Consider the following 57,671-nt stretch of genomic DNA (forward strand, 5'->3'; position numbering starts at 1 on the left):
CCTGTAATCCTGTATTGCCGACGACTATGCCGGAGAGTAAACGACCATTATATGTTGTCTCAGGCTCGTAACCTAGTGTGCAATTGGATTAACTCACCATTCACCGCTATTGGGCATTGACGCCCAAGGCTCGATGACCTCCAATGCTTCACCTATTTGGAGTAACTCAATAGATATATTGTCGGGTGAGCGTACAAAGGCCATGCGCCCGTCACGTGGTGGTCGATTGATAATCACGCCGGCTTTTTGCAAGGTCTCACAGGTTTGAAAAATATTATCTACTTGAAAAGCAAGATGCCCAAAATTTCGACCCCCTGTGTAGTCTTCAGGCTCCCAGTTGTGGGTTAATTCCAGCATCGGACAATCGGTGCGTCCATAGCGCTCGATATCATCCGGCGTGGCTAAAAATACCAAGGTAAATTTTCCTTTGGGATAATCATTGCGCCGTACTTCTTGTAAACCCAATTGCTCACAATAGAACCTTATGGAAGCGTCCAGATCAGTCACGCGCAACATGCTGTGTAAATATTTCATAAATTTTCCGTTTCTGATGGTCTGTGCATTCAAAATTTACCGGCGTCGGTGCTAATTTGCCATGATAAGAATTTTTTTGGCTTTTCACAATGACCGGTACATTCAATATGGTGCCGGAAAGAGGATTCGAACCTCCGACCTCCGCATTACGAATGCGCTGCTCTACCAACTGAGCTATCCCGGCATGAATGAATGTTTAGCGAGTTGCGGTTTTATTGCCAATGCGGACCAGAATGTCTACGCCCTTGGTTTCCAGCTCTGGCGGGAGCTCTGGGAGATAATTGATACTGATATCCTGGTGTTTGATATCGGATAGCTCACCCGTGTCTTCGTTGTAAAAGTGATGATGCGATTCGGTCACAGAATCGTAGATGGCGGTTTGGTCATTGATCTTCACTTCCTGGATCAAACCGTGCTTCAGAAAACTTTTCAAGGTGTTATAGACCGTGGCTTTTGAGGCATTGTTGGCCCCGGCAATAACCTTTTGCAAAACCTCTTCAGCACACAGGTGTTGTGGCTTATTTAATAACACTTCGCCAATCGCCACGCGCTGCGCCGTAGGGGTTAAACCGTGGGCACGAATGAGCTCGGTGATCTCTTGTCGATTGCGCTGAAAATCAAACATACCCAGATTATACAAATATTTCTGTGGCTCGGTGAAAAAATAAGCCTATTTCCGCCATCGAAATCTACTGCTGTGAACGTGTCAGTTTTGTCTGACGTCTGCATCAAGCGTATCTGACAGATTTACTGCTTGTGTTTGAATAGAATGGCGCTGTTCATGGATTGAACCTTTACAAAACAGGGAGTAACTATGTCAGATTCAGGTCTATATACTGTTCAACTCAACAGCAACACACAAAGCGGTACCACGTTTATCCAATTATTAGTGGTGCTGGTGATCAGCGCAATCATCTCGGGATTGGCACTCCCTGCCTATGCCAACCTGTTGACCAGCCAGCAACGCAGCGCCGCCATGAATGCCTTTCAGCATACTTTATTCAGTGCAAAATTCGAGGCCAATAAAACCCTGGAAAATATCGTCATTTGCCCAAGCCAGGATGCGCATTCCTGCCAACCCGGTTCTTACGATTATTCTTATGGCTGGATCATGTTCATCAACCGCGATAAAGATTACCCGGTCAAGCGCGATTTGAACGAGGAACTCCTGTATGCCACGCAATTTGATCTGAGTAAGTTTGAGCTGGTCGCGAATCGACAGGCGTTTACCTTCAAACCCTTACCCAAACGCAGCACCAACGGTACTTTGATGTTTTGTCCGCAGGAAAAATTTATAAAAACGCATAATTATCAGGCGCTTATCATCAGTTACACCGGTCGGCCCAGATTATCGAAGCAAATAACGCAAACGCACAAAAATATTTGTGATTAAGCGGGAATGATCAGGATTGAACCAATGTGTTCCAGATGTGAAACAAAACGATATGTCATTATTTGACATTTTGCTTATTGAATACAACCGTCCGTCCTTTAATTTCAACCGTTAGTCACTGTAAAACCCTTATTAAGCCCTAAAATTTAAGCTTTAGTCACAGAATGGAATTTAAAAACAGTGCACTCAAGATCGAGGCAGACGGAATGAGACTTGGCGGGCTAAAAAACAAGCAGTACGGCTTCAACATAGTTGAGCTGATGACCATAGTTTTGGTTGTAGGGATAATTGCGGCCATCTCCGCCCCGAGCTATGAAGCCTTTATCAAAAACCAGGCCATTGCTTCTGTGAGCACAGAGGTTATAACCGCTTTTCAACTTGCCCGCACCGAGGCCATCAAACGCAGCGTCCCGGTCAAGGTCTGTTTTCGCAACAAGATCAGCAATGTCGATTGTGAAGATCCGCATCTGGGCTCATCGAATATCAACGAAATAATTATTTTTGTGGACACCAATGCCGATGACGTGCTCGACACGGGAGAAGAGACTATTTACACCAGCAGTGAATTGAACGACAAGGTCAGTTTGATCCAGGTCGCCAATAATAATGTTGGCGGTAGTATTTTATACAACCAAAAAGGCGGCGCGACCTTCGAGGCCGGTGACTCCCAGACTTCGGCCTACATTGCTATATGTGATGACCGTGCTTTGAATCGATTCGGGCGCCTGATCACTTTGAGTGCAACCGGTAGAGCGACATTAAGCACTTTACCGGATGGCTATGTGGTGACCTGCACATGAATACCATGATCCCAAAAATGCAGTTCGTGTCACACTCTCGGGGTTTCACCCTGATAGAAACCCTGGTGGCACTATTGGTGATCTCTACCGGAATTCTGGCTTTTGCTTTGTTGCAAGTGGAAAGTTTGAAAGCAACCCACACCTCCATGCAACGCACCAAGGCCATACATTTCGCCACCGATATCATTGAACGTATGCGCGCCAACAAAGCTGCGGTGTCTGCCGGTCAATACAATGCCTCAACTGCCGCCCCGGGTGCCAATGCCCCGTTTAATTGTTCCGATGCCGACGGCACCGACGCCATTGATTGCAATGCCTTTCAATTGGCCAGCTTTGACGTCTGGGAATGGAAAACCGCCTTGTCGGATACCACCGCGAGCAAATCCGGCATCGTGAACGGGCTGGCCTCGATCAATAATACAGACACGGTGTCACCCTACAATGTCACCATCACTATTACCTGGAATGACCAGGAACGTAACAGCAGTTATGTTCTGGATACGGTGATATTTTGATGAATACCTTTGACACAAGCACATTGGCAAAATGGAAAACCCAGCAAGGGTTCAATCTGATCGAGCTGATGATATCGGTAACGATCGGATCCTTCCTGATCCTGGCAGCGGCTTATGCCTTTCAACAAGCAAAAAACAGTTACCTGATCAATGAAAATGTCGCCCGCCTGCAAGAACAGGCTCAGTTTGTTCTGGATGGTCTGGACGAAGACCTGCGTCACGCCAATTTCTGGGGCAAACACAATAGTGTGAATGCCATGACCATTGGCGCGACCATTACCGGTGCGATCAACAATGATTGTAACGATCCGGCCGACACCAGTTTTAACGGCTGGGCCTTGAACATTCCCCAGGGCATTCACGGCACCAATAATATCTACCCACCATGGGGCACGGGCTGTATCACGGCTGCGGATTTTGTCGCCAATACAGATTCCCTGGTTATCCGGCATGCCGATACCGCGGAAGTGGCGGATGCGGACCTGGAAGCCGGCAAGATCTATATCTCGAGTCTGGAAACCCCCTTGGGTGTGGTCTTCAAAGGAACGACACCACCACTCTCAACCGGCACCGAAGCCAAAACCTTTGAAATGGTCTCACATGGTTATTACGTACGCGATTGGGCCTACACAGCCAATGACAATATTCCCATGCTCAGACGCATAACTCTGGTGGATGGTGGCGCTGAACCTTCCGTGGCCGATAACGAATTTGCGGTGGGCGTTGAAGATCTACAAATCGAGTTTGGCATCGATACCTCGTCTTTGGGCAGTCCCGGACGTGGCTCGATAAATCGCTATGTCGCACCGGACAATGCAGTATTGAACAACCCCGGTGTCACCATACGCTCGGTCAGAGTGTGGCTGTTAATGCGTTCGCAGTTTCCCGAACAGAATTACACCAACACCACCACCTACGCTTATGGCGACAAGAACGGGCTGAGTGCGTACACCCCGGATGATGCATTCCGACGTTTACTCGTCAGTCGTACATACCAGATACGCAACATGGAGATCTAGCGAATTGCTATTAGTGAAAAATGAAAATTAACCAAAACAAAATAATTAATCAGCAGCAAGGCTCAACCTTGTTCATATGTCTGGTCATGCTGCTTGCGATCAGCATCGTCAGCCTGGCTGGCATGAAAAATTCGGTGCTGGAACTGGTCATTGCCAATAACAAACAACAGTTCAATAATACCTTTCAGGCGGCCGAAGCGGTAATAGATGCACGCCTGAATGCCTTGTCGGTGACACTCGATGGGTCGGAAGTTCCGGATGCCGAAAAAACCACCCTGGCACAAACCACCGATGTTTTCAGCAGTGCCGACACCAGTAAAAAAATTGCCACCGTCAACACCCGGGTGTTTTACCGCACCGAGGGACCATCCCTGGGCTGGGACATCAACAAAGGCGTCGCCCATCACTTTCAGATGGAAGCCGTGGCAACCGCACCTGCAAAAAATGCAGTGGCCAATTACCGCATCGGGTTTTACGTAGTTGCGCCATCAACCAAATGACAACCAAATGAAGAGACAGACAACAATTTAATTTTTAAACCATGGAATAAGCTAATTTCGCATCGAGAATATTATGAAAACTCTCACCACAAACTGGACACAACGGATTCTGACCTTATTTAAGCAATTGGCTCTGCTTGCCTTATTTCCCTGTGTGCTCTTCACTGCGGCCACCTACGCCGACGACACCGAGATCTTTGTCAAGAGTTCCACCTATGAAGGCGCTGCACCAAACGTGTTGATCATGCTGGATTCTTCCTCGAGCATGAACCAGAGCATTGAATACGTCGATGGCTACGACGCTACAGTTGCAACACCGGCGGCGGCCTCTGCGCCCTGTGACGAAAGCAAGATCTATGTCAAAACCGGCACCAACAACCAATTACCCTCTTGTGGCAACAACTCCGACACCATTTTGGTGTCGGCCATGCGCTGTCGGGACATTGTCGAGTTCATGCTGGAGGTCGGCTCGCTGAATGACCGTGTGCATCAATGGGATGAAGACAGTGGTACCTGGGGTGCGTTTGGGCACGCCAGTAACGCCAATATGGAAACTGCTCCGATCGAATGTTTGAACGACCAGGGCAAACACGGTGATTTACAGATATTAACAGCAGCAAGTGGTCAGGTTGAATTGGACACTACCACCTTCCCGATAAAAACCACCCCAGATCCTTACATCACAAATTCAGGACCGGTGGACCCTGACAGTAATATTAAAGCCGCCTGGTCAGAAACCGAAGACACCAGTATTGTCTGGGGTGATGACAAGTTCGTGACTTTCTACACCGGGCATTTCCTGAATTATGCCCATTACGTCATTGACAACAAAAATGATCCGGCCTTTGCCGATGCCTATCACAGCACCAGCGGTGTGCAACTCGCTATCACCGCTATGTCCCAGATCGTTGATGAATACGATGATTTCAATATGGGTATTGCCCGCTACAACGCAGGTGGTAATAAAACGGCGTCAATATTAATGCCCGTAGTACCACTGGATGACTCCGAGACCAAGTTAGAAATAATTGGGAATTACATCGAGGCATTTGGTAAAAAAGATGGCACTATTCTGCCAAATTCCAGACCGACAGCCAATTACGTGACCACCGAAGACAACAGTTTTTCCGGGGGCCAGCCTATGGCATCTGGCCAATATGAGGCGTATCGTTACTTTAGAGGGCTTTCACCGCATGGCGGTGGGACTGCCTCACAAAATTTCACCTTGCTTGACGCGGATCCACAACCACATCCTCCCACCACAAATATCCCGTCAGCAATTGACTCTAATGGCGAATACATTTCTCCGATCGATGCGATAGACGGTGTTTGCCAGGGGAATTACGTCTTATATCTAACTGCCTCAGGCACATCGTCGGATCAAACTGCCCCTCAGATCAATGATGCCATCGGCTGGACCGCGGATGGTACCCAACATGAATTGGAAGGGAATCATGGTAAATGTGGACAAGGCAATGATGAATGTCTGGATGACCTGACCCAGTTCATGTATGAACACGATCTGCGCGATGACATTGCAAATGGTATTGACGAGAACGGTGACCCGGTTTTGCAAAACGTGACCACTTACGGTATTTCCATAAACGCCAGTGCCGAGGACCTTGACGAAGCCGCCGTTCTGGGCGGTGGTAAATTCCGTAAGGCTGAAAACCCTGGAGCCATCACCGCTTTATTGCGTGAAGTGCTGAACGAGATAATTGGCCAAAACACCACCTTTGTCGCCCCGTCCATCTCTGTGAATAACTTCAACCGCCTCGAGAACCGCGACGAATTGTATTACTCGCTGTTCACGCCAACCGAAACCCGGGTCTGGGAAGGTAACCTGAAAAAGTACAAGTTCGATGACGGCGAAATTATTGATGCCAATACGGTGGCAGCTATCGATCCTGCCACAGGTTCTTTTTACGACTACGCATTAAGTTTCTGGACAGACTCTTCTGCCGCCGAATTGCAAAACCCTAAATTAGTCAAAGTGCTTGGTGCTGACGGCAATGTTTCCGGTTTAGGCGGATTCGCCAGCCGCTTAACCACCACATCGAGAAAAGTTTACACCCACAAAGATGACAATGTCGGATTACTGAATCTTGATCTTAGTCAAGACAGCAAACATAAATTGCACGAAACCGATAACAACTACATCACCAAGTCATTATTGGGCGATAGCAGCATGAGTGATGAATACTTTACCGAACTGGTGCGATGGGGTCGTGGCGTGGTGGTGACCACCGATGGCACCACCACCTCGGAAACCTCGACCAAGTTCGTTGGCGACCTGCTACACACAACCCCGGCCATCATTTCTTATAACACCGGGACCGCGGAAAATCCGGTGGTGGATCAGGCCTTGTTCTTCGGTACTAATAATGGCTTTATACACGGTGTAAATGCCGACCCACAGACCTTGACCGAGAATATGGAATATTTTGCTTATGCGCCATACGAAACCCTGGTGAACCTGGATACCTACTACACCAATGAAGAATCCATAGACAAACTCTACGGTATCGACGGACCGGTGACTTTCTGGAATAACGACATCGTCGAAGAAAACCTGCTGGTCGACAGCGGCGAAACCGCGATGCTGTACGCAACCCAACGCCGTGGCGGTCGTAATATCTATGCCATGGATGTGAGCGATTACAATAATCCGGAACTGGTCTGGAAGATTCGCGGTGGTCAGGGCGATTTCACTGAATTGGGTCAAACCTGGTCGGCGGTGCAACACGCCTCCATCGCCAATGCTGACCCCACAGAAGACCCGATCGATGTGGTTATTTTTGCCGGTGGTTATGATGAGAATCAGGACACATTGATCAGTGCCACGGCTCCGGCATCTGCACTTGATGCCAGCATGGGCCGCGCGGTGTATATCGTAAACGCCAATACCGGTGAATTGCTCTGGCACGCAAGCCATGATCAAACCGGCACTACAGCCATCGCAGCCGATCAGTATGCCGATATGCAATACGCCATTCCCTCCGACATTCGCATCATCGACAGTAATTACGATGGACACTCGGATCGCTTGTATTTTGGTGATCTGGGTGGCCAGGTGTGGCGTTTTGACATTGATAATTATGTGACTAACTCGGATGAGATCACCGCGAGTGGCGGGGTACTGGCCAAACTCAGTCCGGGGGCATCCACCAATACAAATACCGGGCTGACCAATATTCGCTTTTTCTCCGCCCCAAGTGTCGCTCCGGTCGACAACAGCGTGTACGGACGCTATTTATCCATTGCCATCGGTTCGGGTTATCGCGCCCACCCGCTGGACGAAGTCTTGAACGATAAATTCTATATGTTGAAAGACTACGCAGTGAACAACAAGCCCGACTTCAGTACCCTGCCCGTGATCTACGATAACGGCGATACGACGGCACCAACAACTCATAAGCTTCTCGACGTCACCTCGATCGCACAAGCAGGTTCACAATTAAAAGCTTACGGCGGTTTTGTTATTGATCTTAATAGCGGCCCTGGTGAAAAGATCCTGAATCCGGCCATTACCGGTGACAACAAGATATTTTTCACCACCTATGTGCCTGAATCCGAAAGTGCCCCGAGTAACAGTTGTGCCCCTAATGCACAACTCGGTAAATCCAAACTCTATGCCGTGTCCTTGTTTGATGGCGGTGTGACAGACGTATTCCTGGAAGAAACCTACACTATTGGCACCAACGAAGACGGTGATATCGTTGTCACTACCTCTGATGGTGACACCTATGTGTTGACCGATGGCGATGAGATAGTCACCAATCCCGATGGCAGCGTGGTGATTGTATTTGATGATGGCACTGAGGTCACGATCCTGGACGCAGCCGATTCTGACCAGGATACCGGCAACCGTTCCACCGATCTCAATGAGGCCGGCATATCCGCCAATCCGGTATTCGTGTTCGAGACCGGGGATACTGGTGGAACCAATGTGAGTGTATTGATCGGTAAAGAAGCTGTAGACCCGAGCATTACCAATAATCCGGTCAAGACCTACTGGCATCGCATGGAATAAAAAACAATAACATTGCTTTTTAGCAATAATGGAATTACAGAATGTTAAAAAATTGCGTTCAACAAAATAAACAAAGTGGATTTACTCTCATTGAGTTGATGGTAACGGTTGCTATTATTGGTATTCTGGTCGGCTTGGCCTACCCCAGTTATGAACGCTATTTGATTCGTTCTTATCGGGTTGACGCCAAAACCGCGTTACTTAAAATTCGTGCCGAGCAGGAAAAGAATTACCTGGAAAACAACACCTATCTGAATGATGCGGCGTTTAAAACCGCGAATACGGCTAACAACTGGTTTCAGGTGAGCGGTAGCAATGTTCTGACCGAGAACGGTTATTACACTTTAAGCATTGAACAGATCGGAACTACTCCGTTCACGGAAAATTTTTCTGCCAAAGCCACCGTGGTTTCCACTAACTACCAATCCAAAGACAAGGATTGCGCCTCCTTTAGTATCAACAGCAGTGGGGTTAAGTCAGCGGTGGCCGGAACCGGCGGTGACGCCAGCAAGTGTTGGAAATAGAGTATTAGTTAAGCGGCTAATTAAACTTTAATCAGCGCTTGAGTAATTTCGGCAATGAAAAGGTGATGGTTTCAACCGCGCCGCTGGTTTCCTGCGCGGCCACACCGCCCCATTCCTTGAGTTGATCCACCACGCCCTGCACCAGTAATTCCGGGGCCGAGGCACCGGCGGTTAAGCCCACCTTATTGACCTTGTTAAACCAGTCGGCTTGTAGATCTTCGGCACCATCGATCAAATAGCCCGGCACATTGGCCTTGTCGGCCAGTTCACGCAGGCGGTTGGAATTGGAACTGTTGGGTGAACCAACCACCAGCAATACATCACAGTCCGCCACCAGTTGTTTAACCGCATCTTGACGGTTCTGGGTGGCATAGCAAATGTCTTCCTTGCGTGGGCTTTTCACTTCGGGGAAGCGTTGCTTGATGGCTTCAACAATGTCATTGGTATCATCTACTGACAAAGTGGTTTGGGTCACAAAGGCTAATTGAGCCGGATCGGACACCTCCAGTGACTTCACGTCGTCAACGGTCTCAACCAAATGAATCGTGCCGCCGTTACTGTCGTCGAATTGACCCATGGTGCCCTCCACTTCCGGATGTCCTGCATGTCCGATCAACAACACCTGGCGTCCATCTTCGCCGTAGCGTTTCACTTCCATGTGGACTTTGGTGACCAATGGACAAGTGGCATCAAAGACTCGCAAGTCACGACGCCGGGCTTCGTCCTGTACAGCTTTGGATACGCCATGCGCGGAAAAGATTACCGTGGCATTGTCGGGGACTTCCTCGAGCTCATCCACAAAGATCGCACCTTTGTCCTTGAGCGAATCCACCACAAATTTGTTATGCACCACTTCATGCCGCACATAGATGGGTGCACCAAACAACTCGATGGCACGTTTGACTATATCGATGGCGCGATCAACACCGGCACAAAATCCTCGGGGGTTGGCAAGTAGAATTTGCATGCTATTAAGACTCGTCCGGGACAGATGGTTTCATGGCAGCCAGGGCTTTTTCTTTTTTCACTTCCTGCCACCAGTCTATGAGCAGGAATATTGCCCCGCAGAAAATTGCCATATCGGCCACATTGAAGGCCGGATACCGGCCATTGGGAAACAGGAATTTAAGGAGCGGTATTTGCCCGAAGGGTTGGTAATGAAAAGACAGGAAATCCACCACATAACCATAGTTGATGCGGTCAATCACATTGCCCAGGGCGCCGGCCATCACCAGGCTTAATGCCAGAGCGAGAATTTTTTGATCTTTTTTGGCAAAACGGAAAAACCAGATAATGATGCCGGTACACACTATGGCTGAAAGACTGATAAAGAACGGCTTTTGCCAACCGCCGGCGTCGCTCAAAAAGCTGAAGGCCGCGCCGTAATTTCGTAAATAATACAGATCGAAATAGGACGTGACCACCAGGCGCTCACCGTATTCAAAACGCTGTACGATCTCGAATTTAGTCCATTGATCCAGCACCACCAACAGCAAACTGAAACCAATGAACCAGAAACAGGCTTTGGTAGAGAGTTGTGCTTTTTCGGTGTTTGTATTCATGCTGTCAGGCGTAATGGCGCTGCTCACCATCACCATCAACATTGGTGATGCAGCGTTGGCATAATTCCGGATGCTCTGTGGATCGTCCTACTTCTGGGCGTCGGTGCCAGCAACGAACGCATTTTTCAGCATCGGTCTTTTTAATCTCTACCTCAAGTTGCTCGCTGCCATTATTCAGTTCCGCGCCAGAGGTGATAAACACAAAGCGCAATTCGTCACCCAACTGCTCCAAGGCTTTATATTGCTCGCCATTCGCGTTTATGGTTATGTCGGCTTCCAGAGCCGAACCAATCACACCGGCCGCGCGTTTTTCTTCGAGTGCTTTTGACACTGTGTCGCGAATATCCAGAATAGTGTCCCAATCCTGTTGGGTAGATTCAAGCTCAGGCAGCTTGTACCAGGTCTCAAGCAAGACCGATTCGCTGCTCGCACCCAATTCATGCATGGATGACCACACTTCTTCGGCAGTGAAGCTCAATATCGGGGCAATCCACCTGACCAGCGCATGCGTAACGTGGTACATCGCGGTCTGGGCCGAACGCCGTGCCTGTGATTTAGTTTGTGTGGTGTATAAACGGTCTTTTAAGATATCCAGATAAAAACCGCCAAGATCCTCGCTACAGAATTTATGCAGTTTTTGGTAAATATGGTGAAACTCATAGGTCTCGTAAGCCGTGGTCAATTCTGTGTGCAATTCACTGGAGCGTTTTAATATCCATTTATCCAATGAGAGCAATTCATCCAGGGCAACGGCATCCTTTTCAAAGTCGAAGCCATGCAAATTACCCAACAAGAACCGAATGGTATTGCGAATGCGACGATACGAATCGGCAACACGTTTGAATATTTCATCCGATACCGTGATCTCGCCGCTGTAATCGGCTGACGCAACCCATAAACGAATAATGTCAGCACCCAGGGTATTGGCCACTTTTTGTGGTGCGATCACATTACCCAGCGACTTGGACATTTTGCGCCCGTTCTCATCCACGGTAAATCCGTGCGTGAGTACCGCTTTGTAAGGGGCCTGATCCTTCATCGCCATACTGGTGAGCAAAGAGGACTGGAACCAGCCACGATGTTGGTCAGAACCTTCCAGATACAGATCGGCGATATGCGCTTCCAATCCATGAGTTTTGGTCACACTGTGATGCACAGTACCCGAGTCAAACCACACATCCATAATATCGGTCGTGCGTTCGTAATTGCCGGTCTCGGCACCCAGTAATTCTTTATCCAGCATCGCAAACCAGGCCTCGATACCACCCGTTTCAACGGCTTGGGCAACCTTTTCCAGGATGCCTTGGGTATCCGGATGCAACTCGCCGGTTTCATTATGCAGGTACAAGGGAATTGGCACGCCCCAGACGCGCTGGCGCGAGATACACCAGTCGGGACGACCTTCCACCATGCCATAAATACGCTGCTCACCCCATTCCGGGATCCATTGCACTTTGGGGATCTCTTCCAGGGTGCGTTGGCGCAAGCCGTTTTGTTCCATGCCCACAAACCATTGCGAGGTAGCACGGAAGATCACGGGCGATTTATGTCGCCAACAATGCGGATAGCTGTGTTCTATTTTTTCAAATTTAATCAACGCACCAGCATCTTTTAATGCGTCAATAATATTGTCGTTGGCTTTGTATATGTGTTGGCCGGCAAACATTTCGGTAGACGGCAAGTAAACGCCGTTACCCCCGACCGGATTTTCCAAAGGCAGGTCGTATTTGAGACCCATATTGAAATCGTCATGCCCGTGTCCGGGCGCGGTATGCACGGCACCGGTACCGGCTTCGGTCGTGACATGCTCACCTAGAATAATTGGCACCTGTCGGGATGCAAACAAGGGGTGTTGCAAAGTAATGTTCTCGAATTTGTCACCGCTTGCTTGCGCGACCTGCTCAATGGACTCGGCGCCAAAGCGGGCACACACATCCTCGACCATGTCTGTGGCGAGTAATAAATATTCTTTACCCGCATCAGTGGTTACGGCTACCAGACTGTATTGTAATTCCGGGTGCAGGGTCACAGCCTGGTTGGCAGGAATGGTCCAGGGCGTGGTCGTCCAGATCGGAACCGAGATTTTGTCACTGTCTACGGATTCTATTCCGAAAGCGGTCAGAAACTTTTCAGTGTCAAGCACCGGGAAACGCACATCAATACTGGGGGATACTTTATTTTCGTATTCCACTTCGGCTTCAGCCAATGCGGATTGACAATCCAGACACCAATGCACCGGTTTAAAGCCCTTGTACACATGCCCGTTCTCGATGATCTTGCCAAGCGCCCGGATTTGCGCCGCCTCGAACTTTGGATCCATGGTCAGATAAGGGTTTTCCCAGTCCCCGAGCACGCCAAGGCGTTTAAAATCTTTGCGTTGTCCATCAATCTGTTTAGCCGCATACTCACGACAGGCTTTGCGAAACGCATTGGCGTCGAGCTTTTGCCCGGGCTTGCCGTGTTTTTTCTCGACTTCACGTTCGATGGGTAAACCGTGACAATCCCAGCCGGGAATGTACGGTGTATCGAACCCGTCGAGTGAGCGCGACTTGACGATGATATCTTTTAAGATCTTGTTGACGGCATGCCCGATGTGAATATTGCCATTGGCGTACGGCGGTCCGTCCGTGAAATAGAATTTCGGGCGCCCTTTGGACACTTCACGCATACGCGCGTAGATATTTTGCTCTTCCCAGGTTTGTAATTGCTTAGGTTCACGCTGGGCCAGATTGGCACGCATCGGAAAAGCGGTTTTGGGAAGATTGATGGTATCTTTGTAGTTCTTCCCGGACGCTTGTGCGGGTTTTTTGTCGTCTTTACTCACTCGGTTTCCAGTCGTATCGGATTGATCAATTTTACGACCCGCTATTGTACGTGGTTTGGCCCGCTTTGACTGCGTAATTAGCCGCTTTTTAAGGGTAATCCTGATCTATTCGGTGCAGATTACTTCAAGCTAATGCTCAAAATATTCCCGGACTTGCTCCAGGTCAGCCTGCATTTGTTTTTTTAATGCGGCAAGATCAGCAAAATTTATTTCCGGTCGCAGGAAATGCAAAAATTCCACATCCACATGTTGCCCGTAAAAATCGCCGTCACGCTCAAGCAAATGCACTTCCAGGATCCAGTCAGAACCTTCCACCGCCGGGCGAGTTCCGATACTTGCAATGCCATTGACTGGGTCTTGTTCCAAACCGTGTACTTGAACCGCGTAGATGCCATGCAAAGGGGAAATTTGCCGACTGACAGGAATATTTAGCGTGGGAAACCCGAGTTCGCGACCCAGTTTTTTCCCGTGCACCACGCGCCCGCTCATGTGATACGCGGAGCCCAACAAGCTGGATGCCAATTCCATATCGCCATCAGACAAGGCCGCACGAATCGCGGAACTGCTCACCCTTTGCGTGCCTTGTTTCAAAGTTTGGGTGTCTTCCACAATAAACCCGTGTTCTCTGCCTGCATCCTTCAAGTGTTCGAAATCCCCCTGACGTTGATAGCCATAACGAAAATCATCCCCGATAACCACGTGTTGCACGCCGAGCGCATCGACCAGGATTTGTTTGACAAAATCATTCGCCGATAAACTGGATAACTCGCGGTCAAACTTCAATTGCACCAGGCCTTCGCAGCCGGTTTGTTTAATGGCTAAAAAGCGATCCCGCCATCGCATTAATCTGGCCGGCGCCTGATCACCCATAAAATATTCTTTGGGGGTGGGCTCAAATACCATAACCAGGGAATGCAGATGCTTGAGTTTGGCCACCTGCAATACGCGTTCGATCACCCGCTGATGGCCCAGATGCACGCCATCATAATTTCCAATGGTTAAAACACTACCGGAAAGTTCCTTGGGGAAATTTTTGTATGAACGGATTAATCGCAAAACGGGCTCGATTTCTAATTAGTGTTGTAAAAAATGACCTGGACGAATGCCCATAATAAACAAACTGGCAAAATAACATAGCACCCCGGCCCCGATCACCGTAGCCAGACGTGATATTCGGCTCAAAGCCCCGGCGCTGGCCCAGGAATCGAGACTGCCAGCCAGGAATGTAATTAACAGACCCATCAGTACACAGGCAAGAACAACTTTCGCCAAATACAGCCACCAGCCTTTTTGCGGTGTATAAATTCCTCTTTTGCGTAAGCCGCGATACAGTAATACCGCATTCACAAAGGCTCCCAGGGACGTGGCCGCCGCCAAACCCGCGTGTGGCGCGGTTGTCCATTTACCAGTTAAAAACAAACTCAGCACAATTACATTCAGGCTGATGTTTACCACAATAGCGACAATACCGATCTTCACCGGTGTCACCGTATCTTGTCTTGAGAAATACCCCGGTACCAATACTTTGACCAAGACAAAGCCGAACAAACCAAGACCATAAGCCCACAAACTGTAACGCGCCATACGCATGTCATAAGTGGTGAATTCGCCGTACTGGAACAAGGTGGCCAGCATGGGTCCCGCCAAACACAATAAACCGACCGCGGCGGGTAAACAGATTACAAAGGCCATACGCAGCGACCAGTCCAGGGTACGGGAAAATTCCTGCGTGGAATTTGACGAAAACTGGCTCGACAATCTTGGTAAGGCTACCGTTGCTATGGCAATACCAAAGATCCCCAAAGGAAATTCCATGAGTCGATTTGAATAAAATAACCAACTGATACTTCCAGTTGCCAACAAGGAGGCGATTGCTGTATCAATGATCAAATTGAGTTGGGCGACGGAAGATCCAAAGATTCCGGGAATCATCAAGCGAAAGATCTTTCGAACTCCGCTGTCTTTCCAACCCCATTTTGGCCTGGGCAATAAACGTAATTGACGTAAGAATGGAAATTGGAATACCAACTGCACGATCCCGGCGAGAAAAACCCCAATGGCGATGGCGTAAACCGGGGTCTCGAATTGTGGCGAGATGTATAGAACAAACCCGATCAAAATCAGATTTAATAGTATCGGGGTAAAGGCCGGTACGGCAAAGCGGTTATAGGTATTCAGAATTCCGGCAGCCAATGCGGTTAGGGAAATGAATAACAGATAAGGAAACATCCAGCGCAACATGCGGATCGAGAGTTCCCATTTTTCCGGCTCGTCGTAAAATCCGGGCGCGAAAAGCAAAATAAACACCGGAGCCGCTAACACTCCGAGCAAGGACACGATAAAAAGAATGAACCCCAGGGTGCCGGAGGTTTTGTCGACCAGGTCTTTTACCGCGGCATGGTCTTGTTTTTCCTTATACTCATTCAACACCGGAACAAAGGACTGTAAAAAGGCGCCTTCCCCAAATAATCGGCGGAAATAATTCGGGATCGAGAATGTCACTTTGAACACATCCATCATGTAAGTCGCGCCAAAAAAGCGCGCGAACAGCACATCCCTGACCAGTCCCAGGATGCGAGAGATGAAGGTCCATCCGCCAAATACGGAGGCTGATTTGAGTAATTTAGGCATAGCGTTTTTTAGTTGCCGATTATAGCCGCATAAGTCCTTGTTTTAATTGATTTTTAACCTTGAGCTGATTTGCGCCGCTAATTAAGCCCGTATTTTCGATCAATCCTATCGATTATTTGAGATTACTCGCCACTAGCGGTTGATTTCCAAGCGCATTTTACGCATAATGCGCGGCTATTTTATGAGATTTGTGTGATGTTTAGGTGTTACAGCAGATCTGCAAACACTCGAACACTCCCAGGAGCAATTTGTGGCAAATATTAAATCAGCAAAAAAACGCGCGATCACTTCAGAAAAACGTCGCATACGTAACGTAAATCTGCGTTCACGTTTCCGTACCGCATTAAAGAAAGTCGTCAGCCTGATCGACGCCGGCAATAAAGCCGAAGCCAAAGTTGCGTATGACGAAGCCGCCCCGTTGATCGATGGCGCAGTCACCAAAGGGCTTATTCACAAGAATAAAGCGGCCCGTCATAAAAGCCGTTTAAATACCAAGATCAAAGCTCTGTAATTTTTTAAATTCAGTGCAATTCAAAAGACCGGCTTATTGCCGGTTTTTTTGTGCCCGAATTTTTTATACAAACATCCATTAGAGCAAATTATTTTATAATCGCCCGATGAAAAAACTCCTCGCCGTTTTACTCATCGCTGTCATTGCATTCCTGTCAATCCTGGTCGCAACAGACCGTGCGTATTTAATCACTGCAGCTCGCACCATCTGGTTACGTGGACAAACCGACGCGGGCATTCACGATTTCACCGTACAACCCTTGCGCGCCATTGAAGCCGGAGAACCTCAACCTTGGCCAAAACACAAAAACTATAACCGGGTGCCATTGTCCGAGGAAATTCTAGAACATCATCAAACCTACCAAAGTACAGCATTCTTGATCGCCAAAGACGGAGAGCTGATCTCTGAACATTATTTCAATGGCAGTCATGCCGAAGATGTCTCGAGTATCTGGTCGATCAGCAAATCATTTATCACCTTTGCAATTCTCAAGGCCATTCAAGATGGCCTGATCGACAACATCAATGACCCGGTTAAAAAATACATCCCCGAATGGCCGGTCGAACAAAGCCCTACCCTGACCTTACATCACCTGGGTTCAATGTCGGCCGGATTGTATTGGAAAGAGATGGACCATTCGCCGTTTTCCCTGATCGCCAAATTCACCTTCCATGATGATATTTCCCGCTTGTCAGTACACGAATTACCGGCGACAGGAGTACCGGGCGACATTCAGCATTACAACTCCGGAGGTACACAGTTACTGGGTACGACTCTGGCACGGGTATTGAATGGCAAGACTATTTCGGACTACATTTCAGAGTCGTTCTGGAAGCCTCTGGGTATGCAGCAAGACGGCTATTATGTTCTGGATAAAAAGGGTGGTAATGAACGCGTGTTTGGCGGCATAGTTGCTGCGGCAAAAGACGTCGCGAAATTTGGTCAATTATTCTTGAACGAAGGTCAATGGAATGGAAACAGGATATTGGCTAAACAACATATCGATATGATCAAACAGATGCCGTACAACAACAAGACCTATGGATACGGCATTTGGGTAGGCGAATATAACGGGGATCCTGTGTATAACATGCAAGGATTTTTAGGGCAGTTTAATATCATTTACCCCAAAGAAAATTTACTCATTACCCGTCTTGGGCACCAAATGCTGATGAAGGAAGACCTGGAATCATCTCACCCGCAGGTTGATATTTTGTTGCAAGAAGCGCTAAGAATCGTCGCTGAAAACGAGAAAATGGACTAGACGTCTGCTTCGATTCCTTCCATGTAATCCATGACCGCGTATTTCAATTCATCCAGGTTCTGTTTTGCCAGGGCAGAAATATAAAACACCCGGTGTTCGCCATCAAAGGCATCCAACACGGACTGAGCGCGCGCTTTGAATGTTTCCTCATCGACCATGTCTTGTTTGTTAAACACAAACCAGCGCTGTTTTTCCATGAGTTCGTCAGAATACTTTTCCAACTCTTTCACCAATGCGACAGCTTCGGCAGCGATATCGATGTCTTCTGTTAATGGCGCGAGATCGATCACATGCAGCAATAAACGTGTACGTTCCAGATGTTTTAAGAATTGATGTCCGAGTCCGGCACCATCCGCGGCGCCTTCGATCAATCCGGGAATATCGGCCATCACAAAGGCACGCGAATCATCGACGCGCACCACACCCAGGTTGGGAATCAAGGTGGTAAAAGGATAATCCGCAACTTTGGGCTTGGCCGCTGACATAGAACGGATCAGGGTGGATTTTCCCGCATTCGGATAACCGAGCAGGCCTACATCCGCGAGAACTTTTAGTTCAAGACGCAATTTGCGTTTTTCGCCCGCTGTTCCCGGCGTGGTTTTCTTGGGCGCCCGGTTGACCGAACTTTTGAAGCGCACATTTCCCAGACCGCCGGTGCCGCCCTGAGCGACCAGCAGTTTCTGGTCATGCTCGGTGATATCCCCGATCAACTCATCGGTATCATCGTCATACACATAGGTCCCGACCGGCACCACGATCTCAAGGTCTTCGCCTGAGCGTCCTGTGCAATTACGTCCGCTACCATTCACGCCCGGTTTCGCACGATACTTGCGACCTACTCGAAAGTCGGCCAGGGTATTCATTCCGGAATCCGCAATAAGGTATACGCTGCCGCCACGGCCGCCATCGCCGCCGTCCGGTCCACCGTATTCGATATACTTTTCACGTCGGAAACTGGCGCTACCATCGCCGCCCTTACCGGCCGCGACCCAGATTGATGCTTCATCTACGAATTTCATGATTTCAGTATATATCGTTAAGTTTTATATTTTTAATAACACGTAGGATGGGCAAAGCATGCGTGCCCATCAAACATTTCGAGTTTTTGTAATGGACGCACTGCGTATTGCCCTTCCTAGACAAAAATTTCAATTATAAAAAATGCCATAAAAAAAGCCCCGACTGGCGGAGCTTTCAGAACCTGCATTTCGATTTAGCTTAGTGCGCTACGATCGAAACAAACTTGCGATTCTTGGGACCCTTCACTTCAAATTTCACTTTACCGTCCGCTTTGGCGTAGATAGTGTGATCACGACCGAGACCGGTATTGGTACCCGCGTGGAATTTTGTACCACGTTGACGCACGATGATATTTCCGGCCAACACATCTTCACCACCGTAGCGTTTTACACCAAGGCGTTTACTTTCTGAATCGCGACCGTTATTAGTACTACCGCCTGCTTTCTTATGAGCCATATTACTCTCCTAAAACTTTAAACTTGTCTGTGAATCGAGACTCAGGCTGAAATGCCGGTGATCTCAACTTCAGTGAATGATTGACGATGACCCATTTGCTTGCGTGAGTGCTTACGACGGCGGAACTTGACCACACGGATCTTCTTAGCACGACCCTGCTCGAGTACTTTAGCGGCAACTTTGCTGCCTTCGAGCATCGGAGTACCGATCTTGACGTCAGCGCCTTCGCCTACCATCAAGACTTGATCGAATTCAATCGCGTCGCCAACGGCAACATCCAGTTTTTCAACGCGCAATTTATCGCCTTCACTGACACGATACTGCTTGCCGCCTGTTTTGATTACTGCGTACATTATTCTTTACTCTTCAATGACTTAGCTTGATTTAACAAGTGATGAACGCCGCCCGGAATAGCTTGAGATCTATCCAAGGGCCGGCAAAGAGCGAGAATTCTACTGATTAATGCCAGTGCGGTCAATCAAAAATGACGAATATTTACTGAAATACTCTTAAGCTCTGGCAAGGAATTTTCCTTAAAAATCAAGCCATTTGCATTGACAGCGCATACGGCTCTGTTAGCATGCCGCCAGTAGAGCGTAAATTCCAGTTTTAGCTTAAGGACTGACAATAAAAACACCTATCAGGAAACCCATTGAACACGGCCATCGATAAGGCGGTTAATCTTGTAGCCCAGGATTTTCAAGCCGTCAACAAGCTCATCACCGCACAACTGCAATCGGATGTGGTGCTGATCAACCAGATCTCGCAACACATTATCCACAGTGGTGGCAAACGCTTGCGCCCTCTATTGGTCTTATTGGCTGCCCACGCCAGCGGTTATCAGGGTAAAGATCACATCGCTGCTGCAGCGATCATTGAATTCATTCACACCGCCACTCTGCTGCATGATGATGTGGTGGACGATTCCGAATTACGGCGTGGTTCACCAACGGCGAATAATCTGTTTGGCAATGCCGCGAGTGTACTGGTCGGTGACTTTTTGTATTCGCGCAGTTTCCAAATGATGGTCGAACTCAACAATCTGGAAATCCTGGATATCCTCGCTGATGCAACCAATCGCATCGCCGAAGGTGAAGTGTTGCAACTGTTGAATATCCAGAACGCCGAAACCACAGAAGCGGAATACTTTGCGGTGATCGATCGTAAAACGGCCACCTTGTTTGCCGCCGGTATGGAAATCGCCGGTATATTGTCAGAGACCGATAAAAACACAGGTCAGGCATTAGCCGCCTATGGTTCACATTTAGGCTTTGCTTTTCAGTTAGTCGATGATTTGCTGGATTATCAGGCCGATGCCAATGAACTGGGTAAATCGTTAGGTGATGACCTGGCCGAAGGTAAACCGACATTGCCTCTTATTCGGGCATTGCAGTTCAGTAAAGGTGATGACAAAAAGATCATCCAGGACGCCATCGAAGTGAGCAGTAAGGATTATCTGGAAGAGGTATTAAGAGTCATTGCCAAAAGCGACGCCTTACAATACACCGAAAACCAGGCCTTTGCTCAAGCCGATAAAGCCAAAGCGGCAATACAAGACTTGCCGGATTCCGATCACAAAAAATGTTTACTTGCTCTGGCTGACTTTGCCGTCAAGCGGGATTCTTGAAGAGCGCTTTATAAAGCCCCTTCGAGTTCCAGTAATTTCTGCTTACGCCACAAGCCACCACCATATCCGGTGAGTTTGCCATCAGCGCCGATCACGCGATGACAGGGAACAATAATGGCAAATCGATTATCCCCGTTCGCCGTCCCGACCGCCCTGACCGCCTTGGGGTTTTTGATGGCTATGGCTTGTTGCGCGTAAGTTCGGGTTTCACCATAGGGAATCTTCAATAAAGCTTTCCATACCTGTTGCTGAAACTCCGTGCCCATCAATGCAATAGGCAGATCAAAACTTTTGCGTGTTCCATTAAAGTATTCTTGCAATTGTTGTTCGGTGGTTTGCATGACTGGATGCTCACCAGGTACGTAATAACAGCTGGTGTATTTACGCACCCGCTTGATCTGGGTTTCCAACATGCGCCGGTCAACAAATTCCAGAAGATGCAGACCATCATCATTGGCACAGATCAACATCGGTCCCAATGGCGTCATGATCCGGTTGACCCACATCCGGGTACAGTCTCTGGATTGTCCGGGTGGATTACCAAAATACTTTTTAAACGCAGTGCGAAAACCACTTTCCGATTCGTACCCGGACACATCCATTGAGCGCGTGACATTTTCACCCAGTTTCATTTGTTGCATCGCTTCCCCCAAGCGTCGCAAACGCGAGTAACCATGAAAGGTCATGTTGTAGTGTTTTTGAAACCAGCGTCTTACCGCCGCGGGCTGTAAGCCTATTTCGCGTAATTGCCAGTCTTTCCAGCGTTTTTGCGGGTCCCTCTCAACCAAAGTTAGCAACTTTTGAATATCTGGCGGAATCTCATCCGTGGCTTGCAAGGGAGAACAGCGTTTGCAGGGGCGATATCCGGCGCGTATGGCCTCGCTGACGTCGTCAAAGAATTCGATATTCTTTTCCAGGGGTTTACGCGCCGTACAAACCGGCCGACAAAAGATACCGGTAGTTTTGACCCCGGTAATAAAAACTCCGTCAAACGCACTGTCGCGCTGCATGAAAGCTTCCAGCATGGTGTTTTGGCTTAATTGGTTCATGTGTGTAGATTAGTAGAAAAGCTGCTCGGCTACCACCGAAAAATTAACACCGAATTTTTCCCATCGGGATGTAGATTACAATACCCTATGCTTGAGACCTCGAAACCTGAAAAATGTGCAGTAATCGTGTTTGCCAAACGCCCACGAATCGGGCAAGGCAAGCAGCGACTGGCAGCCGAAATTGGCCAGCAAGCGGCGTTTGAAGTTGCTACTTTATTATTAGAACAGACCTTGGGCATGCTTGAGCAATGGCAAGGCGCATTAGTTGTCTCGCCGTCTGAAATTGAGGATTCTGATTGGGCAAGCCAGCTTTTGCAACGACCTGTGATTGTGATCCCGCAACATTCCGGTGGTTTGGGTGAGCGTTTACAACAGATTGATAATGAAGTTCGCCTTTTGGGTTACAGTAGTCTTATCTTTATCGGAAGCGACGCACCTTTGTTAAGCGTGGAACAGTTAAGGTCGGTGGAAAAGAATCTGGATAACTACGCCCAGGTTTTTATACCGGCACAAGATGGTGGCGTTACCTTAATGGCCAGCAATAAACCCTGGATGAATTTGGAATCGGTTTCCTGGAGCACAGATAAAGTTTTTAGCCAATTGAAATCTATGTGCATCAAGCAAGGTCTTAATCTGCAAATTCGGCCTAGTATGTATGACCTCGATGATCTCGACGCCTGTCAACAGTTTTTAAGCCGGGCTGATTTTGCAGACAACCCAAGTAAAGTCTTTGACAAAAAATTAAACACTATTCTGGATACGTATGCGTAAAAAACACATCTTTGCTTTGATTATTCTGGTGCTGCTGGCTCTCGCCATATGGCAACTGCCGGTAAAAACTTACCTGGAACAAGCCTTACTCTGGGTGGAAGCCAATCAAGGCCTGGCCTGGATCGTGTTTGGCGTTTTGTATATTTTAGCTATCGTTCTACTCTTACCGGCTTCCCTGTTCAGTCTTGCGGCGGGCTATTTATTCGGTTTACTGCAGGGCTGGCTGCTGGTTGTGGTTACCGCAACCATCGGAGCGAGTCTTTCCTTATTGGTAGGACGGAGTTTATTACGTGGCTGGGTGTTGGGGCGTGCGCGTGATATGCCCAATTTTGCAAATCTTGATGACGCGGTGTCTAAAAAAGGTTTTTTGATCGTGTTTTTAACCCGACTTTCACCAGTGTTCCCGTTTTCCCTGATCAATTATGTGTATGGCGTGACTAAAATAACGCCCCGCGATTACACCATCGCGACTTTTTTCGGGATCATGCCAGGCTCTCTGTTGTATGTGTATTTTGGCACCACAGCGAAAAATCTGCAGGAAGTTCTGAGTGGCAATGTTGAAACCTCGTCAGGCCAGCAATGGTTTTTGTATGCAGGCTTAGTCGCTACTTTGATATTAACCATCGTGATCACGCGAATAGCCAAACATGCTCTGATCCAGGCCGCCCATATTGAACCTGCCCCTGGAGTAGAACATGAACCTGAACTTGAACCTGAAAATAAAAACCAAACTGAACAACAGACCCAGTAGTCGATCCAAGGACAAAACATGACGCCCGAACACATTATTTCACGCACGACTTCCGATGCCGAATGGAAAAGCTTGATCTTTCCGCATGATTATCAAAATCCGATACCACAAGACAAGTATCATTTAGTTGTCATCGGCGCGGGTCCCGCCGGTCTGGTAACCGCCATTGGAGCGGCCGGTCTTGGTGCCAAGGTCGCCTTGATCGAAGCCAAGGCCATGGGCGGCGATTGCCTGAATGTAGGCTGTGTGCCCTCCAAGGCCTTACTGGCGGCGGCAAAAAAAGTAAAAAACGGAAAACTCAGTCCGGAAAAGGCTTTTGACTGGGTGCATCAGGTACGCGCGAATATTTCGCATCACGACTCGGTCGAGCGTTTTAGTGATGCCGGGATCGATGTTTTCCTTGGTCGGGGCAAATTTACCGATGCACACACCGTAATGGTCGGTGAGGCACAGCTCAAAGCCAAAGCCTTTGTTATCGCCACGGGCTCCGAACCCTTTGTACCGCCCATAGCCGGGCTGGAATCTGTTGCAGTACACACCAATGAAAACATTTTTGACCTGCAAACCGCGCCCAAGTCCATCGGAATCCTGGGTGGCGGCCCGATCGGATGTGAAATGGCACAAGCCTTTGCGGATCTCGGCAGTGAAGTGCATTTGTTTGAGATGGCCGAACAAATTTTAATTCGCGAACATCCGGAAGCGGCCAAACTGGTCAGCGACAGTCTTGAACAACGTGGCGTACACTTGCAATTGGGTGAAGCTGTTCGACAACTTGCGCCCTCTGAGAATGGAATTCTGGTCACGGCCGGCGACACATCGGTGGAGGTTGAATGTGTATTGGCTGCGGTGGGCCGTAAAGCCAATTTCCAGCAATTGGACCTGGATAAGGCGGGTGTAGAAACTCACAAACGTGGCATTACAGTTGATTCGCATTTTCGCACGTCGCAAAAACACATTTTTGCCATCGGAGATGTGAGCAGCAAATATCAATTCACCAATTACGCCGACGCCCAGGCGCGCGCAGTCATTCAAAATGCCCTGTTCCCTGGCAACAGCGCGACCAATACCGACCTATTGCCCTGGTGCACTTACACCAAACCGGAAATTGCCCGCATCGGACTGGACGCAGCGGATGCCAAAGAGCGCGGAATTGAAGTGGATACCTATCGCTACGACTGGAAAGACTCTGACCGTGCCCAAACCGAGGATGACAAGCTTGGTTTTGTCGAAGTGCTAACCAAAAAAGGCAGCGATAAACTGCTTGGCGCAACCATAGTCGGTTCCGATGCCGGTGACCAGATCGCCCCGCTTTCAGTCATGCTGTCTACCGGAACCGGATTAAAAGACTTGAGCGCAAGTTTGTTCTGTTACCCGACACGGAGTGAATATTTGAAACGCTTATCCGATGCGTTCAATAAAACGCGTTTGACGCCGACATCCGCCAAGCTATTAAAATTTTGGCTCGATAAAACTCTCTAGCATGCGGGTCAGTATTATTATCCCAACCCTGGACGATAATCCGGCCTTGGTGAATTTATTGCAACAAATTAGCAACTGGCCTAATCAAGCCTATGAAGTGCTGGTCGTGGATGCAAAGTATGATGAAGCCTGTTCGACAATTTGCGAGCGCTATGCCGCAACGCACATTAGCTTTAATAAAAATCGAGGCGCACAACAAAGGCATGGCGCCGAAAAAGCCTCTGGCGATGTCCTGTGGTTTTTACACGCCGACGCAACACCATCACCAGACGCCCTGTTGGAAATCCAGACCATTATTGGATCGGGAGCGATGGGCGGTTTTTTCCGTTTTGCCTTTAATACTGAAACGACTTCATGGACCCAAAAACTCATTTCCGCATTCACCAATTGGCGCAGTAAGCATTTTATTGCCTATGGCGATCAAGGAATTTTCGTAGACGCGAAATTTTATGCCACTTGTGGCGGTCATTCTGACCAAGCCCTGTTTGAAGAGGTGGCGCTGATCAGGGCTTTGCGCAAAAGCGGAAAACTCAAGCCTTCCGACCTCTCGATACGCGTGTCCACACGGCGCTGGGAACAAGACGGCTACTGGAAACGCACCGTACAAAACCGCTTTTTGGCCCTTGCCTATCTTTTCGGAGTCCAGGCCGATACCCTGGCCAGCTGGTATAAGCCAAAGCGCTAGAGCAACAAGGTACAATCGCGGGTTTCCGCTAACAATTTAGATAGCCTAATTCGATTAGCCAATAATAGTTAATTTAAAAAATACAAATATCATGAATGCAAAAATACTAGAACCCGACCAACTTAATGAAACAGACGTCAAAGCCGATGTGCGTGAGTATTACGGCGAGACTTTACAAGGAAGCCAGGACCTGCAAACCAATGCCTGTTGCGACACCGACCAGATGCCCCGCTACATTAAGGATTGTCTGGCCGATGTGCACGATGAAGTCTTGATGCGTTACTACGGTTGTGGACTGGTCGTACCGACTGAACTGGAAGGCAAAACCATTCTGGATCTTGGCTGCGGTGCCGGTCGTGATGTGTATGTGCTATCCAAACTGGTTGGCGAGCACGGCAAAGTCATCGGCGTGGACATGACGCCCGAACAACTGGCCGTGGCGCGCTCGCATCAACAATACCATGCCGACAAATACGGCTATGCCAAAAGCAATGTGGAGTTTCACCAAGGCGATATCGAAAAACTGGATGCCTTGCCTATCCCGGATGGCAGCGTTGATATCATCGTGTCTAACTGTGTGATCAATTTGGCCCATGACAAACCCGCCGTATTGCAACAAGCCTATCGATTATTAAAAGATGGCGGTGAGATGTATTTTTCCGATGTGTATGCAGACCGCCGCATTCCACTGGAATTGCAACAAGACAAGGTTTTGTACGGCGAATGTTTATCCGGCGCCATGTACTGGAATGATTTCCAGAACTTATCCAAACAATGCGGATTTTTAGATCCTCGCATTGTGGAAGACCGCAGACTGACTATTGAAAACCCGGAACTGGAAGAACGAATTGGGCAGATCAAATTCTACTCGGTCACTTATCGATTGTTTAAACTCGCTGGCCTGGAACCGGCTTGTGAAGACTATGGTCAATCGGTGGTATACAAAGGTTCTATTCCGCAACAAAAGCATGGCTTTTTTCTGGATGCTCATCATTTGATCGAAACCGGCAAACAGTTTTCGGTCTGTGGCAATACCTATGACATGTTGAAACTCACACGCTTCTCAGAACATTTTGAGTTTTATGGCGATCGCTCCAGGCATTTTGGTATTTTTCAAGGTTGCGGCACCGAAGTCCCATATGCCGCGGCGGCCAATGCCGATGCTGAGTCTGGCGGAGACTGTTGTTAAGTGACAATCATGCTGGATAAAGTAAAAAACGATCTGATCGACAATTTAAATTCTTCCCGCGAGAAGTCCTGGCACACCACGCCCCTGGGAGACCCCAGAGGTTACATTCGTCCGCGCGAACTCAAAGAGTTATGGTTTCATACCGGTACCGCCTGTAATCTGGCTTGTCCGTTTTGCCTGGAAGGGTCTAAACCCGGTGACACAAGACTCGATCGCATCACTCTGGAAGATGTGAAGCCTTTTGTCGCCGAAGCGCTTGAACTGGATGTGGAAAAATTTTCCTTTACCGGGGGTGAACCGTTTATTGTGAAACAAATGGTCAAAATACTTGATCATTGCCTGCAATTTAAACCGTGCATGGTTTTGACCAACGGAACCGAACCTGTTCTAAAACGCCTGGATCAAATTGCCACCTTGCAAAATGCGCCACATGACGTCTCTTTTCGGATCAGCATAGATTATCCTGACCAAAAACGGCATGACGCCGGGCGTGGAGAGAATTCCTATGCCCAGGCCTGGCAAGGCTTGCAAGCCTTGCATCAATTGGGTTTCAATGTGTCACTCGCACGGCAATTGGAAAAAGATGAAAACACCCAAGCCGTTGATAATCAGTATCGTGATATTTGCAAATCGTATGGTTTGCCGGAAGACATAACGATTGTGGCTTTTCCGGATTTTGCTTTACCCGGTTCAATGCCCGAAGTGCCCTTTGTGACCGAATCTTGCATGACCACCTATCAAAATGAAGCCAGCCGCATGGAGTTCATGTGTGCCTTCAGCAAAATGATCATCAAAAAAAATGCCACCATGCGAATTTATGCTTGCACCTTGGTGGATGACGATGACGCTTATGATCAAGGCACCTCACTCAAACAAAGTCTGATCGAACCCGTTTCGATGAAACACCATCGCTGTTACAGCTGCTTTGCTTACGGAGCTTCTTGCTCGGAATCTTAATGACCACTTTGAGCATCACTTCAGCATTCTTGCTGAGTAAATAAGCACTCACACAATTTTTTAATTTGTTTAGTCAAACTTCCGAACGGAAATTTGCGCAATTCTCAGTGTTCGATATTCAATACACAATGAAAACATAAAAATACATATATGAATTAATTTAACTCATATATGTATTTTTTGGTTATTTATCAGCAAGTTGATGCTAAAAATTAATCAACATTCTGTATTATGTCAAATCGAATTTTAATTGTCTGATAAAAATATTTTGTCATATATGTTTAAATTCAACCCAGTTATGACTTTAGACATTTACAGATCAATTATCCGAGCTTGCCCGGTTCTTATGCGGCCAATCATCCGCATTTTGCTGCGTGCCGGGATCAACTATAAGCAATTTGCAAAAATTACCCGTGAGGTTTTTGTGGATGTTGCTTCTGAAGATTTTGGCATCAGTGGTCGTAAAACCAATATCTCCAGAGTCGCCATCCTGACCGGAATAAGCCGTAGCGAAGTCACCAAAATACGCAAAAAACAGGAAGAATGTGGCGAGATAGAAATACCGCAAACCGTGAATAACGCGGGCCGCTTATTGTCTGGCTGGCACGTAGACAAAGAATTTCTTGACCAAAATGGCAAGCCATTAATTCTCACTGTCGATGGCGACGAACCTAATTTCACTTCATTAATGAACAAATATGGTGGTGATATCCCCGCAACCGCCATGCTGAAAGAATTAAAGCAAGTATCGGCGATTGCAATTAATGATTCAGGTGAAATAAAAGTCTTACAGAGATATTTCATGCCCATGAATTACGACGAAAACAGGATTTTTTCACTGATCGATGATTTTGTTGACCTTGGCAATACTGCACACCATAACTTTACTCGTGACATTGATGGTGAATCTCGCTTCCAGGTAAAAGTTACTAACGATTATGTCAGTCTTGCCGCGTTACCAGAGTTCAAAGTCATGGTCGAAGAAAAATGCACGGCGCTACTCGAAGATTTCGATGACTGGTTAGCAGAACGTGAGATTGACCCTTCAACGGCTATTGCAGAGAAACAACAGATCAAGTTGGGACTAGGCATGTATTTCATTCAAGAAAATAAATAATACTCCAATTCTATATTCAAAAATCAAAAATCAACAATCAACTAAAAGGTGCTGCAATCATGTTTATCAGAAACAAAAAAACCATCAAAACATTACTAGTTTTATCACTCGCACTTGGCCTGTCCGGCTGTAATTATGAAACTGCGGCATGCATTCAAAGTGTAATGACCCACAATTCTAAAATAATCAAAAATGGAAAGATTATCAAGAACGGAAAAATTATAAAGAATGGAAAAGCAAGCTCAAATCCAGCTCCATTATCTTACAGTTCTTGCATGGCCAGCTCTGAAAGTGGTAACTCAAAAATTATTAAAAACGGAAAAATCATAAAGAATGGAAAAAGTAGATAAAGTCTACTGAATAACTACAGAATACGCTCCGAGATGTCACGACGACAGTCAACATACATCTCAAATCTTTACGGCCCCTTCGGGGGCCGTTTTTTTGTAGAGTTTAAGTTAAATTTTAACTTCCAGCGCTTTGCCCAGAAAGCGCATTAACGGCATAGCAGCTTTATAAGTCTCGGAAACTTCAGTAACAATGTCTGGTGATTTGGCTGTTTTCATGGGCACCGAACGCATCAGGTAAAAACTTTTGCGTTTTAAGTCCTCAATATGCTGATGCTCCTTATCAAATCCTCGCGGTGGCCGGGTTAATCCATCTCCTGCAATACCCTCAGGAAAATACTTTTTGATTTTTGCATTCTTTTTAACGTTGCTCCAGGCACGTGGATTATCCACAATGTATTGGCGAATTTTATGCAGGGAATCAGAATCAGCCATCCACACGCCCCCGCCAAAAAATACATTGCCCGGCTCTAAATGAAAATAAAACCCGGGTGCGTGGGCGTCTCGCCCCAGCTCGTGACGAAATTGACAGCCCACATGCTCTTTATAAGGGTCCTTATTTTTGCTAAAACGGGTATCGCGATAAATACGAAACATCGAACCATTATGTGCCTTGGCCTTGACCAGAATATGCGGTGAGATCTTGTGTAGTTTTGGTTTAAGTGCGTCCATGAATTGCAACACCGGTTCAACCACATCGGATTGATAACGGGGTTTATTTTCGGTAAACCAGTCGCGATTATTATTCGCTTTCAGATCCTTGATGAACTTGAAAAGTTTTGGTTTGAAACCTTTGAATTCTGACCCATTGTGATCTGACATATGTTTTCCGTATTTAATCCAGAGACTTTAAAAACGCCTCGGCCAATTTCTCAACGCCAATGCGATCGGCGTCGGTAAAGCGAGCCACCATGGGGCTATCAATATCCAGAACACCCAGTAACTCACCGTTCTTGATCAATGGCACCACTATCTCGGATCGGGTTGCGGCATCACAGGCAATATGGCCGTCAAATTGATGCACATCTTTGACTACCTGGGATTTTCGTGTGTACGCAGCGGTGCCACAAACGCCTTTGCCAAGTTCAATGCGAATGCACGCCGGCATGCCATGAAAAGGCCCCAAAACCAGTTCATTGTTTTTATAAAAATAGAACCCGGCCCAATTCACGTTTTCCAGCGAGTTATAGATCAAGGACGACAAATTTGCCGCATTCGCGATCATATCGTTTTCATCATGAAACAAGCCCTGCGCCTGCATCAAAAGTGATTCGTAAATGGCAACTTTTCCGATTTTTTTCGGTTTTTCAATAACAAACATAACTATAGCAAACTTTTTAAGGTTTAAATACGCTCTACAGGAAATGCCATTACATCTTTAATCGAGTTTTTTTGCAAGGCCAACATGATCAAACGATCAACCCCCAAGGCAACCCCCGCACACTCTGGCAAGCCGGAACGCATGGCCTCGAGTAAATACTTGTCTACAGGCATTGGCGATTTTCCAAGTGCCACACGCCGTTGATTATCCTGTAAAAACCGTTGTGCCAACAATTCGGCATCCTGTACCTCGTCATAGCCATTGGCTATTTCAACGCCCTCCACAAAGACCTCAAAACGTGCCGCCACATTACGCCCTTGTGCATCTTTCTGGATCTTGGCCAAGGCCGCTTGTGAGGCCGGGTACCCCTGTATAAGCGTAATTCGTCGTGAAGCTTCTGATGCTGACCTTAGATTTGGGAACACCAAGGTGCTGACCAATAGATCGAGACAAGAACTAAAGTCATCGGTCAGACCACCCGGAATATCAATGTGTTTCTGATTCAGCACTTCTTGAATTTCACTCACACTGGTATCAAACACATCTATGCCAGTGTACTCATGCACAACATCCGCATAGCTATAGTGTTGAACCTCAACATCACAATCCATGATCTCACGGGCCAGTTCTATCACTTCATGCGCAAGATCCTTGATCGAAAACCCAATTCGATACCACTCCAGCATAGTGAATTCGGGATTGTGCTTTTCGCCACTTTCACCCTGCCTGAATACCGGGCCAAGATAGAAACAATCCCCGATGCCAGCTGCCAACAGGCGTTTCATCGGGTATTCGGGCGAGGTGTGTAAAAACGTTTTTCCGGACAAAAGTTTTACCGGAATACTGTCGATATGGACTTCGGTCACACTCGATGAACTCAGGCATGGAACCTGCACTTCGAGCACATTGCGCGCAGCAAAAAAAGCACGAATATTTTGCAATATCCGCGCTCTGTGTTTAAGGGTTTGCAGCGACGCCGTGGGTCGCCAAAGCTCAGACTCGAATGTCATGCCTCAAGATTTGGCTCGCGAAGAATATTCACCGCTGCGCGTATCCACACGGATCACTTCACCTTCATCCACAAACAAGGGAACTTGCACAACCGCGCCGGTTTCCAGGGTAGCGGGTTTGGAGCCGCCTTGTGCGGTGTCACCCTTCAGTCCGGGATCCGTTTGGGTAATTTTGAGCTCGACAAAATTGGGAGGCACGACGGTGATCGGGTTTCCATTCCACAAGGTAACGGTACACATGTCTTCTTCGAGTAACCATTTGGCCGCATCAGCAACAGCATTTTCATCGGCACCAAATTGTTCAAATGTATTTGGGTCCATGAAATGATAAAACTCACCATCGTTATACAAATATTGCATATCGGTTTCCATTACATCAGCCGCTTCCACCGATTCACCAGATCTAAAGGTTTTTTCAATTACGCGTCCATTTTTCAGGTTGCGCACCCGCACGCGACTGAAGGCTTGACCTTTTCCAGGCTTAACAAAGGTGTTTTCTACGATTGTATATGGGTCGCCGTCGAGCATGATCTTGAGACCACCCTTGAATTCATTGGTACTATACGTAGCCATTATTTCTCCACATGACAGATTGAAAAAAGCCATGATAACGCCTTTAAGCAATAAACGCCTGATAAATAACACTGCTTGGTCTAAAAAACATACCACAGACTGGCAAGCCCAGATGCGCGATGCGGTGACAGAACCAACAATGCTTTTAGATTTATTGGATATACCTCATGCATTACTAACTAAAGCCAACCAGGCGCATGCCTTGTTTCCGCTGAAAGTTCCGAAGGCGTATGTGTCACGCATGCAAAAAGGGAATATCAATGACCCGCTGTTACAACAGGTTCTACCGCTGGGTACGGAGACCGACGAGCATCCAGATTTCACCCAAGACCCGGTGGCCGACCTGCAACACAATCCTGTCCCGGGTATTGTGCATAAGTATTCGGGTCGGGTCCTAATGATTACGACCGGGGCGTGTGCCGTGCATTGTCGCTATTGCTTTCGTCGCAATTTTCCCTACTCGGAACAAAGTGCCGCGCGTCAAGGCTGGCAAGGTGCACTGGATTACATTCGAGCTGACAAAAGTATTCACGAAGTGATCTTGTCGGGTGGCGACCCCTTATCTTTAAGTAATAACAAACTGGATAATTTGTTCACTGAACTTGATAACATCACGCACCTGAAAACAATCCGTTTGCACACACGTCAACCCATCGTATTACCGGATCGTATTGATACCGGATTCTTGCAATTAATTTCTCGCCAGACTAAAAACCTCGTCATGGTCTTGCACGCAAATCATGCCAATGAAATTGATGATACGGTGCGGGCTGTGTGTGAGCAATTACTCGCGCAAGGTGTAACTATGTTGAATCAGTCTGTATTGCTCAGAAATATTAATGATGAACCAGAGACATTGATTGAATTAAGTCATGCCTTGTTTAGTTGCGGGGTTTTGCCCTATTATCTGAATTTACTGGACCAGGTCAGAGGGGCAAGCCATTTTGCGGTATGTCAGACCCAAGCCAAAGAAATCCACACCAGTATGCAAAAAATTCTTCCTGGATATCTGGTTCCCAAATTGGTCAAGGATTCACCCACAATCCCATATAAAACCTGGCTTTAATCTTGGTTCCTGGCTGCTTTAATTCAGCATGAATAATGTTACACTTGACGGCTAGCCTGGGACGTGGCTGGCTGGACCTGGTCATGAATAATCGCGCCGATCCAATTTGATAATAAAACCAACGCAAGATCAAATAACAATCAATGGAAAACCTATAACAAGTCATGCTGCCAGAAAGAATTACAATCGCAATCATCTCGCCATTTGAAGATGACTCAGTGCATATCAATAGCACCTTGAGAAATGCTGGAATTACCGTGCATTCGATCTGGTCAAAGAACGAAGAGGATTGCCTGGATGCTTTGCGAGACAATAAATTGCATTTGATATTTCTACGTACCAAGAATTTCTCGGCCGCCGACGAAAAAATTGTGGATGAGATCAAAGCAATTCAGAAATACATTCCGGTGATCATGATCCATGAAGAGGTCAACCAAAAAACCCTGACTATCTGTTTACAAATGGGCGCCCATGATCTGGTCTCGATGGAATACCCCGACCGACTTACTATTTTAACTTGTCGTGAGTTGGGCAGTTATCTGAAAGCCAGAGAGCTCTTAGAGTTGCGTAAAAGCATTGGAAATTACGAAGAACAATTACAAGTATTGAAATCTGAATCAACCCTGCCTGCCATTGTTTTGATGGACGGGATCATAGTTGACGCTAATAAACCGGCTATTTCTTTACTCAGCCCGGACCCGCACAATGATCTACACAGCAGTCCGATCCTGGATTACGTGAATCCTGCAGAACAGGTGATTCTGCGTGGCGCACTGAAAGCCGCACGCCAGGGCAATTTTAAACAGGATCAAATTGCCATAAAGATCCTGAATGCGGAAAAAGAACCGGTCCGCATGACCTGCCTGATCGAACCATATAATTTTGATGACGAGGACTGCATCCGCATGTGCCTCAAAGAAATACCGGTAGCCCAAATAGTTTCAGGTGATTCCATCCAGCTTGACCCATTGACCAAGATCTATCATCGCAAACAATTCTTGAATATTGCCCAGGAAACCTTGAAGGAACCTCTAGATACGGGTATCCGGGCCATGCTGTATTTGAAAATTGATGACTTTAAATCACTGCAAGAGCGCGTAGGCATTCTGCACGTGGATGTGGCACTCGAGTGTTTCGCCAAAGCGATAAAAGAAACTGTTTCCAAGGGTGACATCTATGCACGTTTTGGCGGTAACACCTTTTCAATACTTACTCAAAAAGGCAGTGAAGCCGATGTTTTATCCTGGGCCAAGCATTTTCAAAACCATTTAAAAGAACATAAATGCGAGATTAACGGAAAAACAATTGCCCTCAGTTGCTCTATCGGCATTGCTGTGTGGCAACAAGAAAGTGATAACATCAGTGATCTGATCCAACGTGCCAAAGACGCATCCGTTGAAGTCCGTAAAACCGGATTAGGCAAGATCAAGATCGATAAACATTACGAACAAACCGTCATGAAATCCAAAGCCTTCGATCTGGAATGGGTCAGCCGTATTAAACAGGCATTGCTGCAAAACCGTTTTCAATTGTTCCAGTTTCCGATCAGTAGTTTGCGCATGACCAGTAAGAACATGATCGATGTGTATATTCGCATGCTGGACGAAGAGCAAAACGTTATTCTTCCTAATGTGTTCATGCCCACGGCCGAGAGAAACAATCTGAGCAAAAGTCTGGATCGCTGGGTGGTAGGAGCTTCTATTAAATATTGCCAGCAATATCCGGATGCCAAGTTATTCGTAAGACTTTCCAGACAGTCACTGCAAGATGAAGAATTATTGCCCTGGGCTAAATCGATAATCTCAAAGCATAACATCCAGAATGACAATCTGGTGTTTGAGGCCGTCGAAAAGGATATTTTCGACCTCGAAAAATCAGGCGTCTCCTTGCAAAAACGCTTTAAAGAATTTCGCAGAGAAGGCTTTGGTCTGGCCATTGAACATTTTGGCAAACACCCGTCACACATTACTTTACTGGACGAATACGAGATCGATTACCTCAAGATTGACAGCACATTAATCCAGGGTCTCACGGAAAATCGTGACCGCCAGAAGATCGTTAAAGCCTTGTGCAAAATGGCGAATAAAAAACAAATTGCAACCATCGCAGAACATGTTGAGACTGCCGACACCATGGCGGTACTGTATCAACTAGGGGCGGATTATATGCAAGGCAAATTCACCCTCGAACCCGAGGTCGTTCTGGAAAGCGATTGATCAAAATTTACCGTGTAAAACTACAACACCTGTGCACATAAAAAAGCTGTCAAAAGACAGCTTTTTTATTATTTTGAGGTAATCCGTTTGGATCTTAACGAACGGTATTGTCAAGATTTTGCAGTCTGGCAATTCTTTCTTCCAAAGGAGGGTGGGTCGAGAACAACTTTCTCCAGTTTTTCGGTACCAGTCCGCTAATACCCATAGCCTGCATTTGTTTTGGTAAAGCAGCGGGTTGATGCACTTGTTGCAGGCGTTGCAAGGCACCGATCATGTGACCGCGTCCAGCCATACTGGCTGCACCGGCATCCGCGCGAAACTCGCGTTGGCGTGAAAACCAGCTTTTGATTATTTCGGCAAAAAACCCCAAAACCGTTTGCGCGATCATATAAGTCACAAAGTACCCAATGCCCCTACCTCGGTTTCCATCCACCATTTGACCGATCATTCGCGCCACGAAGATCACAAAGGTATTCAGAATACCTTGCAACAAGGTCATGGTAACCATGTCGCCATTGGCCACATGCGCAACCTCATGCGCCAGAACCCCTTCGACCGATTGGCGATCCATGTTCTGTAACAAGCCGGTACTCACGGCGACCAGGGCATCGTTCTTTTTAGCACCGGTGGCAAACGCATTCACATCGCTGGATTCATAGATTGCCACATCCGGCATTTTGATACCGGACTCGTTGGCAAAGCGTTGCACACTACTGACCAACCAGGCTTCAACGTCATTGCTCGGGGTAGTTATGACTTTCGCACCAGTCGATCTTAAGGCGCTGGACTTGGACATGAACAGGGAAATAAACGCCCCCACCATGCCCACGGCAAAGGAAAAAACCAAAATATTGGTCATATCGGTGCCCAGATACTGGTCTACACCGAGAATCCGCAACATGATGGTAAGGACAAAGATCACGGCCATATTGGTGGCACCAAATAACAAAAATCGCTTCATATTCGCTCGCTCGTAGTAAAAATTTATTGTTGCACAGCGGCAAAATCATTAGCTGCTGAATAACCCTTAGATAGTCATTGTTGTAAATATTTCAAGCAATTTTGATAAAAAACATGAACTGCGTCACAAAAATTCCCTAAAAACCTTAAAAAATCAAGATTTTAGCTAGAGTATGGCGCTTTTTTAAACTATCATAAGACGGTATGAATTATATACCTCTTTGTTGGGAATACAGGCTGTTTCACCTTATTAACCTAAAAGTGAAATTTCCCGACAATTTTGAAGATTAATTATCACTGGGTGTTATTCGAGAGAGCAACCGTTATGGCAAAAAGACATAAACAACGCAAGCAGGCAAGATACCTAAAAGCGACTCAATCCATTCGCACTCAAGGAGCCACGTCAGCTGATTCACAATTTGGACATGTGCGATCAATGATCGGGGGAAAATACTTGATCCCGTTGACAAGTGCTGTACTACTAACTTCCTACTCTTATGCTCTGGGGATTCAGGATATCCAGGTTAATTCCAATCTGGGTGAACCTTTATCAGCCATGGTCTATTTAAGTACAGTTCCGGGTGAAAGAATCAGTAACGACTGTTTTAGTGTTGTAAACAGCACGGCAAATTCTGGCCTGCCATCAGTAAAGAATGCCACGTTGAATATGACTCGTTCAAACGGCCAACTGGCATTGCAGGTTTCATCCACAACTGCTGTAAAAGAACCCATTAGTGAAATTGCCATTGCAACCACTTGTCAGTCACTACCAATTATTGAACGCACCTACACACTGATGCTTGACCCTGCTCCTATTCGAGAAGCACGTCTGGCAAATTCTGTGTATCAACCCGTAAACAATACACGCACTGATAGCAGTGTAAGTCCAAGACAAACCACACGCACCAGAGCTGTTAATTACGGTGGACCGATTGCTCAGAGCTCACAATACGTTGTTAAAGTTGGCGACAACCTGTCAACCATCGCGGCGCGTATCGCAGACAGACCTATCGGCTCTGTGTGGGACCTGGCTGCTGCAATTCACAGCAGTAACCCGCAAGCTTTTACTAACAACAACCCCAATCTCATTGAATTGGGTGCGGTTATCAACATTCCCGCGATTGACAATGCAATCAGCAATATTAGCCCGGATAAAATGGCTGCGATCATAAATAGCCCGCAAAACAATAATTCAGCCATTTCAGTATCAAGCGCAACACCTGCCAACATAATCCCCGGCAACTCGGAAAGTACTGCTGTAGGCCATAACACAGAAAACCTGAATAATGCAGCAACTGCTGTAACCAGCTTTACTCCTGCGCCACAAACACAATTGCCTGTCATGACAGCATCTATGCGACTTTCAGCTCTTTCGCTGGAGAGAATTCAAGGTAGAAATAGCGGTTTGGCCATAGCGCAAGAGTACATTCCGGATACAAGTAAACTATTCCCTGGAAACAAAGACACACAGGCAGCTGTCGAAGTACCGCTTGTTGCGATCACACCAAATCAATCTGGTCAAAACTTAACACCCGAAGTTGAAGTTCCTGGCTCACAAAGCAGCGGCGAAAAATCATCCGGTCTGTTTGGAAAATTCGGACTATTTGCCCTACTGGCCAGTCTCTTGGCCTTTGCTTTCGCCACTTGGAAATTCATTATTCCAAACGTACGCCGCAGAATGCGTCTGGACTTCATTCGTTCTGTGCGTGAGCATGCGCGTAAGCAGGATTACCTAGAGAAAAATAAAGCTCGTAAGGAAAGACTCAGAAATTCAGCGATTGAAGACAGCATTGTCACTCCTGAAGTTGAGTCATTGTCGAGCAATCCTGTGGAGAGAATGCAGGATGCGACCTTAGACACTCTCAATACCGAAATTGAAGACAATCCATTCGATCTGGAGAGTTCGTCGCTTGAGATAAATACCAGCGAATCGGGTATTTCACCAACGCTTGAAATCGAAGACGATTACAACCTTAGAGATACCTCATCCAGAAAATCAGGTGGGCCGCGTAAGTCAAACGTGGCTGAAGAAATTTACGAAGTCGGCATGATCGATGACACGGGTGAACTGGTTTCATTGACCACTGCCTTCCCCGAGCTTGAAGCTGAATTGAATGCACGTCTTGGTGATGACGTACCAGACCTGGGTAGCGATCTGGAAATTGACGAATTTGTTGATGATATTGTTGGTACGCGTCAAACCAGAACCATGGAAACCCAAAGCGCAGACTTTGGTGACCTGCAACTGGATCCGGATCTGATTCCATCAGAAAACGCAGAAACCATGACTGTTGAATTAAAGGGTAATCTTGCAGAAAGCCTCGATCTCGAATTACCCGGCTTAATGGATGACGAAACTGTTGCCCTGGAAGCCGATTTTGAAACTATTGCTAAAGATGAAGATTTTTCCAAAACCATGGTCTTTAATGAAGAGATATTTACTGATTCTGAGGATCCATTAAATGCAACCACTATTTCTTCTGAAAAAATCGATGTAGATGCCGAAACCCGCGTCGCCCCGGTATTAACCGATGCGGATGGATTGTCGCCTTCGGACTTCGGATTGGCTGATGAAGACTTCCCGGTTGATCGTGAAAATTATTCCTATCTCGAACCTGATGCGAGTATCGAAACACGGGCCTTGAATTTAACTGCCGAAGAACTTGCAGAACTGGGCTTTGACGAAGACGATAACATTATTCCATTTGATCCGGACAAGCGTAAAAAGTCTGCTTAAATAAAAACTGATTCACAACAATAAAAATAACCGGCCAGTGGCCGGTTATTTTTGCTTCTGAACCTGCTTGCTTATTTTGTTTCAACATAGGCTTTTTTAACATTGCGCCAGCCCTTGGGTAACAAGCTACCGCGTTTACCACGTTCAGACATATACGCCTCCAGATCCTTGCGCTTCAGGGTCATGGTGCGATTGACGGTATCCAGTTTTAATATTCCATTTTCCGGGACAACAACTGTCGCAATCACGCTCTCATCACCGCTGTTGAATTTCTTGGCCGAGATCCCGAACAACTTGTTACCTTTACCTTTGGCCAATTCGGGCACCTCACTCAATGCATAGACCAGTAAACGGCCTTGATCATTGACCACCGCAATCAGATCATTGTCGTAATCGTGTACCAGACTGGGGGTTAATACATTCGCACCCTTGGGAACAGACAAAACTTTTTTCCCGGCTTTGTTTCGGGTTAAAGTATTTTCCAGTGTAACCACAAAGCCATACCCGGCACTGCTGGAGAGCAAGTATCGCGAGTCGTTTGCTCCCATCATGACACCGGCAAACACCGAACCGTCAGGCTGTTTGACATAACTCGCCAACGGGTCACCATGACTGCGTGCCGACGGTAAACCGTGCGCATTGATAGCGTAAGTTCGACCAGTGCTATCAAGGAAGATCGCCTGTTGATTGCTGCGACCTTGTGCAGCAGCCAAGTACTCGTCACCCGACTTGTAACCCAGGCCAGAAACATCGATATCATGACCTTTGGCCGCCCGAATGTATCCACGCGAAGATAATATGACGGTAACCGGTTCACTCGGCACTAATGAGCTTTCATCAATGGCTTTTGCTGCAGCACGTTCTATGATGTGGGTGCGGCGTTCATCGGCGTAAATTTCCGCATCGGCCTTAAGTTCATTTTTCACCAGGGTTTTTAAACGCGTTTTTGACCCGAGAGTTTTTTCCAGATCTTTTTTCTCGGCCGCTAATTCCTTACGCTCGCCTTCAATTTTAAACTCTTCAAGTTTGGCAAGATGGCGTAGTTTCAGATCAAGGATCGCATCGGCTTGAATGTCCGAGAGCTTGAACTTTTTCATCAACACCGGTTTGGGCTTGTCTTCTTTTCGAATAATTGCGATAACTTTGTCGATATTCAGATACGCGATCAAATACCCATCCAGAATATGCAAACGTGCATCTACTTTACCCAGGCGATATCTCAGGCGGCGTGTAACGGTGTCGAGTCGAAAGCTGATCCATTCCTTAAGCAGAGTGCGTAAATCAAATAATTTTGGCGCGCCGTTGAGGGCAATCGCATTCATATTAATACGATAGGTGCGTTCCAGATCGGTGGTCGCGAACAAATGCAACATCAGCGCTTCGCAATCCACTCGGTTGGAGCGCGGCTCGATCACCAAACGCACCGGATTTTCATGGTCGGATTCATCGCGGAGATCCGAGACCATGGGCAGTTTGCGAGCGCGCATTTGAGTTGCGATCTGCTCCAGGACCTTATTCCCCGAAACTTGATACGGTAATTCATAGATCACAATGCTTTGTCCGTCTTTTTCGTAACTGGCACGTAGTTTCATGGTGCCATTACCCGTTTTGTAAATATCCACCAGATCGGATTGCGGGGTAACGATCTCTCCACCGGTTGGATAATCCGGACCCTGGATGTATTTACACAGCTCGGCCACACTGGCTTTGGGCTTATCAAGTAAATGCACACAGGCTTTCACAACTTCTTGCATATTATGCGGCGGTACATCGGTAGACATGCCCACAGCAATACCGGTGGTGCCATTCAATAACAAATTGGGCAACCGCGCGGGCAACACTTCGGGCTCTTGCAGGGTGCCATCAAAATTCGCTTTCCACTCAACCGTGCCCGAACCCAGTTCTTGTAACAGGGTTTTGGCGTAGGCGCTCATTTTCGATTCGGTATAGCGCATTGCGGCAAAAGACTTGGGGTCGTCTTGCGAGCCCCAGTTGCCCTGCCCGGTGATCAAGGGATAACGATAAGAAAAGGGTTGCGCCATCAGGACCATGGCTTCGTAACAGGCGCTGTCGCCGTGCGGGTGGAATTTACCCAGCACATCACCTACCGTGCGTGCGGATTTTTTCGGTTTGGACGCCGCGCTTAAACCCAATTCACTCATCGCATAGGTGATGCGGCGTTGCACCGGTTTTAAGCCATCGGCCACACTCGGCAAGGCCCGATCGAGAATGACATACATCGAATAATCCAGGTAGGATCGTTCGGCAAAATCCTTTACCGGGAGTTGTTCGACGCCTTCAAAGTTTAACTCTTGGTTGCTCATATTATTTCCGTAAGAAAATCTTTTGTAATTTCACTGTAAATTAGAACGATGGTTTATAGCCGAACAATGTATGGATCGGCCACTGGATGAGTCTTGTTTCTGAATCGCCCCAGTGTGCAGCGACTTGTTGTTTGGCTTTGTGCAAAAAATCAGTCCCGTTATCTTTCATATAGGCCTGAGTTGACGACCAGGACAAAAAGTACTGGAACAACTGATCAAGAGTCCAATACAATTCAATATTAAGATCGGGGCTAGCAATTCGTGCGTACGGGAAATTTACGACTTCGGCTTGATACCCGCCCCACAGCAATTGGGCTTTAGGGTTCCAGTAATCCTCCAACACATCGACCAGATTTTTCTGTAACTGAAAATCTATCTCAAAATCAATTTTGGTCCAGTCATATCCCCAGGCCGCAAACAAACCACCGGGTTTCAGTACCCGATCCACCTCAGGCCAGAATTCAGCATAGTCAAACCAGTGTAATGCCTGGGCAACGCTGACCAGGTCGACATTATTATTCTGAAAATCGGTTGACTCCGCAGACTGTACCGAATACACAATGTTGTTGCCATGAATTGCTGACGCGATCTGTTGTTGATTGATGTCTGTGGCAAACACACGCTCGAAACGTTTAGCCAATGGTACGGCCGCTTGCCCGTTACCGGTTGCTACATCCCAAACCGTTTCTTTGTGAGCACAAAGCGACAAAATATGATCGTACAGCGCTTCAGGGTATGTTGGTCTGGCCTCGGCGTACAACTGTGCGTGCCCGCCAAACATATCACCTGTAGATTTTTTTAGACCTGGAGACATGGATCAATCAATGGTGGCCAACATGCCTTTTTCTTCCAGCCATTTTTTGCGATCTTTGGAACGTTTTTTGGATAACAACATGTCGATCATTTGATGGGTTTTGTCTTTTGCATCCAGCGTGAGTTGCACCAGGCGGCGTGTTTCGGGCGCCATACTGGTTTCGCGTAATTGCAGCGGGTTCATTTCACCCAAACCTTTAAAACGTGTAGTGGTGATCTTGCCTTTGATCTTTTCAGCTTCGATGCGGTCAAGAATGCCTTTTTGTTCACTGTCATCCAGAGCGTAAAACACCTGTTTGCCCACATCAATACGGTACAAAGGTGGCATGGCAATGTATATATGCCCCGCCTCAACCAGGGGTCGATAATGTCTTAAGAACAACGCACACAGCAAGGTTGCAATGTGCAAGCCATCCGAGTCGGCATCCGCCAGAATACAAATTTTGTGATAACGTAAATTGGAAATTTTTTCCGAACCGGGATCAACCCCTATCGCGACGGAAATATCGTGTACTTCTTGTGAGGCCTGCACTTGTGAGGAATCGACTTCCCAGGTGTTGAGAATTTTCCCACGCAGTGGCATCACCGCCTGGGTCTCACGGTTGCGCGCCTGCTTGGCCGAGCCGCCCGCCGAGTCGCCTTCCACTAAGAACAACTCGCACAATTCAGGACTTTGCAAGGTGCAATCCGCGAGTTTCCCGGGCAAGGCGGGACCGGTAACAATTTTTTTACGTACGACCTTTTTACTTTCGCGCAAGCGTTTTTGTGCATTGCTAATGGCCATTTGGGCAATGGCTTCCCCGGCGTCCGGGTGTTGATTCAACCAGGTTGAAAATTCATCTTTCATAACCCCGGAAACAAAGGCCGCGGATTCGCGTGAAGCCAGTTTTTCTTTGGTCTGGCCTGCGAACTGGGGATCTTTAAGTTTGACCGAGAGTACATAACTGACCCGGTTCCAGACATCGTCCGGCGCCAGACGCACGCCACGCGGTAACAGACTGCGAAATTCGCAAAACTCCCGCACCGCATCGGTCAAGCCGGTACGTAAGCCGTTCACGTGCGTGCCACCCATTAAGGTCGGAATCAAATTCACATAGCTTTCGGTCAGCAGATCACCCTCCGCCTGCCAGGCAATTGCCCAATCAACTTGCTCGGTGTTGCCTTGCTTGGAACCACTGAAGGTTTCAGCGGGTAACAGAGTTTCTTCTTTGAGCGACTGCAATAAGTACTCGGAAAGATCCCCCTGAAAGCACCACTCTTCACGATCACCGGTGCGCTCCACAAACAAACGTATGCGTAAGCCCGGGCACAAAACCGCTTTGGCTCTTAACAGGTGCTTGAGTTTGGGCAGGGATATGTTGATGGAGTCGAAATATTTTTTCTCGGGCCAGAAATGAATACTGGTGCCCGTGTTTTTCTCACCAACCTTGCCAATTTTTTTCAGTTTTTGTTTACGCTTGCCACTGGCAAATTGCATACTGTGCTCGGCGGCATTGCGTTTTACCTTAACGATGAGTTTTTCCGACAAGGCATTGACCACCGACACGCCCACACCATGCAAACCGCCGGAAAACTCGTAATTCTCGCCGGAAAACTTACCACCGGCGTGGAGGCGTGTGAGGATTAGCTCAACTCCGGGAATTTTTTCTTTGGGATGGATGTCCACGGGCATACCACGGCCGTCATCGATCACTTCAATGGAAGAATCTTTATAGACATTAACGTCAATTTTGTTGCAGTAACCGGCGATCGCCTCATCAACACTGTTATCGACCACTTCCTGAATCAGGTGATTGGGACGCGTGGTGTCTGTGTACATACCCGGACGTTTGCGTACCGGGTCCAGACCGCTTAAGACTTCAATATCCGCAGCGCTGTATTTTTTTGCCATAGGTGTTTTCTAAAATTTATTAATGAATACAAAAACAAAAAAGCTCACACATTGTAGCGTGAGCTTTAGACTCTGGCGAGATTTCCAGACTTTATTTTGCAGATAATTTGATTTCTGCCCGAGAATTACCCAATTAGGATATATATTGCTTATTCCTGATCAGGCAAAATCTTTCACAAGTGCCTGTTTGATGTTTTCGGCGACCGTGATGTGCTTGGGCGGAAACGCCGGGTGCTCAATTCCGGCCAGCAAATCGGCACCATTGCGCAAGGCCTTGATCATGTCATCGCTGAATTCAAAACGCGTAAAATGTACCGCGGAAGTTTTTTCATCGGTGGTCCGCTCCAGGTCCTCATCAGATATTGCGTAGACCTTGTCAAACCCTTCTACCTGCAAATACGTCTGGTCCTCAATCCCTCTTAATTCGGCCAGGCGTTTTTTTCGCAGCTCGATATCGGGGTATTCCAACATAAAAGTGGCCTTCAGGTTTTTGCCGTCCGGGATGAGCGGATTGTAGGCGTCCAGTTCTTCGTTGATCCCAGCAGCATCGAAAATACGCTCGACTCGCAGCATTTCCTGGATCTGGTATTGCAAGGTCAGGCGATTTTCAAAATACAGATTGGCATTCTCGGTAATTTCCAGACGCCGGTGCGTTTTTTCCTGCATGACCTTGTCACGAAAGGACGGACGCTCAACGGCATAGACTTCCAGTGACATGAGATCGTCGCGTGATAATTTGTTGTTCATGTAATTCTCTATTCTTGGATGTTAGTAAATGAAATGTGTTGATCAAATTCCGTAAGCTTTTCGCAATAAGCTGATCGGGTGCATGGCGGCCGGTTGCGAGACCTTCTCGTCTTTCGCCACACCGGCCATGATCTGCTCGGCGGCCATTGGGCAATCGCTGGTAAAGTGCTGCGGCTGGGCTTTTTTCACTTTATTCACGACAGGTCTGGCGATCTTAACGGAGATTTCGTGAAACTCTTCTTTGACCGCGTAAGTGCCATCGTGGCCGGAGCATCGTTCGATCGCATCCACGCTGGTATCCGGGATCAATTCCAGCATTTCCTTGGTTTTGAGCCCGATGTTCTGGACTCGCAGATGACATGGCACCTGATATGAAATGTTACCAAGTACGGTCTTGAACTCGGTATTGAGTTTTTGTTCTTTGTGGCGCAGCAATAGATATTCAAACGGATCGTAGAATGCATCACGCACCTTGATCACATCCGGGTCGTCGGGGAACATTAATGGCAACTCCTGTTTGAACATCAACACACAGGAAGGCACCGGCGCTGTCAGATCCCAGCCCTCATCCACGAGTTTCGCCAGCACAGGAATGTTCTTGTTCTTGGATTCCTCGAGTGAATCCAGATCACCCAACTCGAATTTGGGCATGCCGCAACAAACTTCTTTATCCACCAGTTTGATCGGGATGCGGTTGTGTTCAAACACTTTGACCATATCCTCACCCATGCTGGGCAAATTGCGGTTGCCGTAACAGGTGGCGAACAGGGCAAGTTTGCCGGTGGTGGTCGCGGTACTCTCGGCAGGAACAACCAAAGCCTGATGCTTTTTAAGGCGTTTACGCAATGATTTGCTATGGTATTCGGGCACCGGCGCATCGGCGTGCACCCCCAGGGTTTTTTGCAAAAGTTTGCGACCGGTTTTGGAACGATTTACCGCATTCACCGTTTCCGCGATGACCGGAATGCCGGCGAAACGTCCCACCCCGTCGGTATTACTCAAAAGTTTGTCGCGTGTGGAGGTTTCACCTTTTTTAAACTTCACCGCTTTGGCGCGTAACATTAAATGCGGAAAATCCACGTTCCATTCATGCGGTGGCACGTACGGGCACTTGCTCATGTAACACATGTCGCATAAATAGCAGTGGTCCACCACTTGCCAGTAATCTTCTTTTTTTACCCCGTCAACCTCGAAGGTTTCGGATTCATCGACCAGATCGAACAAGGTCGGGAATGAATTACACAAATTAAAACAGCGGCGGCATCCATGACAGATATCAAACACCCGTTCCAGTTCTTCAAACAGATTTTTCTCGTTATAGAAATTATCCGACTTCCAGTCCAGAGGATGCCGGATAGGTGCTTCGAGACTGCCTTCACGTTTGCTACTCATAACTCACCTTAAAATTATTTGTCTTTATTATTGATATTCACACGCCAGGGTGGATTCACTCTGTTCTCACCCGCCCGGTACAAACACAGACGGTTATTGTCGGGATCCTGCAAACGGGCTTCACGCCACAGCCAGGATTGATCATCGGGTCCGGATTCAAACACAAAACCTTGCTTTTGTAAGCGCATAACACGCTCGTCGAGATCTTCACATTCAAAAAACACCAGACTGGTATTGTGCCCACCGGTATTATTTGGGTCATGCAGATGCAAAGAAAATGTTGCATCACCGTCGGGGCACAAAAAGCGTAAATACTCTTTGGAATCCACGATCAGGGTAAACCCCATGCGCAAATAAAAATTTCGACTGCTCGCGATGTTGCTACTTGGCAAGGTGATCTGATTAAGGTTCATGCTTGAAGCAGGATTGGCATTGATAATAGATTTAGCATAACCAAGAAAAGGGGCATAACGCCCCTTTTCAAAAGCGTTTATCCAACGCCACTCTGCTTATACAAACGCCAGTTATTAACTGTCGAGATTATCCAGAGCTTTTTGGAACCGATTGGCGTGTGAACGCTCGGCCTTCGCCAGAGTTTCAAACCAGTCGGCAATTTCATCAAAGCCTTCGTCGCGAGCGTCTTTGGCCATGCCCGGATACATATCGGTGTATTCATGGGTTTCACCAGCAATCGCTGCTTTCAAATTGTCGCCGGTTGCACCGATTGGCAATCCTGTGGCCGGATCGCCCGACTCTTCCAGATACTCCAGATGGCCATGCGCGTGACCGGTTTCGCCTTCAGCGGTAGAACGGAAGACTGAGGCAACGTCGTTGTAGCCTTCAATATCGGCCTTGGCTGCAAAATACAAATAGCGGCGATTTGCTTGTGATTCACCGGCAAATGCCTCTTTCAAATGAGCTTCGGTCTTGGAACCTTTTAGTGCCATAACAATCTCCTGATTTCATAATGATTTCAATAAGTTAACTGAATTTAGACAAAGTCTAATATCTCTAACTTTACGCCACTTAAGATTGGCTGTCAATCTTTCTTGACCCACTCTTCTTTCAGGCCGTATTTAGCCACAACTCATGATCTTGAGTAGCGCTTATGTCGCAAAATAATAGGTCGGAATCGCTATGACCATATTTTGAACTGAGCGTAGTATTATCACTCACAAATTAAGCAAATTAATTTGCGCAGTCGCGTAAAATGCTAGCTCTTCGCAACAATCGACAAAAGCCGTACGAGAAACATCATGACAAAAAAGAAAACTTCGAGTAAAAAACCAGCCATCGCGATGTTCGAAGAATCCATTCAGGAACTCGAAAGTCTGGTCGAGCAAATGGAGCACGGCCAGTTATCGCTGGATGAGACCTTGCAACACTTTGAACGTGGCGTGAAATTAACCGGTTTATGTCAAAAAGCTCTGGAGCAGGCCGAGCAACGAGTACAAACTCTGCAAGCCAAAGCCGAGCTCAGTGTGCAAAATGCAGAAGAAGAATAATTAATTTTATTTACGCACACTAAATTCACACAATCTCCACATCACACAATTACTATTTTCACATGCAAGAATTTGTAACGCGTATTGAAAATGCCCTGGAGGCACGCCTGCCATCCGCAGATCTGGCTCCACAACGCTTGCACGCAGCGATTCGTTACGCGGTATTGGGGAATGGCAAACGTGTGCGACCCGCTTTGGTCTACGCCAGTGGAGAATCTTTTGGTATCCACCCACAACGCCTGGATACCATCGCCGTAGCGGTTGAAATGATCCATGCGTATTCATTAATTCATGATGACCTGCCCGCCATGGACGATGATGATCTGCGCCGCGGTCGTCCCACCTGCCATATTAAATTTGATGAAGCCACCGCGATCCTTGCAGGAGATGCCTTGCAAGTGTTGGCGTTTGAGATCCTGGCCAGTGATGAAAGTCTGGAGGCAAATGCCGAACAACGATTGCAACTGGTGCGAATGCTCAGTCACGCCAGTGGAACGTTTGGCATGGCCGGCGGCCAATTCTTTGATCTGGAATCAACCGCCAGTGCCAATCGGATATCTCCCACGCAACTGGAACAGATCCACAGTTTGAAAACCGGGGCTTTGATCGAGGCCGCCATTTGCATGCCCGCAATTTTAAATTCGCAACTCGATACAATATCGCGTGAGCATTTGAAATTATTTGCCCAAGAGATCGGCTTGGCCTTTCAGATCCAGGACGACATTTTGGATGAGATCGGTGACACCAGCACACTGGGCAAAAACGCCGGGGCCGATCGTGAATTGGGCAAAGCCACTTACCCCGCCGTACTGGGCCTGGAGCAGGCTCAACAATTACGCGACAGCCATTATCAAAATGCTTTGGAAGCTTTGGACAAGCTGCCACAAAACTCTGTTGCATTGCGCAAATTGGCTCAATTTATTGTCAACAGACAACAATAAACCCGATGGTTTACCGGTAAAACGTGACGCTCATCCTGCCTGAGCGTGAAATTTTGCAAGCCGTCCGGCACAAGCTGCTCAGGCTTGCCGCAAACAGGTAAAATGGTCGATTACTACGCTGCTGTCGAGCTTTATTCCAAACCCATATGAATTCTGAACGCTACCCATTGTTGTCGCAGATCGACTCGCCGAAAACGTTGCGAGCGATGCCGGCTTCTGACATGCCGCAGGTGTGTACGGAATTGCGTGACTATCTGATCGAGGTCATGAGTACAACCAGCGGTCATTTTGCCGCCGGTCTGGGCGCCTTGGAACTCACGGTAGCCATGCATTATGTGTACGACACCCCCAAAGACCGTTTGGTCTGGGATGTGGGGCATCAGGCCTATCCGCATAAGGTCTTGACCGGGCGGGCCGATGAATTAAAAACCATTCGCAAATGGAACGGGCTTGCACCGTTTCCCAAACGGGCTGAAAGTGAATACGACACTTTGGGCGTGGGGCATTCCAGTACCTCGATCGGTGCTGCCCTGGGCATGGCGATCGCGAATGACCACCAAAGCCAGGACAAACGCATTGCCGCAATAATCGGTGACGGCGCCATGACCGCGGGCATGGCCTTTGAAGCGCTGAATCACGCGGGATCCCTGGATGTGGATCTGCTGGTGGTGCTGAACGACAATGAAATGTCGATCTCGGAAAATGTTGGCGCCATGGCCAGGTACTCGGCAAAGATCCTTTCCGGAAAAACTTACACCACCATTAAAGAAGGCGGTAAAAAGATTCTGCAGGGCATTCCGACGGCGTTGGAGTTGGCGCGCCGATCGGAAGAATACGTCAAAGGCATGGTCTTACCCGGCACCATTTTTGAAGAACTCGGGTTTAACTACATTGGACCAATTGATGGTCACGATGTGATGTTACTGATCGAAACTTTACAGAACATGCGTGAGTTGCAGGGTCCGCAGTTTTTGCACATTGTGACTAAAAAAGGCAAAGGCTACGCGCCGGCCGAAGCGGACCCGATCAAGTGGCACGCACCCGGTCCCTTCGATCGTGAAAGTGGTTCGGTGAAAAAGAAAAAATCGACCACGCCAACCTATTCCCAAGTGTTTGGCGAATGGCTCTGCGATAGTGCGTCACACGATGAACGGGTGGTTGGTATTACTCCGGCCATGCGTGAAGGTTCGGGTATGGTCGAGTTCTCGCGTCGCTTCCCGCGCCGCTATTTTGATGTGGCCATTGCCGAACAACATTCGGTAACCCTGGCAGCGGGTCTGGCCTGTGACGGCATGAAACCGGTGGTTGCCATTTACTCCACTTTTTTACAACGCGCCTACGATCAGTTGATCCATGACGTGGCCATCCAGAATTTACCCGTGGTGTTTGCCATCGATCGCGCCGGACTGGTGGGAGCAGACGGGCCTACGCACGCTGGCAGTTTTGATCTGACCTACTTACGCTGCGTACCCAACATGGTGGTCATGGCGCCGGCCAATGAGAACGAATGTCGACAAATGCTGTCCACCGGTTTGGCGCTAAACCAGCCGAGTGCTGTGCGTTATCCGCGCGGCCAGGGTCCCGGTGTCGCCATCAACAAAGAACTCCAGACCCTGGAGGTGGGCAAAGCCGAGATGGTTCGCAAGGGTCAGGGTCTGGCTATCTTGTCATTCGGTGCCTTGTTGGAAAATGTTCGCCCACTTGCCGATAAACTTGGCGCCACTTTGGTGAATATGCGCTTTGTCAAACCACTGGATAGTGAACTGTTGCAATCCCTCAGTGCCACGCACAGCGCTTTTGTGACTGTGGAAGACAACGCCATTGCCGGTGGCGCCGGGAGTGCCGTGAATGAGTATTTACAGGCCAATAATATTGCAATGCCTGTCCTGAATCTGGGTATTCCGGATGAATTTGTTGAACATGGCTCTAGGGAAGAGTGTCTAAGCAGTATCGGTCTGGACGCCGAAGGTTTACAATCCGCCATTGAATCCTGGCCCCATTGCCCCAATCTATCGAGTAACAAAACGAGTAACAAAATAAATATCGCCTGATCCTGTAACTCCCCTGCTCTCAATTCCCGTGTAATATTTTGAGTAGTTCAGCTTTCAGTTAACCAAGACGTACACACCGCGGAATGATTATGAGCACAGCAACAGCAAACAAAAAATTTGACCAGATCGAAGACGTACAGGGTCGTGAAGATTTAAGACAAATACCCATCAACAAGGTTGGTATTAAATCCATCCAGCACCCGGTCAAGATCCGGGATCGTACCGGTGGGGATCAACACACCGTTGCCAATTTCAATATGTATGTGAATTTGCCACATAATTTCAAAGGCACGCATATGTCGCGCTTTGTGGAAATTCTGGAAAGCTACGAGCGCGAGATCAGTGTTAAGTCGTTCAAAGATATTTTATCCAAAATGACCGAACGTCTGGAAGCGGAAGAAGGACACATAGAAATGTCTTTCCCGTACTTTGTAATGAAACAGGCTCCTATCTCGAAAGTGCAAAGTCTGTTGAATTATCAGGTGACCTTTATTGGTGAACGCAAAGGCAATCACAATGAATTAACCGTGCAAGTAACGGTGCCGGTGACCAGCCTGTGTCCATGCTCAAAAGGCATTTCCGACTACGGCGCGCACAATCAGCGTTCGCACATCACCATCGCAGCAACCTTGGAAGACTTTGTGTGGATCGAGGAATTGATCGAGTATGCTGAACAAGAAGCGTCTTGCGAACTCTTCGGGATTCTGAAAAGACCGGATGAAAAATACGTGACCGAACGTGCCTACGATAATCCCAAGTTCGTGGAAGACATCGTACGCGATGTGGCCGCACGCCTTAATGCGGATAAACGGGTGGTGGCGTATGTGGTGGAATCAGAGAACTTTGAGTCCATTCACAATCACTCGGCTTACGCCTTGATCGAGAAAGACAAACGCGTTTAATAAGAACTTTATAGTTTGAGAATAAAAGCCTGCTATATGCAGGCTTTTTGATTTTGAATTTATTAAGGTAATTAAAATAGCCTATGATGAGGCTTCAAAATTGAACAATTTTTGTGTGTCTATAATTGGTGTCTTTTATAATTAAGCTAATTATGCTTAACATGCCAGACTCGAAACTAGGCTACGTCATGACCTCGAGATGCTGACAGCATTCTATACCATTGCTCACGGGTAAGTGATAACTGAAGTGAATCAACGGCCTTTTTAATTCTGCTAATGTTTCCGGTACCCAAAATCGGCACCGGATTGGAAGGCATTTTCATAACCCAGGCATAAATAAGCTGATCAATCGAATCGATATTCAGTTCATTCGCTATTTTTTTCAATTCATCAACTATGCGCTTTGTTTTTTCAGTCTTTGGATTGAAAATTTCTCCACCACCCAAACAGGACCATGCCATCGGGCGAGTTCTGGTTTGTTGCAGATTTTCAAGTATTCCTGTATCAAGCACACCCACATTACCCGGATTGAGCTCGATCTGGTTGGTCACCAAGGGTATATCCAGTCGAGACTGAAGTAATGACATTTGGGCTGAGGTGAAGTTGGACACACCAAAATATTTTACTTTGCCATCAGATCTGAGTTGATGGAACGCTTCACATATTTCATCAGCATCCATCAAAAAATCAGGTCGGTGAATAAGCAATACATCCAGGTAATCAATGCCTAGGCGACTAAGCGATAACTCAGCCGACGATATGATCGCTTGTTTGCTTGAATCATAATGTGGAATATTGTTCTTACTTCCAAGTACAATCCCGCACTTTGACACAATCTCAATCTGCTCTCGCAATGATGGCTCCAGTTTTAATGCCTCGCCGAACAAGCTCTCGCAGGGAGGATTTCCATACACATGAGCATGATCAACCGTCGTAATTCCAAGATTTATATGCTCTTTCATGAATGCCAAACATTCTTGAGCACTCAAACCCCATTCTGCAAGACGCCAATAGCCTTGAACCAGTTTGGAAAAATGAGGCCCTTCGGGAGACATTTGAATTTTTGGAATTATTGCCATTTCGAATTCTTGAGTTTAACGCCAAGACGTTCTGGTGCGAAGCTTACGAATGCTAGCGGAGTGACAGGTTGCTTGGTCAGCTTCAACTTCAGATACCTCTTATCCTGACGCACATGTAATTTCTCACAAGTCTATCAGACTAATCCTACAGACCAAAATTTGAAATTGCTTTATATTAATAACTCTAGTATTTTTGCAAAAGGAATTGCGCTGGCTATTGCGCGACGGCAACTTATTGACGCCGACATCACACCTTATTATCAGATCATGAGTCGTTGTGTTCGACGAGCATTCTTATGTGGAGTGGAGTTGACTCGTATTCAGGAGTAGATTATTCGCATCGGCGCAATTGTTAGCGGGTTTCTACACGACAAACTCAAACTTTACCCCAGTCCTGCTGTTCTAGATGTCGGCGTAATTGTTCAACCGATTTGAAGCGTTCGAGAATAAGGGTTTTTTTCAAGCCCCGGCAAATATCTTTAACCGCTTGCGGTTGTTTGGCGTAAAACTTTCGGCCACCGAGTAATTCATAAAACAAAGTCACCAGATCAATAATGTCTGCACGCTGGTTTTTACGAATGCCTTCATCATTATGCAAAAAGTCCAGAATTTTCAAGTGATACCTTAAACCTAAACGGTTAACCACAATATTGCCTTCATGGATATCGCCATGATAATCCCGGAGTAGATGAATTTCTTCAATTCCCACACACAGTGCATGTAACAAGTGCACGGCTTTGTACAGAGTCAGGCGTTTACCGCGTTGCTTTTTCAAATAATCCGACAGCAATTCACCTTCCACGTATTCCGAAATAAACACCACCACTTTCTGTCTCTGGAACTGGATCACTTCGCGGTTATGGTAATGGATCACCATATTGCAATCTTTCAAACGATGCAGCTGTTTGGCATTGGCTTTAATGGTTTTGTTCTTGATGTTGCGAACCGGGAAAAACAGTTTAGCTGCACGATCTATTCCGGTATCCACTTCGCGAATCTTATACACCTCGCCTTCCCAACCGCTTCCCAGCAGTGAGATGACTTCGTATTTTTGGGCGAGAACACGGCCTGGCCTGAGACCGAAAGTCTGGATGGAATTTTTCATGCGCTGTAAGAAATTTGCCGAAAGCGGTTTACATTGGCCGGCAATTATAACGTCTTAAATTTGTATTAGCCTAACTTTGTAGACGTCGGATCAGAGTACGCAGGAAGACCTTGTTGAATTGCAGTTGGCAGGCCGCCGAGGCTTGTTCCAGCAAGGTGGATCTGACCCTCAATACAGTAACATCACCTTCACTCATGATCGACGCCGAACGCCGGGCCGATTGCAAATAGCCGGTTTCACCAAAGCCGTCACCGGTACGCAGATGCCCTACCGTGCGTCCACCACTCACTACCCCGACCTCACCTTCAACGATGATGTAGAAGCAATCGTCCATTTCGCCTTCTTTAACGATCTCTTGGCCTTCGGAGTATTCATTCCAGACACTGGCGCGCATCACTTCCCAGATTTCAGGGTAGGAAAAATCGTGGAAAAACTTGAGGCGACGCAATTTACTGAAATGCTCTTGCTGAGTAAGGATGTCTTCCTGGTCATTAAGATGCTGGAAGGCATTGGTCAGATCTGCGGCAAACTCCAAACCACTGCCATAGCGACGGGACGGTTCTTTTTGCATGGCACGCATGGTGATATCTTCTAGCACTTCCGGTACGTCATTGCGTACGGTGTGCATCGGGATCGGGGTTGAATACACGATCTGGTGTAATAATTTTGACAGACTACTGGCCACAAACGGTCGTGCGCCGGTCAACATTTCATACATCACAACCCCGAGAGAGAACAGGTCGGTTTGCATGGTGATGTCTTTGGACTCGATCTGCTCGGGCGCCATGTAACTCGGCGAGCCCGCAATGCCATCAATGGTGGAAAGCTCTGCGTTTTGCACCATGGCTATACCAAAATCGATAATACGAACATCGTTTTCCATGGTCAGCATAATATTGCTGGGCTTAATATCGCGATGCACCACCCCACGGCCATGGGCGTAATGCAAGGCCTTGGCCACTTTGAAAATGATCTCCAGTACATCGTCCATGCGGAGCAATTTATCTTTTTTGGTATACGAGGATAATGTGCGTGCACCGTGAATGAATTCCATGACCACAAAATAGCGACCCTCTTCTTCACCCGCATCGTAGATCGGCAAAATGTTCGGGTGCTGGAGCATCCCAACCATGTGCGCTTCGTTAAAAAACATTTTACGTTGCGCTTCTTCTTCGTGCTCATCCAAATGATCAGACTTATACACCTTGATAGCCACGTCACGACCGTAGAATGGATCATGTGCTAAATAAATATCACCGGTGCTGCCTTTGCCAACCTTGTTAACAATGACGTACTTGCCTAATTTGTCGAATATTTCTGCCATAAAATTCTAATTTTTATAATGACGGATTGTTGTGATTTCTCAAATCGTGAATCCGGTGTAGTTGCTAAGTAAAAAATCGCATAAATACAATCCGGCTCCAGCAAACAAGCCTGCGATCAGGTCATCCAGCATAATACCAAGTCCGCCATGAACATGCGCGTCTAATTGCTTGATTGGCCAAGGTTTTATGATATCGAAAAACCGAAATAATGCAAAACCGATCAGCAGTGCAGGAATACTAACCGCCGCAAAGAGCATGACCAAATAAAATCCGGCGATCTCGTCCCAGACAATCGAGCCGTGGTCGTGCACGCCGAGCAAGTCGGCGCTTTTCCCACATATCCAGATACCGAGCAGACTAATTATTGCGAGTATAAGTAATTTAATCGACAGTGACTGTGACGCCGTTAACAGAATGAAAGGAAGTGCCGCCAAAGTGCCCGCCGTACCTGGCGCTTTAGGCACCAAACCGGTACCAAAACCCAAGGCTAACCAGTGCACCGGGTGCTTAATGAATTGTTGCCTTAGTTCGGCCGGCGGTATACTGGATTTTTTTGACATAGACGCAGTGTATCAGTAATTAGCGAAAGTGCTGATAGCCCGTATCCGATTGTTGATATGGCTGGTCATATAAGGTTGTTGTTACACCCTCGCCTGCGGTGATCTCGCCAATGCAGCTGATCGGCAGGCCCAATCTTTGACTGAGACCTTTGAGAAATTCAGCTTCGGTGTCAGGCGCACTAAACAACAATTCGTAATCGTCCCCTGCACAGGCCAGCTTTAGCCGTTTATCCAGATCGAGGGCGGCTAATGCGGGATGCAGCGGAAGTTTTTCCATTGCAATTTGAATGCCGACCTTACTGGTACGGGCCAAGCGACTCGCGTCCAGAAGCAATCCATCCGAAATATCCATACAGCTGTTTGCGTGGCCCAATAATTTTTGCCCTAACAACACTCGCGCTTGCGGCGCTGTGTAATGCTGTAATAGTTCTTGATTGCAGTCGAGATTATTTTGCAAGCACTCCAATGCAAACATTGCCCCACCCAGACACCCTGACACATATAACTGGTCACCAACGTTTGCCTGATCGCGGCGCAGGGCCTGACCACTTGCAACAATTCCCATTACGGTTAAACTCAGCGCCAAAGGTCCTTTCACCGTATCGCCTCCCACCAACTGCACCGCGTAGGCCTGGCATTCACGTTTTAGCGCTCGGGAAAAAATCTGCAACCAAGCCGTGTCCACCTCAGGCAGGCTCAGGGATAAAGTGATCCATTTAGGGGTTGCACCCATTGCGGCCAGATCACTGAGGGTCACACCCAGACAACGGCTGGCCAATAATTCAGGATCAAAGTTTGACGGAAAATGCACACCTTCGAGCAAGGTATCCACACTGGTGATCAGTTGATGTGCATCGGGCACTTGCAGGATTGCGGCGTCGTCACCCACACCCAGGATCACATACGGGTCTGTCACGTCTGAGGTAAAAAAAGTCTGGATTAATTCGTCTTCAGTCATTATTCCGTTGCAGGATCCGGGTGGTGGTCATCCTCGCCCTGGTCATTTTTCGTCCTGGTCATTTTTCGGCATATACCAGTCGGGAAAAAAGCGTTTTACGTTCTCATTATCGCGCGCCAGGGCATGGCAACCGTCGATCATGGGCGGTTTGCGATTCTTGAACAGTTCGCGGGTCATGTCCTTGATCTCGGCACCGCTTTGTTCTTTGCGACGCTTGGCAAGCAAGGGGCCCAGCGTCTGGAAAACCACGGTTGCCAGATCACGCAGTAACCCGGTGTGATGGGTACAACCCCGCGTTTGACCAACCGCTTTCTCGGTCGCCGCCGTAAAACCGGAAACGATCCTTTGTCCGATTAGTTCCTTGTAATTTGGCGTGATCACACCACAGTTCGGGTACGGATGATGATCGCTGACCGCTTCGATATCCACTATGGTAAAGCTGGTATCCACGGTCAGGCGCATTTTCATGTCATGAATATAATCACCCGGTTTCATGTGCCCGCGTAAAGTGGTGTCAAAGGCATAGGATTTGGTATCGGTTAAGCGGCCTTCAATATCGAACAAGCCATCTTCACGTTCATAACCGATGCAATCGATCAGACGTTGATGAATTTGTTGTCGTGCAACGGGTTCGGAT

At 47.5% G+C, this 57,671-nt stretch carries 54 protein-coding genes and 1 tRNA gene (1 of these 55 running past the window's edge); 25 read left to right on the plus strand and 30 right to left on the minus strand.

Annotated elements, in window-relative coordinates:
- Window positions 1-93: 93 nt before the first annotated feature.
- The 3 genes from HKN88_06260 to HKN88_06270 all read right to left on the minus strand — a co-directional run bounded on the left by HKN88_06260 (window position 94) and on the right by HKN88_06270 (window position 1,159).
- On the minus strand, window positions 94-534 hold the full coding sequence (locus tag HKN88_06260) for a lactoylglutathione lyase (GenBank protein NNC97660.1): 441 nt from the start codon (window positions 532-534) through the stop codon (window positions 94-96).
- A 108-nt stretch (window positions 535-642) separates the two neighbouring features.
- Window positions 643-718 (minus strand) — tRNA-Thr (locus HKN88_06265).
- A 12-nt stretch (window positions 719-730) separates the two neighbouring features.
- A complete protein-coding gene (locus tag HKN88_06270) occupies window positions 731-1,159 on the minus strand; it encodes a transcriptional repressor (GenBank protein NNC97661.1) in 429 nt (142 codons plus the stop codon).
- Window positions 1,160-1,348: 189 nt separating this feature from the next.
- Here HKN88_06270 and HKN88_06275 point away from each other — a divergent pair, with 189 nt between their 5' ends.
- From HKN88_06275 to HKN88_06305, 7 genes are all read left to right on the plus strand, one after another.
- Window positions 1,349-1,927, plus strand: coding sequence for a hypothetical protein (locus HKN88_06275; protein ID NNC97662.1), 579 nt, complete (start codon window positions 1,349-1,351; stop codon window positions 1,925-1,927).
- A gap of 164 nt (window positions 1,928-2,091) precedes the next feature.
- Entirely contained in the window at window positions 2,092-2,727 is a 636-nt protein-coding gene (locus HKN88_06280) for a hypothetical protein (protein ID NNC97663.1), read from the plus strand.
- The gene (gene pilV, locus HKN88_06285) at window positions 2,724-3,242 is read left to right on the plus strand and encodes a type IV pilus modification protein PilV (protein ID NNC97664.1); all 519 of its coding nucleotides are present in this window, start codon (window positions 2,724-2,726) and stop codon (window positions 3,240-3,242) included. The genes HKN88_06280 and pilV overlap by 4 nt, the downstream gene beginning before the upstream one ends.
- Entirely contained in the window at window positions 3,242-4,261 is a 1,020-nt protein-coding gene (locus tag HKN88_06290) for a prepilin-type N-terminal cleavage/methylation domain-containing protein (protein ID NNC97665.1), read from the plus strand. Before pilV ends, HKN88_06290 begins: the two co-directional genes overlap by 1 nt.
- A 20-nt stretch (window positions 4,262-4,281) precedes the next feature.
- Window positions 4,282-4,761 carry a hypothetical protein gene (locus tag HKN88_06295; protein ID NNC97666.1) on the plus strand — a complete coding sequence of 160 codons (480 nt, stop codon included), beginning with the start codon at window positions 4,282-4,284 and terminating at the stop codon, window positions 4,759-4,761.
- Window positions 4,762-4,834: 73 nt separating this feature from the next.
- Window positions 4,835-8,794, plus strand: a complete 3,960-nt coding sequence (locus HKN88_06300; GenBank protein NNC97667.1) for a hypothetical protein — start codon at window positions 4,835-4,837, stop codon at window positions 8,792-8,794.
- 41 nt (window positions 8,795-8,835) lie between these two features.
- Complete coding sequence (locus tag HKN88_06305) at window positions 8,836-9,318, plus strand: type IV pilin protein (protein NNC97668.1); 483 nt, start codon at window positions 8,836-8,838, stop codon at window positions 9,316-9,318.
- Window positions 9,319-9,349: 31 nt separating this feature from the next.
- Here HKN88_06305 and ispH read toward each other — a convergent pair whose 3' ends face one another.
- The 5 genes from ispH to murJ all read right to left on the minus strand — a co-directional run bounded on the left by ispH (window position 9,350) and on the right by murJ (window position 16,335).
- Window positions 9,350-10,285, minus strand: coding sequence for a 4-hydroxy-3-methylbut-2-enyl diphosphate reductase (gene ispH / locus HKN88_06310; protein ID NNC97669.1), 936 nt, complete (start codon window positions 10,283-10,285; stop codon window positions 9,350-9,352).
- A 4-nt stretch (window positions 10,286-10,289) separates the two neighbouring features.
- Window positions 10,290-10,880 (minus strand): signal peptidase II, encoded by a 591-nt coding sequence (gene lspA / locus HKN88_06315; protein ID NNC97670.1) that lies wholly within the window; start codon window positions 10,878-10,880, stop codon window positions 10,290-10,292.
- Between the two features lie 4 nt (window positions 10,881-10,884).
- The gene (gene ileS / locus HKN88_06320; GenBank protein ID NNC97671.1) at window positions 10,885-13,704 is read right to left on the minus strand and encodes an isoleucine--tRNA ligase; all 2,820 of its coding nucleotides are present in this window, start codon (window positions 13,702-13,704) and stop codon (window positions 10,885-10,887) included.
- Between the two features lie 129 nt (window positions 13,705-13,833).
- Window positions 13,834-14,760, minus strand: a complete 927-nt coding sequence (gene ribF / locus HKN88_06325) for a bifunctional riboflavin kinase/FAD synthetase (GenBank protein NNC97672.1) — start codon at window positions 14,758-14,760, stop codon at window positions 13,834-13,836.
- A gap of 18 nt (window positions 14,761-14,778) precedes the next feature.
- Window positions 14,779-16,335, minus strand: a complete 1,557-nt coding sequence (gene murJ / locus HKN88_06330) for a murein biosynthesis integral membrane protein MurJ (protein ID NNC97673.1) — start codon at window positions 16,333-16,335, stop codon at window positions 14,779-14,781.
- A gap of 250 nt (window positions 16,336-16,585) precedes the next feature.
- Between murJ and rpsT the strand changes: the two genes are divergently transcribed.
- Both rpsT and HKN88_06340 read left to right on the plus strand, forming a co-directional pair.
- Window positions 16,586-16,846 carry a 30S ribosomal protein S20 gene (rpsT, locus tag HKN88_06335; GenBank protein NNC97674.1) on the plus strand — a complete coding sequence of 87 codons (261 nt, stop codon included), beginning with the start codon at window positions 16,586-16,588 and terminating at the stop codon, window positions 16,844-16,846.
- A 106-nt stretch (window positions 16,847-16,952) separates the two neighbouring features.
- A complete protein-coding gene (locus HKN88_06340) occupies window positions 16,953-18,110 on the plus strand; it encodes a serine hydrolase (GenBank protein NNC97675.1) in 1,158 nt (385 codons plus the stop codon).
- Here HKN88_06340 and cgtA read toward each other — a convergent pair.
- The 3 genes from cgtA to rplU form a co-directional block, all read right to left on the minus strand.
- The gene (gene cgtA, locus HKN88_06345; GenBank protein ID NNC97676.1) at window positions 18,107-19,129 is read right to left on the minus strand and encodes an Obg family GTPase CgtA; all 1,023 of its coding nucleotides are present in this window, start codon (window positions 19,127-19,129) and stop codon (window positions 18,107-18,109) included. The genes HKN88_06340 and cgtA overlap by 4 nt on opposite strands.
- A 199-nt stretch (window positions 19,130-19,328) precedes the next feature.
- Window positions 19,329-19,586: a 50S ribosomal protein L27 gene (gene rpmA / locus HKN88_06350; GenBank protein NNC97677.1), complete on the minus strand. Its 258-nt coding sequence runs from the start codon at window positions 19,584-19,586 to the stop codon at window positions 19,329-19,331.
- Window positions 19,587-19,627: 41 nt separating this feature from the next.
- The gene (gene rplU, locus HKN88_06355) at window positions 19,628-19,939 is read right to left on the minus strand and encodes a 50S ribosomal protein L21 (GenBank protein ID NNC97678.1); all 312 of its coding nucleotides are present in this window, start codon (window positions 19,937-19,939) and stop codon (window positions 19,628-19,630) included.
- Between the two features lie 311 nt (window positions 19,940-20,250).
- Here rplU and HKN88_06360 point away from each other — a divergent pair, with 311 nt between their 5' ends.
- Window positions 20,251-21,213 (plus strand): octaprenyl diphosphate synthase, encoded by a 963-nt coding sequence (locus HKN88_06360; GenBank protein ID NNC97679.1) that lies wholly within the window; start codon window positions 20,251-20,253, stop codon window positions 21,211-21,213.
- Window positions 21,214-21,221: 8 nt separating this feature from the next.
- On the opposite strand, the gene HKN88_06365 is transcribed toward HKN88_06360, so the two are convergent.
- Window positions 21,222-22,223, minus strand: coding sequence for a bifunctional transcriptional activator/DNA repair protein Ada (locus HKN88_06365; GenBank protein ID NNC97680.1), 1,002 nt, complete (start codon window positions 22,221-22,223; stop codon window positions 21,222-21,224).
- A 126-nt stretch (window positions 22,224-22,349) separates the two neighbouring features.
- Here HKN88_06365 and HKN88_06370 point away from each other — a divergent pair, with 126 nt between their 5' ends.
- The 8 genes from HKN88_06370 (at window position 22,350) to HKN88_06405 (ending at window position 29,561) form a co-directional block, all read left to right on the plus strand.
- Window positions 22,350-23,033, plus strand: a complete 684-nt coding sequence (locus tag HKN88_06370) for a DUF2064 domain-containing protein (protein ID NNC97681.1) — start codon at window positions 22,350-22,352, stop codon at window positions 23,031-23,033.
- Entirely contained in the window at window positions 23,026-23,784 is a 759-nt protein-coding gene (locus HKN88_06375; protein ID NNC97682.1) for a TVP38/TMEM64 family protein, read from the plus strand. Before HKN88_06370 ends, HKN88_06375 begins: the two co-directional genes overlap by 8 nt.
- 18 nt (window positions 23,785-23,802) lie before the next feature.
- Window positions 23,803-25,263 carry an FAD-dependent oxidoreductase gene (locus HKN88_06380; protein ID NNC97683.1) on the plus strand — a complete coding sequence of 487 codons (1,461 nt, stop codon included), beginning with the start codon at window positions 23,803-23,805 and terminating at the stop codon, window positions 25,261-25,263.
- Between the two features lies 1 nt (window position 25,264).
- The gene (locus tag HKN88_06385; protein ID NNC97684.1) at window positions 25,265-25,948 is read left to right on the plus strand and encodes a glycosyltransferase; all 684 of its coding nucleotides are present in this window, start codon (window positions 25,265-25,267) and stop codon (window positions 25,946-25,948) included.
- 91 nt (window positions 25,949-26,039) lie between these two features.
- On the plus strand, window positions 26,040-27,137 hold the full coding sequence (locus tag HKN88_06390) for a methyltransferase domain-containing protein (protein NNC97685.1): 1,098 nt from the start codon (window positions 26,040-26,042) through the stop codon (window positions 27,135-27,137).
- A gap of 9 nt (window positions 27,138-27,146) precedes the next feature.
- Window positions 27,147-28,094 (plus strand): radical SAM protein, encoded by a 948-nt coding sequence (locus HKN88_06395; protein ID NNC97686.1) that lies wholly within the window; start codon window positions 27,147-27,149, stop codon window positions 28,092-28,094.
- 346 nt (window positions 28,095-28,440) lie between these two features.
- On the plus strand, window positions 28,441-29,211 hold the full coding sequence (locus HKN88_06400; protein ID NNC97687.1) for a hypothetical protein: 771 nt from the start codon (window positions 28,441-28,443) through the stop codon (window positions 29,209-29,211).
- Window positions 29,212-29,270: 59 nt separating this feature from the next.
- Complete coding sequence (locus HKN88_06405; GenBank protein ID NNC97688.1) at window positions 29,271-29,561, plus strand: hypothetical protein; 291 nt, start codon at window positions 29,271-29,273, stop codon at window positions 29,559-29,561.
- Between the two features lie 108 nt (window positions 29,562-29,669).
- Here the strand turns inward: HKN88_06405 and HKN88_06410 are convergent, their stop codons facing one another.
- From HKN88_06410 to efp, 4 genes are read right to left on the minus strand one after another with little or no spacing between them, the layout of a single operon-like run.
- Window positions 29,670-30,380, minus strand: coding sequence for a DUF2461 domain-containing protein (locus HKN88_06410; GenBank protein ID NNC97689.1), 711 nt, complete (start codon window positions 30,378-30,380; stop codon window positions 29,670-29,672).
- Window positions 30,381-30,393: 13 nt separating this feature from the next.
- Window positions 30,394-30,879 carry a GAF domain-containing protein gene (locus tag HKN88_06415; GenBank protein ID NNC97690.1) on the minus strand — a complete coding sequence of 162 codons (486 nt, stop codon included), beginning with the start codon at window positions 30,877-30,879 and terminating at the stop codon, window positions 30,394-30,396.
- A gap of 23 nt (window positions 30,880-30,902) precedes the next feature.
- On the minus strand, window positions 30,903-31,889 hold the full coding sequence (genX, locus tag HKN88_06420) for an EF-P lysine aminoacylase GenX (protein NNC97691.1): 987 nt from the start codon (window positions 31,887-31,889) through the stop codon (window positions 30,903-30,905).
- Between the two features lie 3 nt (window positions 31,890-31,892).
- The gene (gene efp, locus HKN88_06425) at window positions 31,893-32,462 is read right to left on the minus strand and encodes an elongation factor P (protein NNC97692.1); all 570 of its coding nucleotides are present in this window, start codon (window positions 32,460-32,462) and stop codon (window positions 31,893-31,895) included.
- Window positions 32,463-32,493: 31 nt separating this feature from the next.
- Here efp and epmB point away from each other — a divergent pair, with 31 nt between their 5' ends.
- Together epmB and HKN88_06435 are read left to right on the plus strand one after the other, a co-directional pair.
- Window positions 32,494-33,528: an EF-P beta-lysylation protein EpmB gene (epmB, locus tag HKN88_06430; protein NNC97693.1), complete on the plus strand. Its 1,035-nt coding sequence runs from the start codon at window positions 32,494-32,496 to the stop codon at window positions 33,526-33,528.
- Window positions 33,529-33,692: 164 nt separating this feature from the next.
- On the plus strand, window positions 33,693-35,744 hold the full coding sequence (locus tag HKN88_06435; GenBank protein NNC97694.1) for an EAL domain-containing protein: 2,052 nt from the start codon (window positions 33,693-33,695) through the stop codon (window positions 35,742-35,744).
- Window positions 35,745-35,838: 94 nt separating this feature from the next.
- On the opposite strand, the gene htpX is transcribed toward HKN88_06435, so the two are convergent.
- Complete coding sequence (htpX, locus tag HKN88_06440; protein ID NNC97695.1) at window positions 35,839-36,705, minus strand: protease HtpX; 867 nt, start codon at window positions 36,703-36,705, stop codon at window positions 35,839-35,841.
- Between the two features lie 324 nt (window positions 36,706-37,029).
- On the opposite strand from htpX, the gene HKN88_06445 reads away from it, so the two are divergent.
- Window positions 37,030-39,441, plus strand: a complete 2,412-nt coding sequence (locus tag HKN88_06445; GenBank protein NNC97696.1) for a hypothetical protein — start codon at window positions 37,030-37,032, stop codon at window positions 39,439-39,441.
- A 71-nt stretch (window positions 39,442-39,512) separates the two neighbouring features.
- Here HKN88_06445 and parC read toward each other — a convergent pair whose 3' ends face one another.
- The 7 genes from parC to HKN88_06480 form a co-directional block, all read right to left on the minus strand.
- The gene (gene parC / locus HKN88_06450; protein ID NNC97697.1) at window positions 39,513-41,765 is read right to left on the minus strand and encodes a DNA topoisomerase IV subunit A; all 2,253 of its coding nucleotides are present in this window, start codon (window positions 41,763-41,765) and stop codon (window positions 39,513-39,515) included.
- A gap of 40 nt (window positions 41,766-41,805) precedes the next feature.
- On the minus strand, window positions 41,806-42,579 hold the full coding sequence (locus HKN88_06455) for a class I SAM-dependent methyltransferase (protein ID NNC97698.1): 774 nt from the start codon (window positions 42,577-42,579) through the stop codon (window positions 41,806-41,808).
- 3 nt (window positions 42,580-42,582) lie between these two features.
- Window positions 42,583-44,469: a DNA topoisomerase IV subunit B gene (gene parE, locus HKN88_06460; GenBank protein NNC97699.1), complete on the minus strand. Its 1,887-nt coding sequence runs from the start codon at window positions 44,467-44,469 to the stop codon at window positions 42,583-42,585.
- A gap of 159 nt (window positions 44,470-44,628) precedes the next feature.
- Window positions 44,629-45,216, minus strand: coding sequence for a DUF3501 family protein (locus HKN88_06465; protein NNC97700.1), 588 nt, complete (start codon window positions 45,214-45,216; stop codon window positions 44,629-44,631).
- Between the two features lie 42 nt (window positions 45,217-45,258).
- A complete protein-coding gene (locus HKN88_06470) occupies window positions 45,259-46,608 on the minus strand; it encodes a Fe-S oxidoreductase (GenBank protein NNC97701.1) in 1,350 nt (449 codons plus the stop codon).
- 14 nt (window positions 46,609-46,622) lie between these two features.
- Window positions 46,623-47,021: a VOC family protein gene (locus HKN88_06475; protein ID NNC97702.1), complete on the minus strand. Its 399-nt coding sequence runs from the start codon at window positions 47,019-47,021 to the stop codon at window positions 46,623-46,625.
- A gap of 114 nt (window positions 47,022-47,135) precedes the next feature.
- On the minus strand, window positions 47,136-47,555 hold the full coding sequence (locus HKN88_06480; GenBank protein NNC97703.1) for a rubrerythrin: 420 nt from the start codon (window positions 47,553-47,555) through the stop codon (window positions 47,136-47,138).
- A gap of 309 nt (window positions 47,556-47,864) precedes the next feature.
- On the opposite strand from HKN88_06480, the gene HKN88_06485 reads away from it, so the two are divergent.
- The 4 genes from HKN88_06485 to HKN88_06500 all read left to right on the plus strand — a co-directional run bounded on the left by HKN88_06485 (window position 47,865) and on the right by HKN88_06500 (window position 52,007).
- Entirely contained in the window at window positions 47,865-48,113 is a 249-nt protein-coding gene (locus HKN88_06485) for an exodeoxyribonuclease VII small subunit (protein NNC97704.1), read from the plus strand.
- Between the two features lie 62 nt (window positions 48,114-48,175).
- Window positions 48,176-49,054, plus strand: a complete 879-nt coding sequence (locus HKN88_06490; protein ID NNC97705.1) for a geranyl transferase — start codon at window positions 48,176-48,178, stop codon at window positions 49,052-49,054.
- 146 nt (window positions 49,055-49,200) lie between these two features.
- Entirely contained in the window at window positions 49,201-51,105 is a 1,905-nt protein-coding gene (gene dxs, locus HKN88_06495; protein ID NNC97706.1) for a 1-deoxy-D-xylulose-5-phosphate synthase, read from the plus strand.
- Between the two features lie 83 nt (window positions 51,106-51,188).
- Window positions 51,189-52,007 carry a GTP cyclohydrolase I FolE2 gene (locus HKN88_06500; protein ID NNC97707.1) on the plus strand — a complete coding sequence of 273 codons (819 nt, stop codon included), beginning with the start codon at window positions 51,189-51,191 and terminating at the stop codon, window positions 52,005-52,007.
- 176 nt (window positions 52,008-52,183) lie between these two features.
- On the opposite strand, the gene HKN88_06505 is transcribed toward HKN88_06500, so the two are convergent.
- The 6 genes from HKN88_06505 to HKN88_06530 form a co-directional block, all read right to left on the minus strand.
- On the minus strand, window positions 52,184-53,080 hold the full coding sequence (locus tag HKN88_06505; GenBank protein ID NNC97708.1) for an oxidoreductase: 897 nt from the start codon (window positions 53,078-53,080) through the stop codon (window positions 52,184-52,186).
- Between the two features lie 382 nt (window positions 53,081-53,462).
- A complete protein-coding gene (locus HKN88_06510) occupies window positions 53,463-54,191 on the minus strand; it encodes a protein kinase (protein NNC97709.1) in 729 nt (242 codons plus the stop codon).
- Window positions 54,192-54,261: 70 nt separating this feature from the next.
- A complete protein-coding gene (locus tag HKN88_06515) occupies window positions 54,262-55,515 on the minus strand; it encodes a protein kinase (protein NNC97710.1) in 1,254 nt (417 codons plus the stop codon).
- Window positions 55,516-55,554: 39 nt separating this feature from the next.
- Window positions 55,555-56,076: a phosphatidylglycerophosphatase A gene (locus HKN88_06520; GenBank protein NNC97711.1), complete on the minus strand. Its 522-nt coding sequence runs from the start codon at window positions 56,074-56,076 to the stop codon at window positions 55,555-55,557.
- Window positions 56,077-56,095: 19 nt separating this feature from the next.
- The gene (gene thiL / locus HKN88_06525; GenBank protein NNC97712.1) at window positions 56,096-57,034 is read right to left on the minus strand and encodes a thiamine-phosphate kinase; all 939 of its coding nucleotides are present in this window, start codon (window positions 57,032-57,034) and stop codon (window positions 56,096-56,098) included.
- A 42-nt stretch (window positions 57,035-57,076) separates the two neighbouring features.
- Window positions 57,077-57,671, minus strand: partial view of a DUF2889 domain-containing protein gene (locus HKN88_06530; GenBank protein ID NNC97713.1) — the 3' portion only. It continues 8 nt past the right edge of the window; only the last 595 of its 603 coding nucleotides appear in the window; its start codon lies beyond the right edge, outside the window; its stop codon occupies window positions 57,077-57,079.

Source organism: Gammaproteobacteria bacterium (genome assembly GCA_013001575.1).
In the GTDB taxonomy this organism is placed as follows: Bacteria; Pseudomonadota; Gammaproteobacteria; order Steroidobacterales; family JABDMI01; genus JABDMI01.

Excerpts from the sequence above, each read along its gene's own strand:
- HKN88_06260 (NNC97660.1), bottom strand. The coding sequence starts at position 534 with ATGAAATATTTACACAGCATGTTGCGCGTGACTGATCTGGACGCTTCC.
- HKN88_06270 (NNC97661.1), bottom strand. The coding sequence starts at position 1,159 with ATGTTTGATTTTCAGCGCAATCGACAAGAGATCACCGAGCTCATTCGT.
- HKN88_06275 (NNC97662.1), top strand. The coding sequence starts at position 1,349 with ATGTCAGATTCAGGTCTATATACTGTTCAACTCAACAGCAACACACAA.
- HKN88_06280 (NNC97663.1), top strand. The coding sequence starts at position 2,092 with ATGGAATTTAAAAACAGTGCACTCAAGATCGAGGCAGACGGAATGAGA.
- pilV (NNC97664.1), top strand. The coding sequence starts at position 2,724 with ATGAATACCATGATCCCAAAAATGCAGTTCGTGTCACACTCTCGGGGT.
- HKN88_06290 (NNC97665.1), top strand. The coding sequence starts at position 3,242 with ATGAATACCTTTGACACAAGCACATTGGCAAAATGGAAAACCCAGCAA.
- HKN88_06295 (NNC97666.1), top strand. The coding sequence starts at position 4,282 with ATGAAAATTAACCAAAACAAAATAATTAATCAGCAGCAAGGCTCAACC.
- HKN88_06300 (NNC97667.1), top strand. The coding sequence starts at position 4,835 with ATGAAAACTCTCACCACAAACTGGACACAACGGATTCTGACCTTATTT.
- HKN88_06305 (NNC97668.1), top strand. The coding sequence starts at position 8,836 with ATGTTAAAAAATTGCGTTCAACAAAATAAACAAAGTGGATTTACTCTC.
- ispH (NNC97669.1), bottom strand. The coding sequence starts at position 10,285 with ATGCAAATTCTACTTGCCAACCCCCGAGGATTTTGTGCCGGTGTTGAT.
- lspA (NNC97670.1), bottom strand. The coding sequence starts at position 10,880 with ATGAATACAAACACCGAAAAAGCACAACTCTCTACCAAAGCCTGTTTC.
- murJ (NNC97673.1), bottom strand. The coding sequence starts at position 16,335 with ATGCCTAAATTACTCAAATCAGCCTCCGTATTTGGCGGATGGACCTTC.
- HKN88_06340 (NNC97675.1), top strand. The coding sequence starts at position 16,953 with ATGAAAAAACTCCTCGCCGTTTTACTCATCGCTGTCATTGCATTCCTG.
- cgtA (NNC97676.1), bottom strand. The coding sequence starts at position 19,129 with ATGAAATTCGTAGATGAAGCATCAATCTGGGTCGCGGCCGGTAAGGGC.
- rpmA (NNC97677.1), bottom strand. The coding sequence starts at position 19,586 with ATGGCTCATAAGAAAGCAGGCGGTAGTACTAATAACGGTCGCGATTCA.
- rplU (NNC97678.1), bottom strand. The coding sequence starts at position 19,939 with ATGTACGCAGTAATCAAAACAGGCGGCAAGCAGTATCGTGTCAGTGAA.
- HKN88_06365 (NNC97680.1), bottom strand. The coding sequence starts at position 22,223 with ATGCAGCGCGACAGTGCGTTTGACGGAGTTTTTATTACCGGGGTCAAA.
- HKN88_06370 (NNC97681.1), top strand. The coding sequence starts at position 22,350 with ATGCTTGAGACCTCGAAACCTGAAAAATGTGCAGTAATCGTGTTTGCC.
- HKN88_06375 (NNC97682.1), top strand. The coding sequence starts at position 23,026 with ATGCGTAAAAAACACATCTTTGCTTTGATTATTCTGGTGCTGCTGGCT.
- HKN88_06380 (NNC97683.1), top strand. The coding sequence starts at position 23,803 with ATGACGCCCGAACACATTATTTCACGCACGACTTCCGATGCCGAATGG.
- HKN88_06385 (NNC97684.1), top strand. The coding sequence starts at position 25,265 with ATGCGGGTCAGTATTATTATCCCAACCCTGGACGATAATCCGGCCTTG.
- HKN88_06390 (NNC97685.1), top strand. The coding sequence starts at position 26,040 with ATGAATGCAAAAATACTAGAACCCGACCAACTTAATGAAACAGACGTC.
- HKN88_06395 (NNC97686.1), top strand. The coding sequence starts at position 27,147 with ATGCTGGATAAAGTAAAAAACGATCTGATCGACAATTTAAATTCTTCC.
- HKN88_06400 (NNC97687.1), top strand. The coding sequence starts at position 28,441 with ATGCGGCCAATCATCCGCATTTTGCTGCGTGCCGGGATCAACTATAAG.
- HKN88_06405 (NNC97688.1), top strand. The coding sequence starts at position 29,271 with ATGTTTATCAGAAACAAAAAAACCATCAAAACATTACTAGTTTTATCA.
- HKN88_06410 (NNC97689.1), bottom strand. The coding sequence starts at position 30,380 with ATGTCAGATCACAATGGGTCAGAATTCAAAGGTTTCAAACCAAAACTT.
- HKN88_06415 (NNC97690.1), bottom strand. The coding sequence starts at position 30,879 with ATGTTTGTTATTGAAAAACCGAAAAAAATCGGAAAAGTTGCCATTTAC.
- genX (NNC97691.1), bottom strand. The coding sequence starts at position 31,889 with ATGACATTCGAGTCTGAGCTTTGGCGACCCACGGCGTCGCTGCAAACC.
- efp (NNC97692.1), bottom strand. The coding sequence starts at position 32,462 with ATGGCTACGTATAGTACCAATGAATTCAAGGGTGGTCTCAAGATCATG.
- epmB (NNC97693.1), top strand. The coding sequence starts at position 32,494 with ATGATAACGCCTTTAAGCAATAAACGCCTGATAAATAACACTGCTTGG.
- HKN88_06435 (NNC97694.1), top strand. The coding sequence starts at position 33,693 with ATGCTGCCAGAAAGAATTACAATCGCAATCATCTCGCCATTTGAAGAT.
- htpX (NNC97695.1), bottom strand. The coding sequence starts at position 36,705 with ATGAAGCGATTTTTGTTATTTGGTGCCACCAATATGGCCGTGATCTTT.
- HKN88_06445 (NNC97696.1), top strand. The coding sequence starts at position 37,030 with ATGGCAAAAAGACATAAACAACGCAAGCAGGCAAGATACCTAAAAGCG.
- parC (NNC97697.1), bottom strand. The coding sequence starts at position 41,765 with ATGAGCAACCAAGAGTTAAACTTTGAAGGCGTCGAACAACTCCCGGTA.
- HKN88_06455 (NNC97698.1), bottom strand. The coding sequence starts at position 42,579 with ATGTCTCCAGGTCTAAAAAAATCTACAGGTGATATGTTTGGCGGGCAC.
- parE (NNC97699.1), bottom strand. The coding sequence starts at position 44,469 with ATGGCAAAAAAATACAGCGCTGCGGATATTGAAGTCTTAAGCGGTCTG.
- HKN88_06465 (NNC97700.1), bottom strand. The coding sequence starts at position 45,216 with ATGAACAACAAATTATCACGCGACGATCTCATGTCACTGGAAGTCTAT.
- HKN88_06470 (NNC97701.1), bottom strand. The coding sequence starts at position 46,608 with ATGAGTAGCAAACGTGAAGGCAGTCTCGAAGCACCTATCCGGCATCCT.
- HKN88_06475 (NNC97702.1), bottom strand. The coding sequence starts at position 47,021 with ATGAACCTTAATCAGATCACCTTGCCAAGTAGCAACATCGCGAGCAGT.
- HKN88_06480 (NNC97703.1), bottom strand. The coding sequence starts at position 47,555 with ATGGCACTAAAAGGTTCCAAGACCGAAGCTCATTTGAAAGAGGCATTT.
- HKN88_06485 (NNC97704.1), top strand. The coding sequence starts at position 47,865 with ATGACAAAAAAGAAAACTTCGAGTAAAAAACCAGCCATCGCGATGTTC.
- HKN88_06490 (NNC97705.1), top strand. The coding sequence starts at position 48,176 with ATGCAAGAATTTGTAACGCGTATTGAAAATGCCCTGGAGGCACGCCTG.
- dxs (NNC97706.1), top strand. The coding sequence starts at position 49,201 with ATGAATTCTGAACGCTACCCATTGTTGTCGCAGATCGACTCGCCGAAA.
- HKN88_06500 (NNC97707.1), top strand. The coding sequence starts at position 51,189 with ATGATTATGAGCACAGCAACAGCAAACAAAAAATTTGACCAGATCGAA.
- HKN88_06510 (NNC97709.1), bottom strand. The coding sequence starts at position 54,191 with ATGAAAAATTCCATCCAGACTTTCGGTCTCAGGCCAGGCCGTGTTCTC.
- HKN88_06515 (NNC97710.1), bottom strand. The coding sequence starts at position 55,515 with ATGGCAGAAATATTCGACAAATTAGGCAAGTACGTCATTGTTAACAAG.
- HKN88_06520 (NNC97711.1), bottom strand. The coding sequence starts at position 56,076 with ATGTCAAAAAAATCCAGTATACCGCCGGCCGAACTAAGGCAACAATTC.
- thiL (NNC97712.1), bottom strand. The coding sequence starts at position 57,034 with ATGACTGAAGACGAATTAATCCAGACTTTTTTTACCTCAGACGTGACA.